At 71.4% G+C, this 52,420-nt stretch carries 34 protein-coding genes and 1 rRNA gene; 16 read left to right on the forward strand and 19 right to left on the reverse strand.

The window, feature by feature from the left end; all coding sequences use genetic code 11:
• The first annotated feature begins 98 nt into the window (after positions 1 to 98).
• From ACFYQ6_RS05835 to ACFYQ6_RS05850, 4 genes are all read left to right on the forward strand, one after another.
• Positions 99 to 1,466, forward strand: coding sequence for an ABC transporter substrate-binding protein (locus ACFYQ6_RS05835; protein WP_388760834.1), 1,368 nt, complete (start codon positions 99 to 101; stop codon positions 1,464 to 1,466).
• Between the two features lie 4 nt (positions 1,467 to 1,470).
• Positions 1,471 to 2,844 (forward strand): sugar ABC transporter permease, encoded by a 1,374-nt coding sequence (locus ACFYQ6_RS05840; RefSeq protein WP_361572230.1) that lies wholly within the window; start codon positions 1,471 to 1,473, stop codon positions 2,842 to 2,844.
• Complete coding sequence (locus tag ACFYQ6_RS05845; protein ID WP_361572233.1) at positions 2,841 to 3,722, forward strand: carbohydrate ABC transporter permease; 882 nt, start codon at positions 2,841 to 2,843, stop codon at positions 3,720 to 3,722. Before ACFYQ6_RS05840 ends, ACFYQ6_RS05845 begins: the two co-directional genes overlap by 4 nt.
• 169 nt (positions 3,723 to 3,891) lie before the next feature.
• Entirely contained in the window at positions 3,892 to 6,126 is a 2,235-nt protein-coding gene (locus tag ACFYQ6_RS05850) for a CDP-glycerol glycerophosphotransferase family protein (protein ID WP_388760837.1), read from the forward strand.
• A 72-nt stretch (positions 6,127 to 6,198) separates the two neighbouring features.
• Here the strand turns inward: ACFYQ6_RS05850 and ACFYQ6_RS05855 are convergent, their stop codons facing one another.
• From ACFYQ6_RS05855 to ACFYQ6_RS05880, 6 genes are all read right to left on the reverse strand, one after another.
• Positions 6,199 to 7,347, reverse strand: a complete 1,149-nt coding sequence (locus ACFYQ6_RS05855; protein WP_388760840.1) for a glycosyltransferase — start codon at positions 7,345 to 7,347, stop codon at positions 6,199 to 6,201.
• Positions 7,344 to 10,190, reverse strand: a complete 2,847-nt coding sequence (locus ACFYQ6_RS05860; RefSeq protein ID WP_388760843.1) for a CDP-glycerol glycerophosphotransferase family protein — start codon at positions 10,188 to 10,190, stop codon at positions 7,344 to 7,346. The genes ACFYQ6_RS05855 and ACFYQ6_RS05860 overlap by 4 nt, the downstream gene beginning before the upstream one ends.
• The gene (locus ACFYQ6_RS05865; protein WP_388760846.1) at positions 10,187 to 13,639 is read right to left on the reverse strand and encodes a CDP-glycerol glycerophosphotransferase family protein; all 3,453 of its coding nucleotides are present in this window, start codon (positions 13,637 to 13,639) and stop codon (positions 10,187 to 10,189) included. Before ACFYQ6_RS05865 ends, ACFYQ6_RS05860 begins: the two co-directional genes overlap by 4 nt.
• A gap of 100 nt (positions 13,640 to 13,739) precedes the next feature.
• On the reverse strand, positions 13,740 to 14,603 hold the full coding sequence (locus ACFYQ6_RS05870) for a TylF/MycF/NovP-related O-methyltransferase (RefSeq protein WP_361572247.1): 864 nt from the start codon (positions 14,601 to 14,603) through the stop codon (positions 13,740 to 13,742).
• An 11-nt stretch (positions 14,604 to 14,614) separates the two neighbouring features.
• Complete coding sequence (locus tag ACFYQ6_RS05875; protein WP_361572249.1) at positions 14,615 to 15,325, reverse strand: methyltransferase domain-containing protein; 711 nt, start codon at positions 15,323 to 15,325, stop codon at positions 14,615 to 14,617.
• 92 nt (positions 15,326 to 15,417) lie between these two features.
• Complete coding sequence (locus ACFYQ6_RS05880; protein WP_388760850.1) at positions 15,418 to 17,451, reverse strand: CDP-glycerol glycerophosphotransferase family protein; 2,034 nt, start codon at positions 17,449 to 17,451, stop codon at positions 15,418 to 15,420.
• A gap of 100 nt (positions 17,452 to 17,551) precedes the next feature.
• Here ACFYQ6_RS05880 and ACFYQ6_RS05885 point away from each other — a divergent pair, with 100 nt between their 5' ends.
• Together ACFYQ6_RS05885 and ACFYQ6_RS05890 are read left to right on the forward strand one after the other, a co-directional pair.
• The gene (locus ACFYQ6_RS05885; protein WP_388760853.1) at positions 17,552 to 21,199 is read left to right on the forward strand and encodes a CDP-glycerol glycerophosphotransferase family protein; all 3,648 of its coding nucleotides are present in this window, start codon (positions 17,552 to 17,554) and stop codon (positions 21,197 to 21,199) included.
• Positions 21,200 to 21,339: 140 nt separating this feature from the next.
• Positions 21,340 to 21,726: a VOC family protein gene (locus tag ACFYQ6_RS05890; protein WP_361572258.1), complete on the forward strand. Its 387-nt coding sequence runs from the start codon at positions 21,340 to 21,342 to the stop codon at positions 21,724 to 21,726.
• Positions 21,727 to 21,815: 89 nt separating this feature from the next.
• Here the strand turns inward: ACFYQ6_RS05890 and ACFYQ6_RS05895 are convergent, their stop codons facing one another.
• Positions 21,816 to 22,421 carry a TetR/AcrR family transcriptional regulator gene (locus ACFYQ6_RS05895; protein ID WP_361572261.1) on the reverse strand — a complete coding sequence of 202 codons (606 nt, stop codon included), beginning with the start codon at positions 22,419 to 22,421 and terminating at the stop codon, positions 21,816 to 21,818.
• A gap of 141 nt (positions 22,422 to 22,562) precedes the next feature.
• Between ACFYQ6_RS05895 and ACFYQ6_RS05900 the strand changes: the two genes are divergently transcribed.
• On the forward strand, positions 22,563 to 23,504 hold the full coding sequence (locus tag ACFYQ6_RS05900; RefSeq protein WP_388760857.1) for an ABC transporter permease: 942 nt from the start codon (positions 22,563 to 22,565) through the stop codon (positions 23,502 to 23,504).
• Complete coding sequence (locus ACFYQ6_RS05905) at positions 23,497 to 24,297, forward strand: ABC transporter ATP-binding protein (protein ID WP_361572266.1); 801 nt, start codon at positions 23,497 to 23,499, stop codon at positions 24,295 to 24,297. Before ACFYQ6_RS05900 ends, ACFYQ6_RS05905 begins: the two co-directional genes overlap by 8 nt.
• Positions 24,298 to 24,407: 110 nt before the next feature.
• Here ACFYQ6_RS05905 and ACFYQ6_RS05910 read toward each other — a convergent pair whose 3' ends face one another.
• From ACFYQ6_RS05910 to ACFYQ6_RS05920, 3 genes are all read right to left on the reverse strand, one after another.
• Entirely contained in the window at positions 24,408 to 29,459 is a 5,052-nt protein-coding gene (locus ACFYQ6_RS05910; RefSeq protein ID WP_388760859.1) for an NAD-glutamate dehydrogenase, read from the reverse strand.
• A 523-nt stretch (positions 29,460 to 29,982) separates the two neighbouring features.
• A complete protein-coding gene (locus ACFYQ6_RS05915; protein ID WP_361572272.1) occupies positions 29,983 to 30,654 on the reverse strand; it encodes an HAD family hydrolase in 672 nt (223 codons plus the stop codon).
• Between the two features lie 73 nt (positions 30,655 to 30,727).
• Positions 30,728 to 31,234 carry a DUF6912 family protein gene (locus ACFYQ6_RS05920; protein WP_361572275.1) on the reverse strand — a complete coding sequence of 169 codons (507 nt, stop codon included), beginning with the start codon at positions 31,232 to 31,234 and terminating at the stop codon, positions 30,728 to 30,730.
• A gap of 278 nt (positions 31,235 to 31,512) precedes the next feature.
• On the opposite strand from ACFYQ6_RS05920, the gene ACFYQ6_RS05925 reads away from it, so the two are divergent.
• The gene (locus ACFYQ6_RS05925) at positions 31,513 to 31,929 is read left to right on the forward strand and encodes an Rv3235 family protein (protein WP_361572277.1); all 417 of its coding nucleotides are present in this window, start codon (positions 31,513 to 31,515) and stop codon (positions 31,927 to 31,929) included.
• An 842-nt stretch (positions 31,930 to 32,771) separates the two neighbouring features.
• Here ACFYQ6_RS05925 and secA read toward each other — a convergent pair.
• Positions 32,772 to 35,591 (reverse strand): preprotein translocase subunit SecA, encoded by a 2,820-nt coding sequence (secA, locus tag ACFYQ6_RS05930; protein WP_361572280.1) that lies wholly within the window; start codon positions 35,589 to 35,591, stop codon positions 32,772 to 32,774.
• A gap of 240 nt (positions 35,592 to 35,831) precedes the next feature.
• Here secA and ACFYQ6_RS05935 point away from each other — a divergent pair, with 240 nt between their 5' ends.
• Together ACFYQ6_RS05935 and ACFYQ6_RS05940 are read left to right on the forward strand one after the other, a co-directional pair.
• On the forward strand, positions 35,832 to 36,422 hold the full coding sequence (locus ACFYQ6_RS05935) for a GNAT family N-acetyltransferase (protein WP_388760862.1): 591 nt from the start codon (positions 35,832 to 35,834) through the stop codon (positions 36,420 to 36,422).
• Between the two features lie 10 nt (positions 36,423 to 36,432).
• The gene (locus tag ACFYQ6_RS05940) at positions 36,433 to 37,608 is read left to right on the forward strand and encodes a DNA glycosylase AlkZ-like family protein (RefSeq protein WP_361572286.1); all 1,176 of its coding nucleotides are present in this window, start codon (positions 36,433 to 36,435) and stop codon (positions 37,606 to 37,608) included.
• Positions 37,609 to 37,706: 98 nt separating this feature from the next.
• Here the strand turns inward: ACFYQ6_RS05940 and ACFYQ6_RS05945 are convergent, their stop codons facing one another.
• The 7 genes from ACFYQ6_RS05945 to mtnA form a co-directional block, all read right to left on the reverse strand.
• On the reverse strand, positions 37,707 to 38,459 hold the full coding sequence (locus ACFYQ6_RS05945) for a response regulator transcription factor (protein ID WP_356734445.1): 753 nt from the start codon (positions 38,457 to 38,459) through the stop codon (positions 37,707 to 37,709).
• Positions 38,460 to 38,652: 193 nt separating this feature from the next.
• Entirely contained in the window at positions 38,653 to 39,342 is a 690-nt protein-coding gene (gene hpf / locus ACFYQ6_RS05950; protein ID WP_361572290.1) for a ribosome hibernation-promoting factor, HPF/YfiA family, read from the reverse strand.
• Positions 39,343 to 39,670: 328 nt separating this feature from the next.
• The gene (locus ACFYQ6_RS05955; RefSeq protein WP_361572293.1) at positions 39,671 to 40,411 is read right to left on the reverse strand and encodes a ComF family protein; all 741 of its coding nucleotides are present in this window, start codon (positions 40,409 to 40,411) and stop codon (positions 39,671 to 39,673) included.
• 189 nt (positions 40,412 to 40,600) lie between these two features.
• Positions 40,601 to 42,466, reverse strand: coding sequence for an LpqB family beta-propeller domain-containing protein (locus tag ACFYQ6_RS05960; RefSeq protein WP_388760866.1), 1,866 nt, complete (start codon positions 42,464 to 42,466; stop codon positions 40,601 to 40,603).
• The gene (gene mtrB / locus ACFYQ6_RS05965) at positions 42,456 to 44,468 is read right to left on the reverse strand and encodes an MtrAB system histidine kinase MtrB (RefSeq protein WP_388760869.1); all 2,013 of its coding nucleotides are present in this window, start codon (positions 44,466 to 44,468) and stop codon (positions 42,456 to 42,458) included. The genes ACFYQ6_RS05960 and mtrB overlap by 11 nt, the downstream gene beginning before the upstream one ends.
• Position 44,469: 1 nt before the next feature.
• On the reverse strand, positions 44,470 to 45,159 hold the full coding sequence (gene mtrA / locus ACFYQ6_RS05970; RefSeq protein ID WP_187281934.1) for a two-component system response regulator MtrA: 690 nt from the start codon (positions 45,157 to 45,159) through the stop codon (positions 44,470 to 44,472).
• A 4-nt stretch (positions 45,160 to 45,163) separates the two neighbouring features.
• A complete protein-coding gene (gene mtnA, locus ACFYQ6_RS05975) occupies positions 45,164 to 46,309 on the reverse strand; it encodes an S-methyl-5-thioribose-1-phosphate isomerase (RefSeq protein ID WP_388760872.1) in 1,146 nt (381 codons plus the stop codon).
• Positions 46,310 to 46,449: 140 nt separating this feature from the next.
• On the opposite strand from mtnA, the gene ACFYQ6_RS05980 reads away from it, so the two are divergent.
• The 5 genes from ACFYQ6_RS05980 to ACFYQ6_RS06000 are packed head-to-tail and all read left to right on the forward strand — an operon-like array spanning position 46,450 to position 51,933.
• Positions 46,450 to 47,667, forward strand: coding sequence for a glycerophosphoryl diester phosphodiesterase membrane domain-containing protein (locus ACFYQ6_RS05980; protein WP_361572306.1), 1,218 nt, complete (start codon positions 46,450 to 46,452; stop codon positions 47,665 to 47,667).
• Between the two features lie 4 nt (positions 47,668 to 47,671).
• Entirely contained in the window at positions 47,672 to 48,364 is a 693-nt protein-coding gene (locus ACFYQ6_RS05985) for a DUF4129 domain-containing protein (protein WP_361572309.1), read from the forward strand.
• Positions 48,361 to 49,593, forward strand: a complete 1,233-nt coding sequence (locus tag ACFYQ6_RS05990) for a DUF4350 domain-containing protein (RefSeq protein ID WP_361572312.1) — start codon at positions 48,361 to 48,363, stop codon at positions 49,591 to 49,593. The genes ACFYQ6_RS05985 and ACFYQ6_RS05990 overlap by 4 nt, the downstream gene beginning before the upstream one ends.
• Entirely contained in the window at positions 49,590 to 50,609 is a 1,020-nt protein-coding gene (locus tag ACFYQ6_RS05995; RefSeq protein WP_388760877.1) for an AAA family ATPase, read from the forward strand. Before ACFYQ6_RS05990 ends, ACFYQ6_RS05995 begins: the two co-directional genes overlap by 4 nt.
• A gap of 10 nt (positions 50,610 to 50,619) precedes the next feature.
• On the forward strand, positions 50,620 to 51,933 hold the full coding sequence (locus ACFYQ6_RS06000) for a DUF58 domain-containing protein (RefSeq protein WP_361572318.1): 1,314 nt from the start codon (positions 50,620 to 50,622) through the stop codon (positions 51,931 to 51,933).
• Between the two features lie 219 nt (positions 51,934 to 52,152).
• On the opposite strand, the gene rrf is transcribed toward ACFYQ6_RS06000, so the two are convergent.
• A 5S ribosomal RNA gene (rrf, locus tag ACFYQ6_RS06005) occupies positions 52,153 to 52,269 on the reverse strand.
• Between the last annotated feature and the right edge of the window lie 151 nt (positions 52,270 to 52,420).

The raw sequence follows: 52,420 nt of genomic DNA on the forward strand, positions 1-52,420 counted from the left end.
AAGTTGAACCGCACGATGTGAGACGTGAGCGGCGCCGGACGGCCCTGCCGTCGGTACCGGTACGCACACATGGGCGCACAGGAGAGACGGGGCAAGGGATGCGCAGAACCCTTCGGATGCGTAGAGCCGCAGTGGTGTTCACGGCGATCGGGGCGTTGGCCCTCACCGGTTGCGGCGGTGACGGGGACGGCAAGGACAAGGCGGGCAAGGGGTCCGGAGGCAAGAGCCCGGACAGCGCCTCGACGGTGAACCTGCCGAAGCTGGACGGCCAGAAGCTGTCGGTGGCGGCGGTCTGGACCGGCCCCGAACAGGCCAACTTCACCAAGGTGCTCGACGAGTTCGAGAAGCGCACGGGGGCAGCCGTCACCTTCGTCCCGGCGCAGGACCCGATCGTCAACTTCCTCGGTACGAAGATAGCGGGCGGCCAGCCGCCGGACGTCGCGATGATCCCCCAGGTGGGAGCGATCCAGCAGGCCGTGGCCAAGAAGTGGGCCAAGCCCGTCGGCGACGAGGCACGGGCGCAGCTGGGCCAGAACTACGCGAAGGTCTGGCAGGACCTCGGCGCGGTCGACGGCACCCAGTACGGCGTCTACTTCAAGGCCGCCAACAAGTCGCTGATCTGGTACAACGCCAAGGCGTTCGAGAACGCGGGCGCGAGCGAGCCGAAGACCTGGAAGGACTTCCTCGCCACCGCGGAGACCGTGTCCGCCTCCGGTGTCACCCCGGTCTCGGTCGGCGGCGCGGACGGCTGGACGCTCACCGACTGGTTCGAGAACATCTACCTCTCCCAGGCAGGGCCGGAGAAGTACGACCAGCTGGCCAAGCACGAGATCAAGTGGACGGACCCGTCCGTCAAGGACGCGCTGACCACCCTGGCCGAGCTCTTCGGCAAGCCGAGCCTGATCTCCGGCGGGGCCGACGGCGCGCTGCAGACCGAGTTCCCCGCGTCCGTCACCCAGACGTTCACCGGCGGTGACCAGCCCAAGGGCGCGATGGTGTTCGAGGGTGACTTCGTCGCCATCAACATCGCCCAGACCAAGGCCAAGATCGGCACGGACGCCAAGGTCTTCCCGTTCCCGGCGGTGGGTGCGGAGTCCCCCGTGGTGACCGGCGGCGACGCGGCCGTGGCGCTCAAGGACGGCGAGGGCGCCCAGGCGCTGCTGACCTGGCTCGCCTCGACCGACGCGGCGAAGATCTGGGCCGAGGCGGGCGGCTTCATCTCGCCCAACAAGTCGCTGGACGCGGCTTCGTACCCCAACGACGTGCAGCGCAAGATCGCCGAGGCACTGATCGCGGCCGGTGACGACGTCCGCTTCGACATGTCCGACCAGGCCCCGCAGTCCTTCGGCGGGACGCCCGGCAAGGGTGAGTGGAAGACGCTCCAGGACTTCCTGAAGAACCCGAAGGACATCGCGGGGACCCAGGCGAAGCTGGAGTCCGACGCGGCCAAGGCGTACACGAGCTGACGGGATGACGACAGTGAGAACGGGGGGCGCGGAGGCCGCGCCCCCCGCCGACAAGCGTCCTGATCCGAGCACGGCGACGCGCACCCTCAAGAGCGTGACCGGCACCCGCAGGGTCGTGGCAGCGGTCTTCCTGCTGCCCGCCCTGGTGCTGCTGGGTGCCCTCGTCGTCTATCCGATCGTCTACTCCGTCTACCGCTCGTTCCTCGACCAGCCGGGCACCGGCTTCGTGGGCCTGGACAACTACAAGGAGCTGTTCACCGACGACACCATCCGGACCGCGGTCAAGAACAACGCGATCTGGGTCGTGTTCGCGCCGACGGTCTCCACCGCGCTGGGCCTGATCTTCGCGGTGCTGACCGAGCGCATCCGCTGGGGTACGGCGTTCAAGCTGATCGTCTTCATGCCGATGGCGATCTCGATGCTGGCCGCGGGCATCATCTTCCGGCTGGTGTACGAGCAGGCGCCGGAACGCGGCGTCGCCAACGCCGTGGCGGTGGGCGTGCACGACACGTTCGCCCAGTCCTCGGGCTTCCCCAAGGCGCATCCGCTGCCCGTCCACCCGCTGAAGGCGGGCGGCGGGGGCTCCTTCGTCACGAAGGAGACCGTGCGGGCCGGTGAGCCGGCCGGCCTCCCGCTGGTCGGTGTGGTCCCGGCGAAGATGCCGGGCGACGCGGAGCCGGCGAAGGTGCCCGCCGCGTCCGGTGAGGGGATCACGGGAACAGCCTGGCTCGACTTCACCAAGGGCGGCGGAGGCAAGCCGAACGTCGTCGACCCGAAGGAGCTCGGGCTCAAGGGCATCACCGTCGAAGCGGTCAAGGACGGCAAGGTCGTCGCCTCGGCCACGGCGGGAGCGGACGGGGTGTTCACCCTGCCCGCCTCGGCGGACGGGGCCCAGCTGCGGCTGCCGGCGGACAACTTCCGTGAGCCGTACAACGGGGTCGACTGGCTCGGCCCCTCCCTCGTGACGCCCGGGATCATCGGCAGCTACGTCTGGATGTGGGCCGGCTTCGCGATGGTGCTGATCGCGGCCGGCCTGGCGGGCCTGCCGCGCGAACTGCTGGAAGCGGCCCGGGTGGACGGCGCGAACGAGTGGCAGGTGTTCCGCCGGATCACGGTGCCGATGCTGGCGCCCGTGCTCGCGGTGGTGCTGGTCACGCTGATGATCAACGTCCTGAAGATCTTCGACCTGGTCTTCATCATCGCTCCCGGCTCCTCCCAGGACGACGCGAACGTCCTGGCCCTCCAGCTCTACCGCTCCTCGTTCGGCACGGACGCGGATCTCGGGGTCGGCAGCGCCATCGCCGTACTCCTGCTGCTGCTGGTGATCCCGGTGATGCTGTTCAACATCCGCCGCATTCGGAAGGAGGGACGCCGATGACGACGCCGGCAAAGACCGCCGGGGCCTACCAGTCCCTCGCCTCGCGGATCGCCGCACGGGCCGGTGGCGGTGCCATGCGGGTCTTCCTCGTCCTGGTGGGCCTGTTCTGGCTGATGCCGACCATCGGCCTGCTGCTGTCCTCCCTCCGAGGGGCCGAGGACATCGCGGCGACCGGCTGGTGGAAGATCTTCACCGCCCCGTCGGAGCTCACCTTCGACAACTACCAGCGGCTGCTGGAGAACTCGGTCATCACCGATTCCCTCTTCAGCACGGTGATGATCACCGTCCCGACCACCGTCCTGGTGGTCGTGATCGGCTCGCTCGCCGGGTACGCCTTCGCGTGGATGGAGTTCCCCGGCCGCGACTGGTGGTTCCTGCTGGTGGTGGGGTTGCTGGTGGTCCCCGTACAGGTCGCGCTGATCCCGGTCTCCGAGCTCTTCGGCACCATCGGGATCTTCGAGACCACGTTCGGCGTGATCATGTTCCACACGGCGTTCGGACTGCCGTTCGCCATCTTCCTGCTGCGGAACTTCTTCGCGGAGATTCCCCGTGAGCTGCTGGAGGCCGCACGGCTGGACGGTGCGGGCGAGATCCGGCTGTTCACCCGGGTGGTGATGCCGCTCGGCGGTCCCGCGATCGCCTCGCTCGGGATCTTCCAGTTCCTCTGGGTGTGGAACGACATGCTCGTCGCCCTGATCTTCGCGGATTCGGACTCCCCGCCGATCACCGTGGCGCTGCAGCAGCAGGTCCGTCAGTTCGGCAACAACATCGACGTGCTGGCGCCCGGCGCGTTCCTGTCGATGGTGATCCCGCTGGCGGTGTTCTTCGCCTTCCAGAGGCAGTTCGTCTCCGGGGTGATGGCGGGCGCCGTCAAGTAGGGCGGACCGGCACAGCACATACGTTCGTCAACACAGGGCGGCCCTTTCACTCTCGATCGGGCCGCCCTACCTCGTGTTTCCCCCGAATGCCACGTCCGGCGTAACCAAGTCACTCCATCGGCCGTTTGCGGGCCACCTGCCCGCCCGCGAGCGAACCCCTGGATGTGTTGTGCCCCGGTTCAGTGTCATCGTGCCCGCGTACCGGGTCCAGGCGTATCTGCACGCGTGTCTCGACTCCGTGCTGAACCAGTCGTTCAAGGACTACGAGATCATCGTGGTGGACGACTGCTCACCGGACGCCTGCGGCCCGATCGCCGATGAGTACGCCGTCCGCGACCCCCGGGTCAGCGTCGTCCACCTGCCCGCCAACTCCGGCCTCGGCCCCGCCCGGAACGCCGGTATGGCCAGGGCGACCGGAGACTACCTGCTGTTCCTCGACGGCGACGACACCCTCACGCCGGAGGCCCTCCAGGCCGTCGCCGACCGCCTGGACGCCACCGGCGGCCCGGACGTCCTGGTCTACGACTACGCCCGTACGTACTGGTCGGGCGAGAGCGTGCGCAACGTCTTCGCCCACCACCTCGCCGAGACCGGCCCGCCCTCCTTCCGGCTCGCGGACCGCCCCGAGCTGCTCAAGGTCCTGATGGTCGTCTGGAACAAGGCCTACCGCCGCGAGTTCGTCGAGGCCGAGGGCTTCAGCTTCGCCCCGGGCTACTACGAGGACACGCCCTGGACCTACCCGGTGCTGATGGCCGCGGGGTCGATCGCCGTCCTGGACAAGGTCTGCGTCGGCTACCGCCAGCGGCGCCGGGGCAACATCCTCTCCACCACCACCCAGCGGCACTTCGACGTCTTCGACCAGTACGACCGCGTCTTCGCCTTCATCGACGCGCGTCCCGAACTCGCCTCCTGGCGACCGGTGATGTTCCGGCGCATGCTGGACCACTTCTCGACCCTCTACACCTCCCGGGGCCGACTGCCGCGCGGCACCCGGGCCCGGTTCTTCCGCCTCGCCCGCGCCCACTGCCGCCGCTACCGCACCCCCGGCGCCCCCGTGCCCCGCCGCACCCGGCTGCGGCACGCCCTCTTCCGGCTCGGGGCCCACCGCACCTACCGCGCCCTGTGGGCCGCACAGCGGCTGCGCGGCCGGCTGGGGCGCGCGGCGGCCACCGTGCACCGGGCCGCACGCGGTGCGGCGCTCCAGCTGCACTACCGCGTCCAGCTCCGGCTGCCGCTGCGCCCGGGCGACGCGGTGTTCGCGGCCTACTGGCACCGCGGCTACACCTGCAGCCCCGCCGCGCTGGAGGCCACGGCCAGGGCCCTGGTGCCGGGGCTCCGCACGTACTGGATCTGCCGCCCCGAGGACGCCGGCACGGTGCCGGAGGCGACCCGTGTGCTGCATCCGGGGACGGCCGCCTACTGGACGGCGCTGGCCCGCTCCAAGTTCCTCGTGAACAACGTCAACTTCGACCGCAGACTCGTCAAGAGACGGGGGCAGATCCTGCTCCAGACCCATCACGGGACGCCGCTGAAGACGATGGGCACCGACCTCGTGCACCGTCCCGCGGCGGCCGGCTCCATGGACTTCGAGCAGTTGCTGCGCAACGTCGACAAGTGGGACTTCTCGCTCTCCGCCAATCAGCACTCGACCCTGGTCTGGGAGCGCACCTACCCCTCCGGCTACACCACCCTGGAGTACGGCAGCCCGCGCAACGACGTCTTCCACCGCACCGGCCCCGAGGAGACCGCCGGACTGCGCGAGCTCCTGGGCGTGCCGGCCGGCAGCACCGCCCTCCTGTACGCCCCGACGCACCGCGACTACCGGCGCACCCAGCGGCACTCCCTGGACCTGGAGCAGCTCGTCCGCGTCCTGGGCCCGCACTTCGTGGTCCTGACCCGCTCCCACTACCTGGACGCCACGTCACGGGCCGCAGCCGGGCACACCGCGCATCCGCGGATCATCGACGTCAGCGCCCACCCGTCCGTCGAGGAGCTCTGCCTCGCCTCGGACGGCCTGATCACGGACTACTCCTCGCTGATGTTCGACTACGTCAACCTCGACCGCCCGGTCGTCCTGTACCTGGAGGACGCGCAGGCGTACGAGGCCGCGCGCGGGACGTACTTCGATCCGGCGGCCTTCCCGCCCGGAGCGGTGGCCCGCGACCAGGAGGAGCTGCACGAGATCTTCGCCACGGACCACTGGCGCGGGCCGCGCTCCGCGCAGCGCAGGGCGGCCTTCCGGGCGCGCTTCTGTCCGTACGACGACGGGCACGCGGCGGAGCGGGTGGTGCGCCGGGTCTTCCTGGACGACGCCTCGGGGCTGCCGGCGCCCGCCCCGCTGACCGGCCGGGGACCGACGGGGGTGCCCCGGCAGGTGCCGGTACGGGAGTACACCACCGGCTGAGGCGCGGGCCCGGGGCCGCCGGGGTGCGGGCGGAGGTCCGCACGCCACCCCGGCGGCCCCGGGCCGGGGCCGTCAGCGCTCCAGGAACGCGAAGAGCTCTTCCCAGCGGTGCATGATCTCCGCCTCGGAGAACCGCTGGACGTTGGTCCGCGCACGGTCCCCCATGGCATCCCGCATCCAGGGGTTGCCGGTGAGCCTCAGCAGCCGGTCGGCGAGCGCGCCGATGTCACCGGCGGGCGCGAGGAGACCGTCCTCGCCGTCGCGCACGATCTCCCGTACGCCCGGAGCGCAGTCGAACGCCGCGCAGGGCAGCCCGCTCGCCATCGCCTCCATCAGCGCCAACGGGAAGCCTTCCCCACGTGAGGACTGGACGAAGACGGAGGAGGCGGCCAGCGCCCCCGGCACGTCGTCGGTACGCCCCCGCCAGCCGACCGAGGCGTCCAGCCCCAGGGCGGTGCACTGCGCCCTGAGCTCCGCCTCGTCCTCACCCGTGCCGTGGATGTCCAGCCGCCAGTCGGGCCGTCGCGGAGCCACCAGAGCCCAGGTGTCCAGGAGCATGTCGATGCCCTTCTGGTCGGTGAGCCTGCCGACGCTCGCGACCGACTTCTCGCGGCGCGGGGAGGGCAGTTCCGGCAGGGCGGCCAGGGCGTTGGGCATGAAGCCCACGTTGTTCATCCCGTCGCCCGCCCAGATGTCCGCGTCCTCCTCCGTCAGGACGAGCCAGCGGTCGAGCCGCGCGTAGTGGTTCCTGATCCAGCGGTAGCGATGGCTCGCCCGCGAGTAGTCGTAGGACTCGTGGCTCATCCCGATGACCCGCAGCCCACGGGTGTCCGCCTCCCCGACCCACTCCATCGCCCAGACCTGGCTGACGATCACCACCGCTCCGGGCCGTGCGGCACGGAAGATCTCGGAGAGCCGCTCGACGGCACGCCGTTTCCCGGCGGCACGGGCCGCCTCCTTCCTCCGCTCGGCGATCCGGAAGCGGTCCCGCAGCCCCTTCGGTGCCCACGGGGTCGGCGGGTGCGCCGGGTAGAGGGCGGTGACGGGGTAGCCGGGCGGGTCGGGCAGCGCCATCTTCCGCTCGGCGGCGTGGATGCCGACGGTGTGCACACGGTGCCCGGCCTCCTGGAACAGCTGGGCGGTCCGGTGCATCCAGCCCGTCACACCACCGAGCTCGTCGGTGCTGTTGGAGACGATGAACACGTCACGGCTGCGGCTCATCGGCGGGCCTCCCCGGTGCGGGCGGTACGGGACGGGACGAGATGGCGGGCGAAGACGGTGTCGACGACCGCGCGTGCCGCGTCCCCCCGGTCGTAGGCGCCGAACTCCGCGGCGAAGGCCGCGCGCGCCTCCTGGTGCCCGACGTCCGCGGTCTTCAGCCGGGTCAGCACGCCGAACAGCTCCTCCTCGGTCGTGGTCACCGGGCCCGGCGCCTTCTCCCGCAGGTCGAAGTAGCTGCCGCGCTCGGCGGCGTACTCGTCGAGGTCGGGGGCGAACAGCACGATCGGGCGGTCCAGGAGGGCGTAGTCGAACATGATCGACGAGTAGTCGGTGACCAGTACGTCGGCGAGGGCCAGCAGTTCGCTGACGTCGTGGTGGCGCGAGACGTCCACCACCGTCCCCGGCGGGCAGGCGGGAAGGCTCGCCGCCTCCAGGTAGTGCGCCCGCACCAGCAGCGTGCAGGTGTCGCCGAAGCGCTCCGCGAAGCGTGCCGCGTCCAGCAGGAGCCGCCGCCGCTTGCGCTTGCCCGGCCCGCCCCGGAAGGTCGGCGCGTAGAGCACCACCGTGCGGTGGTCGGGCAGCCCCAGCTCGGCCGCGAGCGGCGGACGCGGCAGCCGGCCCTCGGTCTCGTCCCTCACACGCGCCGCGACCAGCGCGTCGTTGCGCGGGTAGCCGGTGCGCAGCAGGGTCTCGTCGGGCAGCCGGTAGGCGCGGGCCAGGGTCGCCACGTCGTGCTCCGAGCGGACGAGGAAGTGGTCGAAGCGGTGCACGGCCCGCTGGAGCCGCTCGCGCTGCGGGGCGTTCTGAAGACGCACCCGGGTCTCGTCGAAGCCCATGCGTTTGTACGCCGAGCCGTGCCAGGTCTGCAGATAGGTGGTACCGGACGGCTTGTCCAGGTTCTGCGGGAACCCCTGGTTGTCTACCCAGTACTCCGCCCGGGCCAGGGCCCACAGATACCGCCACGACCAGCGGCGCACGAGCCGGGCGTCCTCCGGGAAGCCGTCCGGGGAATCGGCGTACGACCACACGCAGCGCAGCGGGAGCCCCCGGGCCCTCACCTCCTCGTGGACGGCCCGGGGGCTGTCGCCGTAGCAGGTGCCCATGTGGCTCTCGAAGACCACGGAGCCCTTGCGCACGGGAAGCCGCAGCAGCCAGTTGTTGTACGCGGAGGCCTTGAAGCCACGGGCCCGCAGCCGGTCCCGGCGCCTGCCCAGGGCCTTCACCAGGAGCCTGGCCCGGCGCGCGGGGCGGAAGTGGGTGGCGTAGTGGACCAGGCGCCGGGCCGTGCGGGCGGGACGCCGACGCGCTTCGAGCCGCAGGGCCAGATGGTCCCGCAGGGTGATGTAGGGCTGCCAGGTGTCCCCGGTCAGCCTCCCCAGCCGGGGCCTGGCCGGGGAGCCGTGCTCCGGGCCGACCATGTCGTGGGCGGCGAAGAGGTCGCTGACCGAGCGGGTCCGGCCGTCCTCCACCACCATCCGGACGTCCCACACCGTGTCGCGGGGGCCGAACGCGCGCAGCAGGCGGGTGAGTTCGGCGCGGGTGGACCAGCCGATTCCTGTGGCGTCGGCCCACAAAACGTCCACGGGTGCGCGGAAGGCGCGGGAGCCGTCGCGTACGCGGAACTCCAGATGGGCCGTGAGGGGGCCGTCCGGGTCGGGCCCGGTGTGCGAGGGCAGGACGAGCCGTCCCGCGAGCAGGACCCACCGGCCCTCGGCCTCGTAGCGGGTGAGCCTGTTCATGAGCTTCAGTTCGCCGAACGGGCGGTACTGATGGCCGAGTTCCGTGACGTCCAGGACGGGGTCGGGGCCACCGGGCCAGTACACCCGCCCGTCGTCGCGGACAGAGAGCGGCGCGGTCACCGTGCCCCGCCTGCGCAGCGCGTAGGCCGCGGCGAGCACCCCCTCCGCGTCGCCCCGCTCCAGCAGCCGCACGGCGACCCGTTCGACGGGCGGAAGGGTGACCAGGGCCCGCTCCGCCACGCACTCGGGCAGGACCCGGGCGGCCGTCGTGGCGATCCGGCCGCGTTCGGCGGCGGGCAGGCGCGGCCAGTCGCGCACCAGGGGCACGAGGTGGTCGAGGAGTAAGGCGCGGTCCCGCTCCTCGCGCAGCTCGGACAGCCCTTGCGCCACCAGCACGTGGCACACCCGCCGGTGCGCCTCCACGAGTCCGGCCAGGTCCCGGCCGGCGTCCGGCACGGCGCGGCCGTTGACGATCCGGCGGCGTACGAGCGCGATCCGGCCGACGACGGCCGCCGCCAGCGGCCCGAAGAGGATCTCGCTGTGCGTGAGGTCCTCGTCGTAGCGCAGCCGGTGCCGCTCCAGCGCCTGGCGCCGCAGGCAGAATCCGGTGACCAGGGAGTCGTGCACCGCGAGTTCCGGGGCGTCCGTGAAGCGTGCGACGGTCCGGGAGCGGAGGAACAGCGGTCGCTGCCAGGAGGGTTCGCGTTCCTTCGCGTCCTCCCCGGTCAGCCGGCTCCAGCGCCCGGCGACCAGGTCGGCACCGGTGCGGGCGCCGGCCTCCCAGAGATTGCGGCAGGCATGCGGATGGAGGCGTTCGCCCTCGCCGAGCACCAGGACGTAGATGCCGCGCGCCGCGTCCAGACCGGCGTTGCGCAGGGCCGCGGCCGACCCCGCGCCCCCGGCGATGACACGGACCCGGTCCGGGTCGCGCCCCGCGAGCGCCTGTGCCCGCGCCAGCAGCCCTTCCGGTGCGTCGGCGGGCAGCGTGACCAGGGCTTCCACCGAGCGCAGGCTCTGCTCCAGCACGGATTCCACGGACGCCCGCAGGGCGTCGGGGCCGCCCGGCGGCGCGATGACCACACAGCTGAAGTCGGGGCCGCTCATGCCTGAGCCCCCTTCAGCATCCGGTCCACGACCTGTGCCGCGGCCGTCCCGTCGTCCAGGTCGCAGAAGGTCTGCCGGAAGCGGGTGTAGGCCTCGCGGTGGCCGGCGGTCGCGGCGTCCGGGTCGCGCAGTGCCTCGACGACTCCGGACGATCCGGTGATCAGCGGGCCGGGCGCCTGGTTCTCGAAGTCGAAGCAGAAACCGCGCAGGGTGTCGCGGTAGTGCTCCAGGTCGTACGTGTGGAAGAGCATCGGCCGGCCCGTCTGCGCGAAGTCGAACATCAGGGACGAGTAGTCCGTGACGAGCACGTCGCTGATCAGCATCAGCTCGGCGACGTCGGGGTGGCGCGAGACGTCGTGGACGAAGTCGCTCTCGGGGATGCTCCCGCCGACCAGGTAGTGACGGCGCACCAGCAGGACGTGGTCCTCACCGAGCGCCTCCCGGGCGTGTTCCAGGTCCAGTTGGAGATCGAGGCCGTACCGTCCGCTCTGCTTGGGCCGGTCCTCGCGCCACGTGGGGGCGTACAGGACGACCCGTTTGCCGTCGGGCACGGCGAGCGACTGCCGGACGGCGGCGGCGATCTTCGACCGGTCGGGGGCGTACAGCACGTCGTTGCGCGGGTAGCCGCACTCCAGTACCTCGCCGGTGTGCCCGAAGGCGCGGCGCAGCACAGGCGTGGAGAAGCTGTTCGGCGAGACGAGGACGCTCCACTGGGCCGCCCGCCGGGGCATGGAGGCCATGTACGCGGCGTCCGCGAAGGCGGTGCCCTCCAGGTCGCGGCCGATGCGCTTGAGCGGGGTGCCGTGCCAGGTCTGGACGACGAACTGGCCCTCGGAGCGCTCGAACCAGGACGGCAGCTGCGTGTTGGTGACGATCCACCGGCTGCGGGCGAGGGCCTCGTGCCACTCGGCGCTGTGCAGGGCCACCGCGCGGACCCCGGCGGGCACGGCGGCCTGCTGGTCCCGCACGACCCAGAGGTGCTCGACGCCGGTGTCACGGCGGGCCAGTTCCTCGTGGACGGCCCGGGGCGAGTCCGAGTACTGCCGTCCGTCGAAGCTGGAGTAGAGCACCGCGTCCCGAAGCTCCCCAGCGCGCGCGGCGGCGTACGCCGCGCGCAGCCTGCGCTGCCCGTACGGCCCGCGGTCGGCCGGTGGCAGGGCGCTGCCCGACTCCAGGCACAGCCGGTCGTGGAAGCGCCGCTCCAGGGTGAAGCGGCGCCCGCCCGCGTCACGGTGCAGCGGCAGTCCGGCGTGCAGCTGGGGCGCCAGCCGCAGCGGCAGGTAGCGCTCGGGGTCGGTCTCGCCCGGTTCGCGGAGGAAGGGGTACCACCGGCCCTCGGCGAGCGGGAGGGTGGCGCCCGCGCCGGGTACCGCCCCGGGGGCGAGCTCCGCGCGGAACTCCTCCCCCACGCGCTCCACGGCGAAGGCGGTCTCCTCCTGGTGGCCGCTGTGCCGCAGGACCAGCTCGTCCGCACGGTCGCGCCCGGCGGGGAAGGTCCATTCCAGGAGCAGGCGGGTCTCGTCCGTCCAGACGGCGCGCGCGACGACGGGCCGCACGGCCCGGTCGGTGAGCACCAGGTCGCCCGAGGGGTTGGGGGCGGTGTACACCTCACGGCCGCCGGCCAGCGGATAGCGCCCCGCGTCGGTCTCCGGGCGGGCCGCGACCGTCAGCCTGCGCGCGCCGCCGACCAGCTGGACGCCCCAGTCGCCGTCGGCGCCCGCGAACGCCGACAGCGGCACGTCGGCCAGCAGGGTGCGCCCGTCCATGCTCGCGTCCGCGGTCAGGGGGAACTCGCGGGCCGTCCTCGTACGCCACTCCTGGATCCGCAGCGCCGTCGGAGTCTCACCGCACAGCAGCCGCACCACGATCCGGATGGCGTCCCCGGTCTCCGTGGGGGCGTGCCCGGCCAGCACCGCGTCGATCCGCTCGGCGCGCAGCTCCAGCTTGTTGCCGGAGAGGAGCGGGACCACCCGCGTGCGCTCGTCGACGTACCGCACGGCGGGGGCGGCCGGATTGCCGAGCAGCCGCATCGGGCCCCGCCGGGGGCGGCCCGCTCCGACGACGACGGATTCCAGCTTCCAGAGGGTCCGGGCCCCGGGGGGCGCGTTGCGGGCGACGAGCCGGCGCGGGTCCACGACGGTCTCGAAACCCGACCGCTCGTAGCGGTGCAGCGAACGGCCCGACCTGGCCGCCGCCTCGTCCGTCACCGTCCGCCGCAGCCGGAGCGGCAGCACGCGGCGGCCGGCCCTCAGCCAGCCGGCCCCGGCCGACCGGCCCGGGGCGTTGCGGACGTACGCGTACCCCTTGAGGTGCAGGAGGCCGTCGCGCCACACGGCCTCGGTGAGGTGCGCGTGCACGGGGAGGTCCCCGGCGGACAGGGCGGTGACGCGGCGCGGGAGCGGCGCCTCGATCCCCGGATAGCGGGCCGACGGGCGCAGCCTCCCCCGCACGTGGAAGGTGTCGCGGTCGGTGGACTCGTGGGCCAGGAGGGCGAGGAGCTCCGCCGTCCTGCGCTCCCGGATGAGCTGCCACCTCACGCGCAGGTGCAGGGGCAGCGCGTCGAGGACGGCCGGGTCGACCGTGTCGGCGAAGGCGTTGGCATGGGTGAGAAAGGCCTCGTGGAAGCTCTCGTCGCCGTCCGGCAGTGCCTCGATGAAGAGCCACAGGTCACCGGAGAGCGCGTGCTCGTCGTAGCGCCGCTTCGCCTCCGTCATCCCCCGGTCCGCGAGGAACCGGCTGACGGTGGAGACGGCGGTGACCCGGTCGCGGATGCCACGGGCCACCGCCCGCCTGGTCGTGATCGAGCCGTCGCGGTCCCGCCAGTGATAGACGGGCGCCTCGACGACGTCCACGCCCCGGGCCAGGAAGTGGGCGGGCAGCACCACGGCGATGTCCTCGTACAGGACCCCGGTGGGGAAGGCGAAGGCGTGCTCGTCCCAGAAGGACCTGCGGAACACCTTGTTGCACGCGATGCGGTCCCCGAGCAGGATCCAGTCCCGGGTGACATGGGTGCCCCTGCGGGGATTCTCCATCGGTCTGCGGAACATCGGGGACTGTTCGAGGACGCCGTTGGGCCGCAGCCTGAGCACATTGCCTGTCGCGAAGTCGGAGCCGGAGGCGTCGAGTTCACCGAGCATCCTGGCGAAGGCCGCCTCGGGCACGACGTCGTCGCTGTCGACGAACGCGAGGAACTCGCTGTCCGGATGTGCCTGTCCGGCTCCGGCGTTGCGCGCGGCCCCGAGCCCGGCGTTCCTCTGCCGGATCAGCCGGAAGCGCGGGTCACGCCGGGAGAACTCCAGTGCCACGTCGGCGCTGCCGTCCGTCGAACCGTCGTCGACCATCACGACTTCCAGGTCGGCCATGGTCTGTCCGGCGAGCGAGTCCAGGCACTCTCCTAGGTACTCCTCGACGTTGTAGAGCGGGACGACGACGGTGAGACGGGGTGCCATGGCTCTGCGCACGATCCTTCCGGAGGGCTGACGGTCTTCCTCTGTATGGAACGAGCCCCGTGCCGGGGAGGCACGGGGCTCGTCAACGGGGGCCGTCCGCTCAGGGCTTGACGGCGATACGGCCCTCGTCCATGCGCAGCAGCAGGAGCCGTTCCCCGGTCTCCTCCAGGAACTCGTCGACGGCCTGCCGCGAACCCTGCCAGTAGCCGTAGTCGTCGATCAGCAGGACCCCGCCGCTGACCAGACGGCCGTACAGGTGCTGGAGTTCGTGCTTGGTCGAGGCGTACCAGTCGGTGTCCAGCCGGAGGATGGAGATCTGCTCCGGCGCCTGCTCCGGGACGGTGTCCTCCACCTTGCCCCGCACGTAGTGCACCCGGTCCTTCGGGTACGGCACCTGCTCGAACCCGGCCTGTACGTCCTCCAGCGAGGCCACGGCCCAGATCGGCCGGTCCTTGCCCTGGGCGTCGAGCAGCTCCCGGGCCGGCCTGCCGTCACGCCGCAGGTCCTCGGCGGTGGGCGGGGTCATGCCCTCGTACGTGTCGAAGAGGTACAGGTCACGGTCGGTCTCGCCGAGCGAGAGCAGCGTCTTCGCGCAGGCCTGCATGGAACCGCCGCGCCACACACCGCACTCCACGATGTCACCGGGGATGCCGTGCTTCACGACGTGCCGGGTCGCGAGCACGAAGGCGTTGAGCCGCTCCGGAGAGGTCATCGTGTACGGCTTGACCGCACGGATGATGTCCTTCGCCTCGTCGTCGTAGTCCACGGGGAGCTGCGGCGGCTTCTTCGCCGCGCCCTTCGGGGCGGGCGGCTTCGGCGCCGCCGCGGGCACGGCGGCGGGGGCGGACCGGGGAGCGGGCAGGGTCGCGCGCCTGAGCTGGTATCCGGTGAGTTGCTGAAGGACGCCGTTGACGGCGTTGCGCCAAGCCATGGGGCGGGACAGTACGCGCGTTATGCGGCTCATGTCATCTTTCGTCAACCTGTCGTTGATGGCGCCGTACGGGTGTCCGGGCGTCCGCACAGCTCCCGGCCGTCCAGCGGGCGCGGAAGGGGCACCCGGTCCACTCCGCCGACCCGGTTGGCCCACCACACCGCCGTCTCCCGCACCGCGAACATGGTCAGCCGCGGATAACGCGCCGGCCTGCGGAAGACGCCGACGGAGTCGCCCCAGTAGGCGGCTTTGGCGTCGATGGACCGGTAGTCGTGCCAGATGCCCTTCGAGGGCGGGAAGTCCGTGTACGCCTCGCGGAGTTCGAGGCCCGAGTGGGCGGCCATCGCCCGGAAGCCGTCGGGGTAGTAGCGCCAGCAGTCCTGCGCGTCGTGGACGTGGCCGCGCGAGGGAGCGGTGATGAAGGCGTGACCCCCGGGCTTGAGCACCCGGGCGATCTCCAGCATCGACACCCAGAAGAAGGGGATGTGCTCGAACGCCTGGCCGGACAGCACCACGTCGGCGCTGCGGGACTTCGCGGGGATCCGGTAGGGCCGGGTCATGACGGCGTCGACGTTGGGGCCGTCGAGGACGTCGACCCCGAAGTAGTCGATGTCGTGGTCCGCGAGCAGGCCCCGGTGGGTGCGGGTCTGCTTCCCGGAGATCCGCGAGCCCAGGTCCACGACACGGTGCCTGCGGGTCTTCGGCAGATACTCCTCGATGCAGAGCTGCATCTGCTCGTAGGCGGACCGGTGCATGAGCTTCTCCCAACGTTGCCGTGTGCGCGCGCTGTTGAGCACAACGACGGCGGGATGCGGAGGGGTCGGCCCCGTACGGGTGACCCCGGAGTTCAGTCCGGCGGCACGCCGAAGACCCGTCGCACCACCCGCTCGGCCGCCCGCCCGTCGTCGTACGGGCAGAAGCGGGCGCGGAACGCGGCGCGCAGCGCCTCGGCCTCCGGCGCCCGCCACGCGCCGCTCCGCAGCACCTCGCGCAGTCCGGCCTCGGTGGTGGCGACCGCCCCCGGGGTCTCGCCGGGGCGCCCTGAGAGCAGGTCGAAATAGGTTCCCCGGGACGCGCGGTAGGCCTCCCAGTCGGGCGCGTAGGTGATGACGGGGCGGTCCAGGCAGACGTAGTCGAACATCAGGGAGGAGTAGTCGGTGATCAACGCGTCGGAGGCCAGGCAGAGTTCCTCGACGCTTCGGTGCCCGGTGACGTCGATGACCCGGTCCCCGGCCGCCGTGCCCGTGGAACGCCCGTAGAAGTAGTGGGCCCGCACCAGCAGCACCCAGTCCGGGCCGAGTCCGGCGGCGAGACCCTCCAGGTCGAGCCGGGGAAGGAAGCCCCTGCGGTAGTCACGGTGGGTCGGCGCGTACAGCAGCACGGTCGCCCCGGGCGCGATGCCGAGCTCCGCCCTGATCTTCCCGGACCGCTCCCGGGACGCGGCGCACAGGAGGTCGTTGCGTGGGTAGCCGTAGGGCAGGTGCTCGTACGACGAGGGGTAGACCCGGTCCCAGACCTCGGTGCTGTGCGGATTGGCGGAGAGGCTGAAGTCCCACTGGTCGGCGTGGGCGACGATCCGTTCGAAGCTGACGCCGCCCGTGAGGGCGGGGTAGGGGCGCTGGTCCAGGCCCATGGTCTTCAGCGGCGTCCCGTGGTGGGTCTGGAGGTAGACCTGGCCGGGACGTTTGGTGAAGCCGCCCGGGAAGCTGGAGTTGTTGACGAGGTATGTCGCTGTGGCCATGGTCCGCCAGTAGGCCCGGGAGCCCTCGATGACGTACGGGACGTCCGGGGGCATCCGGTCGAGGTGGCGGGAGGAGACGACCCACACACCGCGGATGTGCGGGACCAGCTCGCGGGCCTTGGCGTAGACGGCGGCGGGGTTGCAGGCGACACCACGGTTCCAGTAGGCCCCGTAGACGGCGAGGCAGGGGTCCAGCGGGCGGTGCAGGTCGGCGCGGTAGGCGGCCCGCATGACCCGGGCGCGCAGCGACTTGCGGCCGGCGCGCGCGGCGCTCCGCGCGCGGGTGCGCCCGGCGCGGGCGGCTTCGCGCGCGCGGTGCGCGGTGTACCGGCCGGGCAGCCCGGCGGCGCGGAAGAAGGCGGCGCGGTCCCCGGGGGCGATCCGGCCGGGGTCGGAGAGCACGGCGGTCAGGTGTGCGGTGCGCGCGGCGGCGACGCGCGGGTCGCCGCCGGTCTCGGCGGTCAGCCGCTCGTACGCCCCGATGACGGCGAAGTGCGCGCGGTCCGGGGCCGTGACGGACGCACCGGTGCGGCGCAGCCGGTGCCGCACGCAGATCCGGTCGAGGGTGCCGAGCGTGCCCGCGTCCGCCGCGAGGAACAGCGCACGGTGCACGGGCACGACGTCGTCGTAGGGGCCCTCGGTGAAGCGGAGGGCGTGGGTCTCCCAGAACGCGCGGCGGAAGATGTGGTTCCGGGCGTACGCGAGGGCGTCGCCCGGCTGGGTCCCGCCCCACGGGTCGAGCTGGTCGTGCCCCAGGCGCAGCACGTCGGGCGGACGGTGGGTGGGGCCCGGACCGCGTGGACCGGGCGGACCCGGGGCCAGGTGCGCGGCGATCTCCGCCGCCACGCCCGGCAGGAGCAGGTCGTCCCCGTCGAGGAAGAGCAGGTACGTCCCCCGCGCCGCCGCCGCACCCGCGTTGCGTGCGGCTCCCCTGTCCCAGGGGCGGTCCGTCGGCAGCACCCGCACCCGGGGATCGCGCTCCGCGAACTCCCGCGCGATGCCGAGGTCCAGGCCCCCCTCCGGGGCGGCGACGGCGATCAGCTCGCAGTCCCCCGCGTCCGCCTGCCCTGTCACCGACTCCAGGGCCTCTCTGAGATACCCCTGAACACGGTGGGCGGTGACGACGACACTGAGGAGCATGGCAGCCGAGCGTAGTGCGGACCGGGCGGGCCGCCCTACGCGTCTTCACCCGTTCGGGTCAACGGCGTGACCCACGGCGCTTCCCCGGGTTGAGCCGTACATGAAGCCACTCCTCAGCGTCGTCGTCCCCGTGCACAACGTCGAGGACTACCTGGAGGAGTGCCTCCTGTCGTTGGCCGGCCAGTCCCTCGCCGACATCGAGGTGGTGCTCGTCGACGACGGCTCCACGGACGGGAGCAGCCGGATCGCGCGGGACTTCGCGGCGCGGGACGACCGCTTCCGCTGTGTCCGCCAGTCCAACGCGGGGCTCAGCGCCGCCCGGAACACGGGGATCGCCCACACGACCCCGGGCGTGCCGTACCTGGCGTTCGCCGACAGCGACGACGTCGTCGTCCCCGACGCGTACGAACGGATGCTGGCATCCCTGGAGTCGACCGGCTCCGACCTGGTGACGGGCAACGTGTGGCGCCTGAACGACCAGGGCAGGCAGCAGGCCTGGCAGTACCGCTGGCTGACCGGCGACCGCCCACGCACCCACATCACCCGCGACGCCCGGCTGCTGGCCGACCGCGTGGCCTGGAACAAGGTGTTCCGCCGCTCCTTCTGGGACCGGCACTCCTTCACGTTCCCGGTGGGCAAGCTGTACGAGGACACCCCCGTCATGATCCCTGCGCACTATCTCGCCGGGTCGGTGGACGTGCTGCACCGGCACGTCTACCACTGGCGGGTGCGGGAGGGGTCGATCACCCGGCGGCGTACGGACGTCCGTGGCGTACGCGACCGTATCGCGGCGTGCGAGCAGGTCAGCGCGTTCCTGGCGGGCCGCGATCCCGCGCAGCGGCTGCGCTACGACACCTCGTGCCTCCGGGACGACTTCGTGTACTTCCTGGAGGGACTGCCGATGGGCGGCCCCGCCTACCGCTCGGCGTTCATGGGTGACGCGGGCGCCTTCCTCGACCGTGCGGGCGAAGCGGCACTGACCGGTCTGCCGGCCGAGGCGCGCATCCGCTGGCGGCTGGTGCGGGAGCGCAGGCTCGACGAGCTGCTGGCCGTCCTGGAATTCGAACGGGCCAACGGTACGGGCACGTTCACCGTGGAGGGGCTGCCGGGACGGCGGCGCGCCACGCACCCCGGGATCACGGCAGGCCGAGGCGCGTCGGCGCGCCTGGGGCGCGGGGATCTCCCCGCCGTGGCACGGCTGGTGGAGTCGTCCTGGGGCGAGGACGGCAAGCTGCGGCTGCGAGGGTACGCCTACATCCGCAACCTTCCGGCGTCCTCGGCCCGGCAGTCACTGAAGGCGGGCCTCCTGCGGGAGGCAGGAGGCCGGCGGCTGCGGACGGCGCCTCTCCGCACGGTGCGGACGGACCGGTCCACCGCGGACTCCGGCCAGGAGAGCCACTGTTACGACCACGCGGGTTTCGAGATGGTCCTGGACCCCGGGCGGCTGGGGCAGGGCCGCTGGCTGGTGGGCGTGGTGGTGGCCGGGCACGGCGTCGTACGGCGAGCGGCCCTGCGCGCCGTGGAGGCGGGCGCGGCGCAACCGCTCGTCCACGACCTGGGCGGAGGACGGCGCGCGGTGCTCGGCTACCGGGACGGGCGGCTCGAACTGACCGTGACGCAGCTGCCCGCCCTGGCGGTGGCCCACGACGGCGGTACCTCCGGCACCCTGGAGCTCACCGGGCGGCTGTACGGCGGGACCAGGCCCACGGCCCTCGTGCTGACCCGGGACGGGGCCGCGGAGCGGCTCTGCCCGGTGAACTCCACAGGCTTCGACGCTCCCACCGCCTTCGGCGCCCGGATCCCGCTGTCGGCACTCGCCGCAGAGTCCGCCGGGGCCGCCGGGGCCGCCGGGACCGCTGGGACCGCTGGGGCCGCCAGGGCCGCCGGGACCCCTGGGGCCGCTGGGGCCGCCAGGACCGCTGGGACCGCTGGGGCCGCCAGGACCGCCGGGACCGCCGAGACCGCCGAGACCGCCGAGACCGCCGGGACCGCCGAGACCGCCGGGACCGCCGGGACCGCCGCCACGGTCGCGTCCACGAGATCCGGCGGACCCGTGGAGCCCGGCGGGCCCGTGCAGCCCGGCGGACCCGTGGAACCCGGCGGGCCGGCCGGGCGTGCGGGTGAGCGCTGGCTGGTGACGCTCCAGGCAGCCGACGGCACCCGCGTACCGCTCGCCGCCGCCCCGGACCTGCCGCCGCCGGCCTTCGCGGACCCGGCGGGCCGTCTGGTGGTGGAGGTGACCGGCGAACCGTTCGTGGAGGACGCCGGGCCCGCTCCGGACGGCGGGCTGCGCGTCGACGTCCGCCGGGCCGGAGCGGGGACCCTGGTCCTGCGCCACGGCGCGCTCGGCGAGACGGTATCCGTCCCCGTCGAAGAGAGGGAGGGCGGTTTCGCCGCCGTCCTCGCTCAGCCACCGCGCGAGGGTGAGTGGGAGGTGCTGCTCGACGGCCGGCCCGTACGCGTGGGAGCGGCGTTCGCCGCACGCCTGCCCATGGCCGCCGCCGGGGCGCGGTTCCGGCTCGACCGCCGTCACGGCGACCGGCTGACCCTGCACTGCGCGCCCGCGCTCGGGGATGCCGAGCGGAGCGCGTACCGCCAGGCCCGTCTGCGGACGGCGCACTACCCGGCGCAGCGGAAGCTGCCTCTGCGGGACGCCGTGCTCTGCACGGGAGAAGGCTCCCCGCGCGCCGTGCACGCCGAGCTCGTGCGCCGGAGCACCGGTGCGGAGCAGCTCTGGGTCACCGACGGGTCGGCGGGAGGCGCGGGCCGTGTCCCGTCCACGGCCGTGCCGGTCGTGGCGCACGGCACCGCCTGGTACGAGGCACTGGCGCGGGCCCGTCACATCGTCGCGGCCGGACCGCTGCCCGCCTGGTTCGAACGCAGGCCGGACCAGACGGTGCTCCAGACCTGGCACGACACCCCGCTCGGACGGTTCGGGCTGGACCTCGAAGGCTCCCTGTACGCGGACCACCAGTACCTCGCCACGCTGGCGCACCGCTCCGCCCAGTGGTCGGTGCTGCTCTCCCCCGGCGCGTTCGCCACTCCGCACCTGCGCCGCGCCCTCGCGTACGACGGCGAGGTGCTGGAGGCGGGCTCCCCGGCCACCGACCTGCTGTACGCACCGGACCGGGACAGGACGGCCGAGCGGGTACGCCGGCGGCTGGCCGTCCCTGACGGCCACCGCGTCGTGCTGTACGCGCCGACGTACCGGGACCATCTCGCGCACCCGCCGGGCAGCGTTCCCGCCGGCTCGGCACCGCTGTACCGCTGGGATCCCGCGCTCGACCTGCCGGCGCTGGCCCGCTCGCTCGACGCGCGTACCACCGTGCTGGTCCGCAGGCACCCCCGGGTGACCGGCAGTGTGCCGGCGCACGCCTCCCTGCGCGACGTGTCCGGACACCCGGACACCGCGGAACTGCTGCTGATCGCGGACGTGCTGGTCACCGACTACTCGGGGCTGGCCTTCGACTTCGCGCACACCGGCCGTCCGATGCTGTTCCACACCTACGACCTGGAGCACTACAGGGACACCGTGCGCGGCTTCTGCCTGGACTTCGAGGCCCGCGCCCCGGGCCCTCTGCTCGCCACCACCGAGGAGGTGGCCCAGGCCCTGCGTGACCTGCCCGGGGCCACGGCGCCGCACGCGGAGGCGTACGCGGCCTTCCGCCGGGACCACTGCGGCCCGGCGGACGGCGGGGCCGCCCGCCGGGTCGTGGACCGGCTGCTCGGCCGGGGCGGTGACGACTAGGAGCGTTTCGCCCGAACGGGAGCCCCAGGGACACGGTCCGGGCGATGGCACAATCGCGCCCCGGCAGGCAGCCTGGACACCGAACCGCTCCGGAGCACCACGGCGCGGTGGACCCGACCTCACAACCGGAGAGCACCCCCATGAGGATTCACCTGTCCAGCGTGTTCGTCGACGACCAGGACAAGGCCCTTCGCTTCTACACCGACGTGCTGGGCTTCGTGAAGAAGAACGAGGTCCCGCTCGGCGCGGCCCGGTGGCTGACGGTCGTCTCGCCGGAAGACCCCGACGGGACGGAACTGCTGCTGGAACCCGACGGCCACCCCGCGGTGAAGCCGTACAAGACGGCGCTGGTCAGGGACGGCATCCCGGCCGCTTCCTTCGCCGTCGACGACGTGACGGCGGAGTTCGAGCGGCTGCGCGCGCTCGGGGTGCGCTTCACCCAGGACCCCGTGGAGATGGGTCCCGTCACCACCGCCGTCCTGGACGACACCTGCGGCAACCTGATCCAGATCGTGCACGGCGGGTAGTCACGCACGGCACGCACGGCACGCATGTCAGGGCGGGACACTGCCGCACGGACCGGCTCCTGGTGCGTGTTCCCGAGGCCGGGCCCCTGTCAGGCCTTGAGCGCCCGGACGGCCGAGGCCGCGAGGTCGTCCAGGTACCCCTTCGGCAGATCGCCCCGGACCACGACCAGGCGCCAGTAGAGCGGACCGACGATCAGGTCGAGCGCCCGGTCCGGATCACTGCCCTGCGGCAGCTCCCCCCGTTCCACCGCCGCCCGCACGACCACGGCGGCCACACCCTGCTGCTGGTCGAGCAGCGCCGCCTTGATCGCACCGGAGATCTCCGGGTTACGGGCCGCCTCGACCAGCAGATCAGGGATCACCTGCGAGGCCACGGGATGCCTCAGGGCGTACGCGGCCAGTTCGAGCACCGCGCGCACATCGCCGTACAGCGAACCGGTCGCGGGCGCCGGCATGCCCTGGGCGGCCACGGCGGCGACCAGGTCCAGGACCAGATGGAGCTTGGACTTCCAGCGGCGGTACACGGCGGTCTTGCCCACGCCTGCCCGCCTGGCGATGCCCTCGATCGACATCCGCGCGAAGCCCACGGCGGCCAGCTCCTCGAAGACGGCGCCGCGGATCGCGTCGGTCACGTCCTCGCGCAGCACCGCGGCACCTGCCGGGGTGCGGCGCCCGGTTCGCCGTTCGGTGGTCATGGCCCGAATGATAGACCGTAACGACGAAACGGTTGCGTTGCGACGCACAAACGTCCTAGTCTCAGCGTTGCGACGATACGGTGCCGTCCCATCGCGACTCACCCGTTCGCCCTGTTCCTCCCGCCCCCGTCGAAAGCGATCGTGGTGAGCCAGACAGCAGCCCCGCCGGCCCCGGTGGACACCGCATCTCCCGCCCTCCTCCCCGTGTACGAACCAGGCGAGCTGGCCGCTCTCGCCGCGCGCCACGGACTGACCGTCAGCGGGGCCCGCCCGTCGCTCGGTGCGTACGTCAAGCAGCTCTGGGGGCGCAGGCACTTCATCACGGCGTTCGCCACGGCCAAGCTGACCGCGCAGTACAGCCAGGCGAGGCTGGGCCAGATCTGGCAGATCATGACCCCGTTGCTCAACGCGACGGTCTACTACTTCATCTTCGGTGTCCTGATGAACACCAAGCACGGAGTCCCCGACTACGTGCCCTTCCTCGTCACCGGCGTCTTCATCTGGACCTTCACCTCGAGCTCGATCACCGCCGGCACCCGGGCGATCAGCGGCAACACCGGACTCGTCAGGGCTCTGCACTTCCCTCGCGCGTCCCTCCCCATCGCGCTGGCCCTCCAGCAGCTCCAGCAGCTGATGTTCTCCCTCGGCGCGCTCTTCATGATCCTGCTGGTGTTCGGCCAGTACCCGCGGCCGTCCTGGCTGCTGGCGATCCCGGCGCTCGCCCTGCAGGCCCTGTTCAACACCGGCGTCTCCATGGTCATGGCCCGGCTGGCGGCCAAGACCCCCGACATCGCCCAGCTGACGCCCTTCGTCCTGCGGACCTGGATGTACGCCTCCGGCGTCATGTGGAGCCTCGACACCCTGCTCACCGCCGACCGGGTGCCGCCTCTCGTCCTGCTGGCCCTCGAATGCAATCCCGCCGCCGTCTACATCGACCTGATGCGCTACGCCCTGATCGACAGCTTCACCGGCGCGCAGCTGCCCCCGCACGTGTGGGCCGTCGCGACGGGCTGGGCGCTCCTCTGCGGCATCGGCGGATTCGTCTACTTCTGGAAGGCCGAGGAGAGGTACGGACGTGGCTGACACCCTCGATTCACGTGTGCCCACCGTCGTCGTCGACGACGTCCACATCACCTACACGGTCAACGGCGCCCGCACCGGGCGCGGGAGTGCCACCTCCGCCCTGAACCGGATCGTCTCGCGCCGCCAGCCGCGGGGCGCACGCCAGGTGCACGCCGTGAAGGGCGTCAGCTTCGCCGCGTACAAGGGCGAGGCCATCGGCCTGATCGGCTCCAACGGATCCGGGAAGTCCACGCTCCTCAAGGCGATCGCGGGCCTGCTGCCCCCGTCGAAGGGCCGGGTCCACACCCAGGGCCAGCCCTCACTCCTCGGCGTCAACGCGGCCCTGATGAGCGACCTGACCGGGGAGCGCAACGTCGTGCTCGGAGGCCTGGCCATGGGCATGACCCGCGAGCAGATCCGCGAGCGCTACCAGGACATCGTCGACTTCTCCGGCATCAACGAGAAGGGCGACTTCATCACCCTGCCGATGCGCACCTACTCCTCCGGCATGGGGGCCAGGCTGCGTTTCTCCATCGCTGCCGCGAAGAGCCACGACGTCCTGCTCATCGACGAGGCGCTCTCCACGGGGGACGCGAAGTTCCAGCGGCGCAGCAAGGACCGGATCATGGAGCTCCGCGAGGAGGCCGGGACGGTCTTCCTCGTCAGCCACAGCAACAGGTCCATCACCGAGACCTGCGACCGGGCGATCTGGCTCGAGGCGGGGACGCTGCGGATGGACGGGCCCGCCAAGGAGGTCGTGGCCGCGTACGAGGAGTTCACCGGGCCCGTGAAGCCCAGGAAGACCAAGAAGTGAACCCGTGAACCGGCACCTGCCGTAGGAGCCGGGACAGCCGTCCGCCGGACGGGCCGGGTCAGGCCCGTCCGGCGGACGGCTGTGTGTCGCGGCCCTCAGGCCGCTCCGGGTCAGGCGTGCGTACGCAGCAGCGTCCGCATGGTGCGCATGGCCACCGACAGGTTCGCCAGGTCGAAGGCCTCCGAGCTGCGGATCTCCTCCAGGGTGGAGCGCGAGCGCGACAGGATCGCCGCGTTCTTCTCCTCCCACGCCGTGAACCGCTGCTCCGGCGACGACGCCCCGTCGCCCACGGACAGCACGTCCGAGGTGAGCGCGGCGTGCGCGGCGTACAGGTCCTCGCGGATGGAGGCGCGCGCCATGGACTGCCAGCGGTCGGCCCGCGGCAGCTCGATGATCCGGTCCATCAGCTGGGTGATCCCCAGCCGGTCGGCGAGGTCGTAGTACACCTCGGCTACCGCCAGCGGGTCCTTGTCCGTACGGTCGGCGATCGCCACGATGTCGAGCGCCGGGAAGGCCGAGGAGAATCCGGCCACCCGGATCGCCAGGTCCTCGGGGACACCCACCGAGGTGAGCTCGTCGAGGATCGACCTGTACCACTCGGCGTCGGCGCCCTTGAGCAGCTTGGGCAGGTCGTTCCAGACCCGCTCGACGCCGTCGCGGAAGAACGCGATGGTCTCCGCGATCCCGACCGGCTGCGGGCGGTTGCCGAGCAGCCAGCGCGAGCCGCGCTCGACGAGCCGGCGCGAGTGCAGCCGGATCCGGGTCAGCACATCGGCGGCGACCGTGTTGTCGAGCGCCTCCACGGCGTCCCACACCCCGGACAGGCCGAAGATCTCACGCGCGGCGAACTGCGCCCGCACGATCTCCTCCAGCGACGCCCCGGTCTCCTCGCGCAGCCGGTGCAGGAACGTCGAACCGCCGGTGTTGACCGTGTCGTTGACCAGCACCGTCGTGATGATCTCGCGGCGCAGCGCGTGCCCGTCGACCGCCTCGGGGAACCGCGTGCTCAGCTGCTCGGGGAAGTAGGCGTGCACCAGCTTCTGCAGGTGCGCGTCGTCCGGCAGGCTGGTGGCGATCAGCTCCTCCGCCGCCGTGATCTTGGTGTAGGCGAGCAGCACGGCCAGTTCGGGCTGGCTGAGGCCCTTGCCGTGGTTCAGCAGCTCGCGGATCTGGCGGTCGTTCGGCAGGAACTCCAGGGCACGGTCCAGGTGCCCCTCGCGGCCGAGCCTGCGCATGAAGCGCTGGTGGGCGTGGAGGAGCGAAGGCGCCTGGGCGCAGGCGTTGGCGAGCGCGACGTTCTGCGCGTAGTTGTTGCGCAGCACGAGCCGGCCGACCTCGTCGGTCATCTCCGCGAGCACCTTGTTGCGCTGCTTCACCGTCAGGTCGCCGTCCCTGACGAGACCGTTGAGCAGGATCTTGATGTTCACCTCGTGGTCCGAGGTGTCCACACCGGCGCTGTTGTCGATGGCGTCGGTGTTGATCCGGCCGCCCTCCCGGGCGAACTCGATGCGGCCGAGCTGCGTCGCGCCGAGGTTGCCGCCCTCACCGACGACACGGGCCCGCAGGTCCGCGCCGTTCACCCGGATCGCGTCGTTCGCCTTGTCACCGACGTCGGCGTTCGACTCGGCCGAGGACTTGATGTAGGTGCCGATGCCGCCGTTCCACACGAGGTCGACCGACGCCTTGAGGATGCTCTGCATCAGCTCGGCGGGCGTCATCTTGGTGACCTTGGCCTCGATACCGAGCGCCGCGCGGATGTGCGAGTTGATCGGGATCGACTTGGCGGAACGCGGGTGGATGCCGCCACCGGCGGACAGCAGGTCCTTGTTGTAGTCCGCCCAGGAACTGCGCGGCAGCTCGAACAGCCGGCGCCGCTCGGCGTACGAGGTTGCGGCGTCCGGCTCCGGGTCGATGAAGATGTGCCGGTGGTCGAAGGCCGCGACCAGCCTGATGTGCTCGGAGAGCAGCATCCCGTTGCCGAACACGTCACCGGACATGTCGCCGACGCCGACGACGGTGAAGTCCTCCGTCTGGGTGTCGTGGCCCAGTTCGCGGAAGTGCCGCTTCACGGACTCCCAGGCACCGCGGGCGGTGATGCCCATGCCCTTGTGGTCGTATCCCGCCGAGCCGCCGGACGCGAAGGCGTCGCCCAGCCAGAAGCCGTACGCGACGGCGACGTCGTTGGCGATGTCGGAGAAGCTCGCGGTCCCCTTGTCGGCGGCGACCACGAGGTAGGTGTCGTCCTCGTCGTGGCGGACGACTTCGGCGGGGTGGACGACCTCGCCCGTCACCATGTTGTCGGTGATGTCGAGCAGCGCCGAGATGAAGATCCTGTAGCAGGCGATGCCCTCGGCGAGCCAGGCGTCACGGTCCACGGCCGGGTCGGGCAGCTGCTTGGCGACGAAGCCGCCCTTGGCCCCCACCGGCACGATCACCGTGTTCTTGACCATCTGCGCCTTGACCAGGCCGAGGATCTCCGTACGGAAGTCCTCGCGCCGGTCCGACCAGCGCAGCCCGCCACGCGCGACCTTCCCGAAGCGCAGGTGGACACCCTCGACGCGCGGCGAGTAGACCCAGATCTCGAACGCCGGGCGCGGCGCCGGGAGATCGGGGATGGCCTGCGGGTCGAACTTCATCGAGACGTAGCTGTGCGGCTCGTGGTCGTCGGCCAGCTGGAAGTAATTCGTCCGCAGCGTGGCCTTGATGACGGTGAGGAAGGACCGCAGGATCCGGTCCTCGTCCAGCGACGCGACCTGGTCGAGGGCCCCGTCCAGCTCCTCCAGCAGCCCGTCGGTCAGTTCCGTACCGGCCTTCTGCCGGGCCGGGGACATCCGGGCCTCGAAGAGGGAGACCAGCAGCCGTGTGGTGTGGACGTTGTTGCGGAGGGTGTCCTCCATGTAGTCCTGGCTGAAGGTCGAACCCGCCTGGCGCAGGTACTTCGCGTAGGCGCGCAGCACCATGGCCTGACGCCAGTCGAGGCCGGCGCCCAGGACGAGGGAGTTGAAGCCGTCGTTCTCGGCCTCGCCGGTCCAGATGGCCGCGAAGGCCTCCTGGAAGCGGTCCCGGGCGTCGTCGGCGAGGTAGTCGCCGTTGCCCGTGGCCTTCTTGGGCAGCCGCAGCCCGAAGTCGTAGATCCAGGCGTGCGTGCGGTCGGCGCAGCGCAGCTCGTACGGCCGCTCGTCGACGACCTCGACGCCGAGCCGCTGGAGCGCGGGGAGCACGGCGGAGAGCGAGACCTGCTCACCGGTCCGGTAGATCTTGAACCGGCGCTCGGCGGGACCCGCGCCGACCGGCTCGTACAGGCTCAGCGCGAAGTCCTTGTGCTCGCTCTTGAGCGCTTCGAGGTGCACCAGGTCCGCCACGGCGGCACGCGGTGAGTGGTCGGCCTTGTAGCCCTCGGGGAAGGACTGCCCGTAACGGCGCATCAGTTCGGCGGCGCGCTCCTCGCCGCACTCCGCGTTGAGTGCCTCCTGGAAGCCGTCGGCCCAGGAGCGGGCGGCCTCGACGAGGCGCCCCTCGATGCGGTCCGCGTCTGCGTCGGTGAGGTGCGGGAGCTCGGTGCCCGGCGGGACCCGGACGACGAAGTGCAGCCGGGAGAGGATCGACTCCGTGTTCCAGGCCGTGAAGTCGACGCTGGTTCCGCCCAGTTCCTCCTTGAGGATGTCGATCAGGCGGAGCCTCACACCGGTGGTGTAGCGGTCGCGCGGGAGGTAGACGAGCGCCGAGTAGTAGCGCCCGTACTCGTCCTGGCGCAGGTAGAGCCGCAGCCGGCGGCGCTCCTGGAGGTAGAGCACGGAGGTGACGATGGAACGCAGCTGGTCGACGGGGGTCTGGAACAGCTCGTCACGCGGGTAGGTCTCCAGGATCTGGAGGAGGTCACGGCCGTCGTGGCTGTTGGGCGTGAAGCCCGCTCCCTCCAGCACCTCGGCGACCTTGCGCCGCACCACGGGAACCCGGCGCACCGACTCGGTGTACGCGGCGGACGAGAAGAGACCGAGGAAGCGCCGCTCACCGATGACGTTGCCGTCGGCGTCGAACTTCTTCACGCCGACGTAGTCGAGGTAGCTGGGGCGGTGCACGGTCGCCCTGCTGTTGGCCTTCGTCAGGATGAGGAGCTTGTGCTCACGGGCCTTGGCCCGGGCGTCGGCGGGCAGCCGGTCGAAGGACGGGCTCACCGGGTGGGCCTCGTCCTCGCTGTGCTTCGGGTCGGAGCGCAGGATGCCGAGGCCGGTTCCGGGGACGGCCGTCAGCGCGTCGGAGTCGCGGAGCTCGTACTCGCGGTAGCCGAGGAACGTGAAGTGGTCGGCGGCGAGCCAGCGCAGCAGCTCACGGGCCTCCTCGACCTCCTCGTCGGCCAGCTCGTCGAGCGGCTCCGAGGGAAGGTCGTCGGCGATCCGCAGCGCGGCGTCGCGCATCTTGTCCCAGTCCTCGACGGTCTCCCGTACGTCGGACAGGACGCGGAGCAGATCGGCGGTGATCTGCTTCAGGTCGGCGCGGTCCGTCTCCCGGTCGATCTCGACGTGAATCCACGACTCGACGAGCGCGTCGTGCGGCAGCTCGGCCCGGGCCTCCTTGCGGCCCTTGGCGCCCGTGGTGCCGTCGGGCCGGACACGGTCCTCGGCGAGCACCTCGATCAGCTTGCCGGTGACATCGCGGCGGACGACGACCTGCGGGTGGATCACGAGGTGGATGCCACGGCCCTGCCGGGACAGCTCGTTGGTGACCGAGTCGACCAGGAACGGCATGTCGTCGGTGACGACCTCGACGACGGAGTGGCTGCTCGTCCAGCCGTTCTCCTCGACGGTCGGGGTGTGCACCCGGACGTTCGCGGTGCCCTGGGGACGGCTCTCGGCGAGCCGGTAGTGCGACGAAGCGGCGCCGAAGACGTCGACCGGGTCGCGGTCGGTGATGTCCTCCGGAGCGGTGTGCAGGTAGTAGCGCTGGAAATAGGCGAGCAGCATCTCCTGGGCCGACGGCTCACCCTGGGCGGCCTCGGTGCCGTCCACCGTTTCGCTGCCGGTCCCGGCTCCGGTCCCTGCTTCGGCAAGGTGAACCCGGAGGCCGCCTCCCGGGCCGCCGACACCACCGCCCGGACTGTTGTCAGCTACCCGGGCCGCCCGTGCGAGCAGCTCGGCCTTGGCTTCGTCCAGCTTGGTCTGCATGTCCTCTGGCTCCTGTCGCGCGCCGTTGCGTGACGTAGGTGTAAACGACGACGTACCGCCACGACGCGGGGTTTCCGGTCTGGATCGACGCTATGCCGCCTGGGGAGATTCCCGGGACCATATCGGCCATTTTCGGCAGACCGCCCGGGACGCGGAGATCGCGGATCGCCCGGGTGCTGTGGCACTCCGGGCGCAGGCCGGGGGCTTCGCTGCCCCCGAGGCGTATCGCGCTGATCACGGCCCCAGGCTATCCCTCTCGCACCCACAACCGTCATGAGCCGCATATGTACAAAAGAACGTCCCGAACTTTGACACTCTGGACATCGCACAGAGCCCCCGCGGCACGTATCGGGTTCTTGCGGCACGTATCGCGCGGAGGCCCGTCCGCACGCACGGAGGCCCGTCGGCCACGCACGGGGCTCGGCCCGCCGCGCTCGGGGCTCAGTCGCCCCCGCGTCAGGCTCAGTCGTCCATGCGGGGAGCTCAGTCGTCCACGCGGGAGCTCAGTCGTCCACGCGGGAGCTCAGTCCGCCATCAGCCCTGCCAGTGCGACCGCCTCGGCCAGCGTGTCGACCACGGGAACTCCGGCCGCCTCCAGGCTGCTCCGGCTGTGCGAGCCGCCGGTGTAGAGCACGGCGCGCGCCCCGACGTGCGCCGCCGCCACGGCGTCGTCCACCGCGTCACCGATGACGACCGCCCGCTCGGGAGGGATGCCGTCCAGCACCTCGAAGTGGCGTGCCATGTGCTGCGCCTTGCTGCCGCCCGAGGGTCCCGTGCGGCCGTCGACCCGTACGAAGTGACGCTCGATGCCGTACGCCCGCACCACGGGGCCCAGGTGCTCATGGCCGTACATGCTCAGCAGCGAGTGGCTCCCGCCCGCCCGCTTCCACCGGTCCAGCGCCTCCTCGGCGCCGGCGGTCAGTCCGCAGCCGGCCCGCCGCTCGGTGTAGTGGCGGTGGAAGAGGCCGTCCATGCGCTCCCACTCGGCGGGAGTGGGCAGCCTGCCCATGAGCCGCTCGTAGAACTTGGGTATCGGCACGCAGTACGTCTCGCGGTACTGCTCCAGCGTGAGCGGAGCGAGGTCGACCTCCGCGAACGCGGCGTTCGTCGCCCCGAGGACTGCCTCGATGTCGTCGAGCAGTGTGCCGTTCCAGTCCCAGACCAGATGGGTGCGGTGCTTCCCCGATGTCGCCATGGAGAAAAAAATACTCGCCCCGTACGACAGGCACCCCTGCGTCCCACGTCCGGCGCTCGCGTGCCCGGCGTGCTCAGGCGATGAGGCCGGGGATCTCCTGGATCCCGAACCACAGCAGTTCGTGGTCCTCCGCGCCGTCCACGGTGAACCGGGCGTCGTCGTCGCCGAGGTCCGCCGCACCGAGGGCCGCGGCAGCCGCGGCGACGTCCTTCTCGGCGTCGTCCGAGTCGACGTGCACCGCGGCGGCCTTCGACAGTGCCACCGCGTCCGCGATCCGCACCTCGCCGAGGGACGAGGCGTCCAGGACGTGGTCCGGATCGGCGACCGCCGCGCCGTCGGGCACGTCGAGGGCCACGACGACACGGCGCCGGGGCTCGTCCGGCTTGCCGGCGATCAGCCGCAGGGAGGCGGCGGCCGCCCGGTTGAGCGCCGCGTACTCGAGCTCCTCGATGTCGTCGGAGACGTACCACTCGCGCAGCCCCGGCGTCACGGCGAAGGCGGTCAGCGGCCCCGGTCCGATCTCGCCCGCCCCGTGCACCGCGGCAAGACCGGAGAGTGTCAGGGGGACGTACACACGCATGGCTGACCGCTTTCGTAGTCGATGACGCCATCAGGATACGTGCGGCGTCCCCCTTCGGGGTTGCCGCTCCACCCCCTGTCGTCCACCGCGCGACGGCCGTCACCCCCGCCGTTCCCTTGCGGCGCGGGGGCCGTCACCTGGATAGGTGATCCCGCCGGGGGGCCTGGGGCGCCCGTGCCGCGCTTGCGAGGCCGCCGACCGGACCCGTAGAAGGTCCCCAGCAGAAGTTACCGCCCGGTACCGCCGGGCGTCGGACAGCAGCCACGGGGGCTACGAGCATGAGCACCGACAGGACGAGGCCGGCCGGACGGCACGACCGCAGCAGGCCGGGCAACGTACCGGCACAACGGGCCCGCAGGCCCCTGCGACCGCACCAGTGGTTCGCGGAACGCCTGCTCGCCGTCCTGAGCGGCCAGCGCCCGGTGCACTGGATGCTGGGCCACACCATCGGCGAGGCCTACGACCAGCTCGCCGAGCTCGCCCCGGACGCACCGCTCGGCGCGGGGCGCAGGCGGCCGGTCGTACGCACCTGCCACGGCACGCAGCCTGCCGACGGCGTGGTCGAGGCGTTCGCCAGCATCGCCACGGGGGAACAGGTCCGCGCCATGGCCTTCCGCCTGGAACAGGGCCCGGACCTCCGCTGGCGCTGCGCGGCCATCGATCTGGGAGGGGAACGCCTCTCCGCGGCCAGATGACCCTTCCCGCGAGCGCGGGGCGCGCCAGGGGCGTGCCCGGGACCGCACGGGGCCGCACGGGGCGTGCCCAGGGCCGCACGGGACGAGCCAAAGGCCGGAGCGCGAGCCCGGGGGCCGCACGGGACGAGCCCGGGGCGTCCCCGGGGCCGCAGGTCCGGGCCGCACGGGACGAGCCCGGGGCGTCCCCGGGGCCGCAGGTCCGGGCCGCACGGGACGAGCCCGGGGCCGGACGCGGGACGAGCCCAAGGCCGGGCGAGCCTGGGGCGTGCCCAGGGCCGCACGGGGCAGGCCCAGGACCGCACGGGACGAGCCAAAGGCCGGGCGAGGCCGGGGCGTGCCCGGGACCACACGGGGCCGCACGAGGCGTGCCAGGGGCGTGCCCAGGGCCGCACGGGGCGTGCCGGGGCCGCACGGGGCGTGCCCGGGGCCGCACGGGGCGTGCCCGGGGCCGCACGGGGCCGCCTGCCGGGGCGGAGGGGTCGCAGCGGACCGGCCGTGCGGGCGCCTGCGGGCCTCTGGGGCCCTCAGGTGACCCGCTCTGGGCCCCGGCGGCACCGGAGAGCCGGAGACCCCGGACAAACGGCCTGGGCCGGACACCGTGCGGTGTCCGGCCCAGGCCGTTCGCGAGACACGCTCTCGCGAGTCGCGTATCGCGGTGCGTCTCCCGGGAGTCTCGCAGGCACGCGCCCGTGCGCTCCCTCAGCGGGTTTCGCAGCACGCGACGCGCCCCGTGCGCTCTCACGGGGGTTTGCAGTACGCGGCGCCTCGCGTGCGCTCCCCGGGGCGGGGCTACGCGCCCCCGGGTGGCGCGGGATACGCGCCCCCGGGTGCGCCTCTCGCTACTACTTCTTGCGACGCCGGCCGCCGGCGCTCTTCTGCGCCTTCCGGCGCTCCGCACGCGTCAGCCCGTCGCCCTCGGAGCGCGCGGCGTCACCGTTGGAGAAGTCACCCTCGACGACACCGCCCTCCCCGTCCACCGTGGGAGCGGAGAAGTGCAGCCGGTCCGGACGCTGCGGCGCGTCCAGGCCCTTGGCCCGGATCTCCGGACGCCCGGCCGCGGCCGCCACCGGCGCACCCTTGTCCAGCGAGGTCCGCTCGCCCGCGTCCTGCACCGGGACCTCCTCGACCTGCTGCTCGACCTGGACCTCCAGGTTGAACAGGTAGCCGACGGACTCCTCCTTGATGCCCTCCATCATGGCGTTGAACATGTCGAAGCCCTCGCGCTGGTACTCGACCAGCGGGTCCTTCTGTGCCATGGCCCGCAGGCCGATGCCCTCCTGGAGGTAGTCCATCTCGTAGAGGTGCTCACGCCACTTGCGGTCCAGGACGGAGAGCACCACGCGACGTTCCAGCTCGCGCATGATGTCCGAGCCGAGCGTCTTCTCCCGCTCCTCGTACTGCTCGTGGATGTCGTCCTTCACCGACTCGGCGATGAAGTCGGCCGTGACCCCGGCGAGGTCACCCGCCGCGTCCTCCAGCTCGGCGACCGTCACCTTCACCGGGTAGAGCTGCTTGAAGGCGCCCCACAGCCGGTCCAGGTCCCACTCCTCGGCGAAGCCCTCCGCCGTCTCCTGGCGGATGTAGTCGTCGATCGTGTCGTCCATGAAGTGACGGATCTGGTCCTGGAGGTCCTCGCCCTCCAGGACGCGCCGGCGCTCGCCGTAGATGACCTCGCGCTGCCGGTTGAGCACCTCGTCGTACTTCAGGACGTTCTTACGCGTCTCGAAGTTCTGCTGCTCCACCTGCGACTGCGCGGAGGCGATCGCCCGGGTGACCATCTTGTTCTCGATCGGCACGTCGTCGGGAACGTTGGCCATCGACATGACGCGCTCGACCATCTGCGCCTTGAAGAGCCGCATCAGGTCGTCGCCCAGCGACAGGTAGAACCGGGACTCGCCCGGGTCGCCCTGACGGCCGGAACGACCGCGCAGCTGGTTGTCGATACGCCGCGACTCGTGGCGCTCCGTGCCCAGCACGTACAGCCCGCCGAGCTCCTTGACCTCTTCGAACTCCGCCTTCACGGCCTGTTCGGCCTTCTCCAGCGCGGCGGGCAGGGCGGCAGCCCATTCCTCGACGTGGTCCACCGGGTCGAGACCACGCTGGCGCAGCTCCGCCTCGGCGAGGTCGTCCGGGTTTCCGCCGAGCTTGATGTCGGTGCCTCGGCCGGCCATGTTCGTGGCGACCGTGACCGCGCCCTTGCGGCCGGCCTGGGCGACGATGGTCGCCTCACGGTCGTGCTGCTTGGCGTTGAGGACCTCGTGCTGGACACCGCGCTTGGAGAGCTGCTGCGAGAGGTACTCCGACTTCTCGACCGAGGTCGTGCCGACCAGGATCGGCTGCCCCTTCTCGTGCTTCTCGGCGATGTCGTCGACGACCGCGGCGAACTTCGCGACCTCGGTGCGGTAGATCAGGTCCGACTGGTCGGCACGGACCATCGGCCGGTTCGTCGGGATCGGCACGACGCCCAGCTTGTAGATCTGGTGGAACTCGGCGGCCTCGGTCATCGCCGTACCGGTCATGCCCGAGAGCTTGTCGTACAGGCGGAAGAAGTTCTGCAGGGTGATCGTGGCGAGGGTCTGGTTCTCGTCCTTGATGTCCACCCCTTCCTTCGCCTCGATGGCCTGGTGCATGCCCTCGTTGTAACGGCGGCCCGCGAGGATACGGCCGGTGTGCTCGTCGACGATCATGACTTCGCCGTCGATGACGACGTAGTCCTTGTCCTTCTTGAAGAGTTCCTTGGCCTTGATCGCGTTGTTGAGGTAACCGACGAGCGGGGTGTTCACCGACTCGTAGAGGTTGTCGATCCCGAGCCAGTCCTCGACCTTGGAGACTCCGGGCTCGTGGATGGCCACGGTCCGCTTCTTCTCGTCGACCTCGTAGTCGCCGGTCTCCTCGATGCCCTTCAGCGGGTTGCCCGCCTCACCCCTGGTGAGACGCGTGACCAGCTTGGCGAAGTCGCCGTACCACTTGGTGGCCTGGTCGGCGGGGCCGGAGATGATCAGCGGCGTACGGGCCTCGTCGACGAGGATCGAGTCGACCTCGTCGACGATGGCGAAGTTGTGGCCACGCTGGACGAGCTCGTCCTTGGACCACGCCATGTTGTCGCGGAGGTAGTCGAACCCGAACTCGTTGTTGGTGCCGTACGTGATGTCACAGGCGTACTGCTCACGGCGCTGCGCCGGGGTCATGTTGGCGATGATGCAGCCGACCTCGAGGCCGAGGAACTTGTGCACCCGGCCCATCAGCTCGGAGTCACGCTCGGCCAGGTAGTCGTTGACCGTGATCAGGTGCACGCCCTTGCCGGAGAGCGCGTTGAGATACGCGGGCAGGGTGCCGACGAGGGTCTTGCCCTCACCGGTCTTCATCTCGGCCACGTAGCCGAGGTGCAGGGCGGCGCCGCCCATCATCTGTACGTCGTAGTGGCGCTGTCCGAGAACGCGCTTCGCGGCCTCACGGACGGTCGCGAATGCTTCGGGAAGCAGGTCGTCCAGGCTCTCGCCGTCCGCGTACCGTTCCTTGTACTCGTCGGTGAGCGCCCGCAGCTCGGCGTCGGAGAGGTTGACGAAGTCCTCTTCGATGGAGCTGACCTGGTCCGCGATGCGGTGCAGTTTGCGCAGGATCTTGCCTTCGCCTGCACGCATGAGCTTGTTGAAGACGGACACTGAGGCTGGTCTCCTTGCCGGTCGGGCCTGGCACTGGGTCGTGTGATGGACTCTGGCGCGGGCACGGCAGGTGGGCCCCACCGCAACGGCCATCGTAAGCGAGGACCCCACCACGCCGGGAGGGCTGCTGCCGCGTTGTCCCCGCCGCACCCTTCCAGGACAACGGACAGAGGGGACGGAAGGTGCCGGGCAGCCCGAAAAGTGTTCGCATCCCGCGCCCTCACTCACCAGAATTCCCGCATGGAACCCACCACCGTCACCACCGAACGCCTGCTCCTGCGGCCTTTCGGGCCCGAGGACGCGGAGGCGACCTACGCGGCCTGCCAGGATCCGGCGATCCAGCGCTGGACAGTGGTGCCCTCCCCGTACACCCGTGCGGACGCGGAACTCTTCACGCGGAAGCTCTCGCCCGCGGGCTGGCAGGACGACTCGATGTACAACTTCGCGGTACTGCTGCGGGACGGCGGACCTCTCGTCGGCGCGCTCGGCCTCAACCGCCGCGAGTCCCCGGGAACGTACGAGGTCGGCTACTGGACGGCCCGGGAACACCGCGGCGCCGGCCTCATGACGGAAGCGGTGCTCGGGGCCGCCCGCTGGGCCTTCACCGCCCTCGGCACGGACCGTCTGGAGTGGCGGGCCGAGATCGGCAACGCCCCGTCACGGTCGGTCGCCCTGCGTGCGGGCTTCCGCATGGAGGGTGAGCAGCGGGCCGCGCTGCTCAACAAGGGAATTCGGCGCGACACCTGGTCCGGCTCCCTGCTCCCGGCCGATCTGGGACTGCCCGGGACCCAGCCGTATCAGCCGGCCCCCGATGTCAGTGGCGCCCCCTAGGGTTCGGCACATGACGTCTGTGCCGCAGCCCGTTCTGGAACTCTCCGCCGACCAGGCACGCCGCATCGCCCTGCGCGCACAGGGCCTCCTGGGCGCCCCCGACCGCCGGGGCGGGGTGCCGGGCGTGCTGCGCCATCTCGGAGCGGTTCAGCTCGACACGATCTCGGTCCTCGCCAGGTCGCACGAGCTCGTTCCGTACGCCCGCCTCGGGGCCCTCGGCCGTCGCGCGGTCGAGGAGGCGTACTGGTCGGGGGGCCGCTCGTTCGAGTACTGGTCGCACGCCGCGTGCATCCTGCCCGTCGAGGAGTGGCCGCACTTCGCGTTCCGCCGCCGCGCCTACCGCTCCCGGCCGCACTGGGGCCACGACCTGCCCGACGGGGCCTACGAGACGGTGATCGAGCAGCTGCGCAGCGAGGGCCCGCTGACGGCCACCGAGCTCGGCGGCGCGAAGAACGGCGGCGAGTGGTGGGACTGGTCCGCGTCCAAGGTCGCCGTCGAACGCGCCCTGATGTACGGCGAGGTGGTGTGCACGGAGCGGCGCGGGTGGAAGCGGCTCTACGACCTTGCCGAGCGCGCGATTCCCGACGCCCTGCTCCATGACGACCTGGACGACGCCGAGTGCGCGCGACGGCTGGTGGCCCTGGCCGGACGTTCGCTGGGCGTCGGCACCCGGGCGGACATCGCCGACTACCACCGGCTCAAGGGCGAGCAGTTCGACGCCGTCGTGGCGGACTCCGGGCTGGTACCGGTGTCGGTGCGGGGCTGGGCGAAGCCCGCCTGGGCTCACCCCGAGGCACTGGCCTCGGAGCCGCGCGGCCGGCACCGCACGACGCTGCTGTCGCCCTTCGACTCCCTGATCTGGGAACGGGCGCGCACGGAGCGGATCTTCGGCTTCACCCACCGCCTGGAGGCGTACGTCCCCCGGCCCAAGCGGGTCCACGGCTACTTCGCCATGCCGCTGCTGGCGGGCGGGCAGTTGCGCGGCCGGGTCGACCCGGCGAGGGAGGGGGCCACGCTGGTCGCCCGCCAGGTGTCCCTGGACGGCGGGAAGTCCGTGGCGCCGATGGCCGAGGCGCTCGTCGAGGCCGCGTCCTGGGTCGGCTGCACGGACGTGCGGCTGGAGCGGGTCGACGCCCCGGAGCTGCGCGAGCCGCTCGCCGCGGAGATCGCCCGCATCCTGACGTAGGCCCTGCCGTCCGGGTCGTGCAGTCCGGACAGTGCCGTCCCGGGCCGGAGGACGGAGCGCGCCGGACCGATCACCCTCGCCACCCGGTGCCGAGGGCACTACCTGATCTCGAGGATCTTCTCCCGCATGGCATAGACCACCGCTTCCATGCGGGAGTGCAACTGGAGCTTCTCCAGGATATTGCGGACGTGGTTCTTCACCGTGTTCTCGGAAATGAACAGCTCTTTGGCGATATCCCGGTTGTTCATGCCCGTGGCGACGAGTTTGAGCACTTCCAGCTCCCGGTCGGTGAGACGCGGTGCGGGCACGAGCCGGCGTTCGTCGGTGCGCTGAATCATCGACTTGAACTCGGTGAGGAGTTTGGAAGCCATCGACGGACTGATCTGGGACTGGCCGTCCGCCACCGCGCGAATGGCCGTGGCCACCTCGTCGGTGGAGATCTCCTTGAGGAGGTAACCGGTCGCACCGGCCTTGATCGCCTCGTAGAGGTCGGCCTCCTCGTCGCTGATCGTCAACATGATGATCTTCGCACTGGGGGCGACCTCCTTGATGGACGTGCACGCCTCGATCCCACCGCGCTTGGGCATGCGTACGTCCATCAGCACGATGTCGGGCAGCAGGTCCGCCGCCTTGTCGACCGCCTCGGCCCCGTCCCCCGCCTCCCCGACGACCTGGATGTCCTCCTCCTGGGCAAGGACGATCTCCAAGCCCCTGCGGAAGAGCGCGTGGTCGTCCACCACCAGCACCCTGATGGGTTCCTTGCGGGAGCTTCCGTCGTCCGCCACGGAATCCGCACCGGCAGCGCTGTCGGCATCGTTCGTCCCGCGCACGGGCCCGAAGGTGTCCGCCATCGTTCCTCCCCCTGAAGGCCACTGCCCGAGGTCACAAGCTGTCCGCCAACGGCAGTGCGCAGAGCACCGATTGGCCTGGGACGCCATGCTTTCATGCCCGGCCCCCGAAGCGGTGCCCCGCGGTCGCACGCGGTGCCCCTGGTGGCGCGAAGACGCTTCCAGGGGCACCGCGTGTCGACTGTGAATCGTGGCGTCAGCCGCCGAGCGCACCGCCCGCGCCGCCCGCCCCGTCCGAGGCGAGCGGGTCGGTCCTCAGGTGGATGACACCGTAGTCGTAGGCATGCCGCCGGTAGACGACACTGGGCTCCTTGGTCTCGGAGTCGACGAACAGATAGAAGTCGTGACCGACCAGCTCCATCTCGTAGAGCGCCTGGTCGAGCGTCATCGGTGCTGCGACGTGCGTCTTCTCGCGCACCACGAGCGGGCCTTCACCCTGCACCTCGAGCGAACCCATCCTGGTGGTGGGCACGGACGACGGTGTCTCCTCGGGGATCAGCTCGCCGTCCCCGTTGAACGAGGCGGCGCCGGGCACGACCTCCGCCACTTCCGCCGCCGACAGCCGGCCGTTGCCGCGCCTGCTGTAACGCTTGTCGTGCTCCTTGCGCAGCCGTGCGTCCAGCTTGTCGGTGGCCAGGTCCAGCGCTGCGTACGGGTCGCCTGCCGCCGCTTCCGCCCGGATGACCGGCCCACGCGAGCGGAGCGTGATCTCCACCCTTGCAGCACGGTCGGCCTGACGGGGATTCGGCTCCTTGGACACCTCGACGTCAAGGCTGATCACCTTGCCGTCGAACTTCTGGATCTTGTCCAGCTTCAGCTTCTCGGCCACGTGCTTGCGGAACCGCTCGGGCACCTCGGTCTTGCGGCCCTTGACGACGATGTCCACGCAGAACTCCGTTCCCGGATCGCTCCGCTTCGGCGGCGGAGCATCTCCCTTTTGCACCAGACTCCGGTGTCGCCGGAGTCTCGGACTCGGTGACGTTCACCTCCTCCTCCCCCGTCGGCAGGGTCTCCACCCCACCGAATTCCAAGCTTCTGGCGTACCGGTGAGTCACCTGCCCGAAACCTGGTGGTGCATTCGTCGAGGTGCGGTATTCACCGTGCCTCACAACCGAACATAGCCTGCCCACCACCGTGTCGGCACCCGCTACTCGCGCGTACCTCCGATCAGGGCCCTTTACCCACTCATCACCTGCAACGATGCAAGTTATCTGTCAGTTCCGGTTTAATTCGAAAGCAGACGGAGATGCTGCGACGACAGCGGCTCCGAACCCCGCGGTCCCGCCGCTTCCGGCAGGCCCCGCACCGCCCCAGGAGTACCCGGCGGCGCGGACGGCACGTGCCGCTTCCGCGAGTGAGGATCCGGTCGTCAGCAGGTCGTCCACCAGCACCACCCGGCCGCCGTCGAGCAGACGCCGGCCGCCTTTCACCACGATGAGCGCACCCGCCAGATTCTCCTGGCGCTCCCGCGCCCCCAACCCCGCCTGGTCGGCCACCGCCCGCCGCTGCCGCAGCACCGTCAGCACCCGGGCCTCCGCCCCGCCCCGCCGCAGCTCGGCCGAGGCCGCGACCGCGATCCTGCGCGCGGGATCATGCCCACGCGCGGCCGTGGCCCGTCGCGCCGAGGGAACGGGAACCAGCAGCAGGGGGCCCGCGCGGTCCGGCTGCCCCGTCCCGGCCCGCACAGCGGCCGCCAGCGCCCCGCCGAGTGCCCCGGCGAGGCCGAGTGCGCCCCGCTCCTTGTGGGCCAGCAGCATCGCGCGTACCGCGTTCTCGTACGGAGCCGTCGCGTGCACCACCGGGAGACCTGCTGGTTCGGGCGCGGGTCTCACCCGGCGCGGCGCCGTGGCCAGCACCGCGGCGCACTCCTCGCACAGCTCCGTACGTGGCCTGCCGCAGCCACCGCAGGCCACGGGCAGGACCAGACCGGCAATCTCCCGCCGCCATCCGCGCACGGTCCCACTGTGCCCGGACCGCGAACACCCGGCCACCCCCTGTGGAAAACGCCTGTGGAAAACCCGGGCCCGTGCCGCCTAGGCCCGGCCCGCAGCGGCCGGCAATACGGTCGGGGCCGGTCAGCGGGGAAGGCGGCCCGAGCCGGGGGCCGCCCCCGCTCGGGCGGAGGTGGAACGGCGGCTTCCCGGTCAGCCCGGGTAGACCAGCGAGTCGCCTTCCTTGAGGACGGTCTGCCAGTTGTCACCCGGCGACAGCTTCACTATGCCGTCGCTCTCCGTGTCGGCCATCAGCGGCAACTGCTCGTCGTCCGACGCGGCGACCGCCGTCACCTGGTTCACGCCCGGCAGGACGGCGGAGGACGACGTGGAGCCGTCGGCCTGCACGTAACGCACCTGCTGGACTCCGCCCTCCTCCTTGCCGACGACCACCAGGCGGCTGCGACCGGACCAGGAGATGGCCGTCACGTCCGCGAGTTGCGGTGCCGCGCGGCGCAGATCCTCCACGGAGACCTGTTCGTCCTCCCCCGACCCGTGACGCTCGACCCGCCCGAAGTGGAGCGTCGTGTGCCCGTCCTTCGACACACGCAGGGCGATCCGCACTCCGTCCGCCGACATCCGCAACGCCTCGATCCGCCCTCCGTCGAGACCGGGGACCGCGACCTCCTGCGGCTTTCCGGCACCGTCGGCCAGGCGCAGCAGCCTGGGCCCCGCCGGATCACGGTCGGCGACCCACAGGTCACCGTTCCCGTCCCAGCTCGGTGCCGACAGCCGGTCCGCGGGCTTCGGCGCGTTGCTGGTCACCACGGGGGCGGCCGGCTCGCTCTCCTCGACGAGGGAGGACACGTAGAGCTGCTGCTGGTTCTCCGAGACCGCGGCGGCCAGCTGTTCGTCCCGGGACACGCCGACGGCACTCATGGCCACCGTGCCGTCACCGAACGGGCCGATCACCGGCTCCGGGTCACCGCTGCCCTTGCTACTTCCCGGAATGCGCTGCACATGCCCCTTGTCGTCGACGAAGTACTGGCTGTCCGGCGCACCGGAGACCTTGTCCGAGACGTACTCCTGGGCCTCGTCCGCCCCGAGTGAGCACAGCGGACCGTGCGTACCCTGCAACTCGACCTGTCCGACCCGCGCGGACGTCAGGTCCCGCAGGGTGAAGAGCACCTGGGCGGCCATCATCCGGCAGGCTCCCGGCCCGGCCATGTCCGCCTTCTTGTTGAGCGGAACCTTCAGGACGTTCTGGTCGTCCGGCGCCAGCGAGGTGACCCCCCTCTTCAGGGCCGTGCCGGCCGGGAAGCGGGAATCGACCACCGGGCGCAGCCAGTTCGACGGCCCCGCCAGCAGCGTACGGACCGTCTGGGTGGCCGTGTCCATGCGTGTGACGGGGTCGGTGCGGTTACGCACGTACACGGGGTCGGCCACCAGCGCGGGCTCCGTGTCCGTGCGCCCGGCCGCGAAGTAGTACTTGTTCACGGACCTGTAGAGCCGTTTGAAGTCGGACTGCCCGAGCACGAGACCGTCCGGCACGAGGTCGATGCGCCACTCCTGCTTGCCGTCCGCCCCCTTCTCCCGGACCAGATGAAGCGTCTGTGAGTACTCCGACGGCACCAGCGGCCGGTAGGAACTCTGCTCGTCGACCGACGCCACCTGCTCGCCGTTCAGCACGTAGGTGGTCTCGGTCGACCTGCGAACCTTGTCGTGGATGGTCGGCCCGGTGCGGTTGGGCGCCTTGGAGAGGACCGTGGTGCCCTCGCTCGGCTGCCAGGTACGGGAGGCTTCCACGGTGAGGTACTTGCGGGTCGTACGGAAATCCGGGTCGTCACTGGTCATCGACTCCAGGAATCCGTCGACGACCTCGCTGGGTGTGGCGCCCTCCCTGGGCGGCACTGCGTACACCTGCACCTGGGAGTCCCCGGGCTGTGAGGCGTCGACCGCCTTCACGTCGCCGGTGACCGGCATGGCTCCGCACCCGGCGAGCACCACGACCCCGCAGCCCAGCAGCGCGGAGAGCCGCACCGCCCGGCCGTGGCCGCCCCGATGACGGTCAGTGTCCACGTGCCGTGTCCTCCTGCTCCGGGTCCTTCGTCTCCGTGCCGGTACTCCCGGCCGGGCGGGACACCACGCGTGCCCCGTTGCCCGGCAGGGCGGCCGGGTCGACCGATGCCGGCCTGCGCGGTGCCGCCGTCCCGTGTGCGGGCAGCTGCGACCGTGCGGTGGAACCGGTCTGGTTCGGTACGGTCATCAGCCGGTGATCGGCCACCGCCGGCACCGCCTCCGCACGCTCCCGGTCCTCCCGGTTACGCCGGGAGTCCTCGGGCTCCAGCGGTATCGGCGACCCACGCAGCGGCTCGTCGGCCGTGCGCGGCAGAGTCAGCCGGAACTGCGAACCGCCACCGGGCTCGCCCCAGGCCTGCAGCCAGCCGCCATGCAGCCGGGCGTCCTCGACGGCGATCGACAGACCGAGGCCGGTCCCGCCGGTCGTGCGGGCACGTGCCGGGTCCGCACGCCAGAAGCGGTTGAAGACGCGGGTCGCCTCGCCGGGCTTGAGCCCCACCCCGTAGTCCCTGACGGCCACGGCCACGGCGCCCTGGGCGACGCCCATCCGCACGACGACGTCCCGGCCCTCCCCGTGCTCGACGGCGTTGACGACCAGGTTGCGCAGGACCCGCTCGACGCGGCGAGCATCGGCCTCCGCGACCACGGGCTGTTCGTCACCGACCACCAGGATCCGGGTGCCCTTGCGCTCCGCCAGCGGCTCGGCACCGCCGATCACACGACGGACGACCGTGCGGAGGTCTATCGGCTCGGCCTCCAGCGCCGCAGCTCCCGCGTCGAACCTGCTGATCTCCAGAAGGTCGGACAGGAGGGACTCGAACCGGTCGAGCTGATCGCCCAGAAGTTCCGCGGACCGGGCGGTCACGGGGTCGAAGTCGACGCGAGCCTCGTGGATGACGTCGGCGGCCATCCGCACCGTCGTCAGCGGGGTCCGCAGCTCATGGCTGACGTCGGAGACGAAACGCCGCTGCATGCGGGAGAGCTCCTCCAGCTGCTGGATCTTCAGCTGCAGGTTCTGCGCCATCTTGTTGAAGGCCTCACCGAGGCGGGCGATGTCGTCCTCGCCGGTGACCTTCATCCGCTCCTGGAGACGGCCGGCGGAGAGCCGCTCGGCGATCCCCGCCGCCATCCGCACGGGTGTGACGACCTGCCGCACCACGAACCAGGCAATCGCTCCGAGGAGCACGACCACGAACAGGCCGGCCGTGGCCAGCGTCGTCGTGACCAGCGTGAGGGACTTCTCCTCCTGCGTGAGCGGGAAGAGGTAGTACAGCTCGTACGGATTGTGGTCGACGTCGTAGAGCCGCTTGCCCACGACGAGGCCGGGCTCCGGATCCTTCCCGTACGAATACCGGATCAGCGAGTACGTCTGGTACGCCCCCTGCCCCTTGCCGACGTCGTCGCGCAGCCTCTGCGGGACGCTGGACGCCTCGACGCTGCCGGAACCGCGAGGAGCGCGGCTGGTGACACCCTGGTCGACGGAGTCGGCGCTGAGGGCCACCACGTTGAAGGCGTTCGTACCGCCGCTGGCGAGCTGGTCGACCAGCTCGGTACGCCAGGAGGTGTTGGCCGTCATGCCGTCGGCGCCCTCCTCGCTCTGGTCCCCGGGGACCAGAGGCGCGTTGGCGTTCGCCTGGGCGGCGGCGAAACCACCAGCGGCCTGCGTCTGGGCAGCCTTGCCCTTCGCTTCGAGCAGGCCGTTACGGACCTGCCCGATCACGACGAAGCCCAGCAGCAGCACCACGCCGATCGACATCAGCAGCGTGCCCGCGACGACGCGGAGCTGCAGATTGCGCCGCCACAGCCGGACCGCGGGCAGGAGAGGCCCGCGGATCCAGCGCATCAGCAGACGGGGCACCGGACCGCCGGGCGTCCGGTCGCGAAGCAACCGGACGCCCGGCAGGATCCTGCCGAATCGAGGAGAGCTCCGTACCGGACCGGCAGCCCGCTCCGTACGGGCCCCGGAACCCCCGGGTGGCGGAGCAGCGCTGCCCAGGGTCATGTCAGCTCGGTCCGGCCTTGTAACCGACGCCACGCACGGTGACGACGATCTCCGGCCGCTCGGGGTCCTTCTCGACCTTCGAGCGGAGCCGCTGGACGTGCACGTTCACCAGACGGGTGTCGGCGGCGTGACGGTAACCCCACACCTGCTCCAGCAGCACCTCACGGGTGAAGACCTGCCACGGCTTGCGGGCGAGCGCGACCAGCAGGTCGAACTCCAGCGGGGTGAGGGCGATGGACTGGCCCTCCCGCTTCACCGAGTGGCCGGCCACGTCGATGACCAGGTCCCCGATCGCCAGCTGTTCGGGCGCGGGCTCCTCGGACCTCCGCAGACGTGCCCTGATCCGGGCGACCAACTCCTTCGGTTTGAACGGCTTGACGATGTAGTCGTCGGCCCCTGATTCCAGGCCCACCACCACATCCACCGTGTCGCTCTTGGCAGTGAGCATGACGATCGGCACACCGGACTCGGCCCTGATCAGCCTGCAGACCTCGATGCCGTCCCGTCCGGGCAGCATGAGGTCCAGCAGCACCAGGTCCGGCTTGGCCTCACGAAATGCAGCCAGTGCCTTGTCGCCGTCCGCTACGAACGACGGCTCGAAACCTTCTCCACGCAGCACAATCCCGAGCATCTCGGCCAGTGCGGTGTCGTCGTCGACGACAAGGACGCGTCCCTTCATAAACGACATCATCCCATTAGCTAATCGTTACCTGCGATGACCTGGCACACAGCTCTGCCAGTCCGACCCCCGTGACCGGGGAAATGACGCCCTCCTCCGTGACGATCGCCGTGACCAGTTCGGGCGGCGTGATGTCGAATGCGGGGTTGTACGCCTGGGCTCCCGGGGGCGCGACGGCCGTCGTGCCCCCCTCGCCACCGGACGTCACACCTGGCCTGAATGTGACCTCTGTCACCTCGGACGCGGAGCGCTGCTCGATGACGATCGATGTACCATCCACGGTTTTTGCATCGACCGTGGTCGTCGGAGCGACGACGATGAACGGCACATGGTGATACCGCGCGAGCACCGCCAGCGGATAGCTCCCCACCTTGTTGGCCACCGAGCCGTCCGCAGCGATGCGGTCCGCCCCGATGAGTACGGCATCCACCTCCCCCGCCGCGAACAGCGAACCCGCCGCACTGTCCGTGAGCAAGCTGTACGGCATGCCGTTCCGCGCGGCCTCGTACGCCGTCAGCCGTGCGCCCTGGAGCAGCGGGCGCGTCTCGTCCACCCACAGATGGTGCAGCTTGCCCGCCCGATGCGTCTCCAGAGCCACGGCGAAGGCCGTCCCCGCACCGCCGGACACGAGCGCGCCGGTGTTGCAGTGGGTCAGCAGGCGGTGCCCGCCACCCGGGAGAAGCTCCGCCAGCAGATTCAGGCCGTACCGCGCCATCCGCCCGCTGGCCGCAGCGTCCTGCTGGTGCAGCGCCCGTGCCTCGGCCAGCGCCGCCGCGGCCGCCGCCTCGGGAGCGGCCCCGCCCTCGACGGCCGCCCGGTGCGCGCGCTCCACCCGCCGGGCCCCGTACCCGAGGTTCACCGCGGTGGGCCGCGCCTGCTCAAGAAGCTCCGCCGCGCCTGCCGCGTCCTCGCCCCGGGCAGCCGCCAGTGCCACTCCGTAGCCCCCGGCGATGCCCAGCAGAGGCGCTCCGCGCACGGCCAGCGTCCGGATGGCTCGTACCAGCGCGGGCACGTCGGCGCATATGACCTCGACCTCGGCCGAGGGCAGTCGCGTCTGGTCGAGGAGCACCACCGCGGGGCCTTCCGGAGGCTCGACCCAGCGGAGTACGGAGAGGGCCGGGGGCTCGATGCCCACGGGTGTTCGTGTGTCCTGATCAGCCATCTGCCCAGTCTGCCCGCTGAACCGCCCGCACACGACGGCAAGAAGGAGATACAGGGCCCCACCCGCACCGGACCGGCGCGTGGCACGATGGCAGCCAACCTGCCGCCCCGATGAGCGGACAGGATCGTGAAGGAGCGACGATGAACGACTCTCCGGGCTGGGCTTCGCCCGGATCCGCCCCCTCCGACGGCCAGGAGACGGGCATCCCTCGCCCCTCCTCGCCCGTAGACGGAACGGACCCCTCCGGGCAGTGGTCTCCCGCACAGCCCCCTCCGGGGCAGTGGTCGCCACCCAGCGCCCCCGGTCAGGGCCCTGGCGCACCCCCGCCCGCCCCGGGCTGGGGCGGAATGCCGCAGCAGGGGGGTCCCGGGTGGGGCGGCCCGCCCCCGGCCGCGAAGCCGGGCGTGATCCCGCTCCGCCCGCTGGGGGTCGGCGAGATCCTCGACGGCGCGGTGTCCACGATGCGCACCCACTGGCGCGCGGTGCTCGGCGTCAGCCTCACGGTTTCCGTGATCGCCGAGATCGTGGTCATTCTCGTGCAGCGCTACCTCCTGCCCGCGCCGAAGTCGGTCGACCCGAACGCCGTCGGTGCCGAGGCCCTGCGTCAGGCCACCGACTCCGCGGAGTCGCAGCTGATCACCAGCGCCCCGGGCACCCTCGTCGCGATGGTGGCCACGCTCATCACCACCTCGGTCCTCACCGTGGTGATCAGCCGCTCCGTGATCGGCCGGGGTGTCACCCTCCGCGAAGCCTGGGCCGAAGCCCGGCCCCGGCTCCTCCCGCTGCTCGGACTGACCCTCCTGCTGAGCCTCATGAGCGCCGGAATCATGGCGGCGGGCCTCGTTCCGGGCCTGCTCCTGGGCAGCGGCGCCGGCGGGCTCGCGCTGACCTTCCTCGGCTTCGTCGCCGCCTGCGCCGTCGTCCTCTGGCTCATGGTCCGGTTCACCCTCGCGGCGCCCGCGCTGATGCTGGAACGGCAGCCCGTACTCACCGCACTGCGCCGGTCCGCGAAGCTGGTCAAGGGCAGCTGGTGGCGGACCTTCGGCATCCTCGCGCTCACCTATGTGCTGGTCATCATCGTCACCTTGATCATCACCATTCCCTTCGGCATCATCGCTGTCACCGTCGACAGCGAAGGCCTCAGCGAATTCCTCAACAGCAGCGCGACCGACTTCGGCTGGCCCTTCCTCATCGTCACGGGCATCGGCGAGGTGATCATCTCGACGCTTGCCTACCCCTTCACCGCGGGAGTGATGGCCCTGCTCTACGTCGACCAGCGCATCCGCCGCGAGGCGCTCGACCTCGACCTCGCCCGTGCCGCCGGAGTGCCCGGCTACGACGACACCCCCAGGAGCTGATGCGGTGAAGGGGGCGGGGGGCAGCATCTTGGCGACACGGCTCGACGGGGCGAGCGGGGACATACCCGTGGACATCCCGCGCGTACCCGCGCGTGAAGCGGCTGAGGACGAACTGTCCGACCCGATGTACCACGAGCACGATCCGAACCTTCTCGAACGCGCCCTCGACCGCTTCTGGGACTGGGTCGGCGCACTCCTGGACGGCGCCGCAGGAGCCGCCCCCGGCGGCCCGCTCGGTCTTGTCGTCATCGCCCTGGTCGTCGTAGGCCTGGGCGCCGCCCTGTGGTGGCGGCTCGGTACACCGCAGCGCGCCGTCCGTACGCAGGAAGCCCTCTTCGGCGGCACCGCCCGCAGCGCCGCTGCGCACCGCACGGCGGCCGCCGCACACGCCGAGGCCCACCGCTGGAACGAAGCCGTCCAGGAGCGGATGCGGGCCCTCGTGCGTTCGCTGGAGGACAGGGCCGTACTCGACCCACGCCCGGGCCGGACCGCGGACGAGGCGGCCGCCGACGCGGGCAGGGTGCTGCCCGCACACGCCGAACGGCTCATCACGGCGGCCCGGGTCTTCGACGACGTCACGTACGGCGGCCGAACCGCCGACGAGAGCGCGTACCTGACCCTGTGCCAACTCGACCTGGACCTCGAGGCCGCCAAGCCACTGACGGCCGCGGGTACGCCGCGGGAGGCCGCCGGATGACCGCCACCACGGCCGCCCCCGCCACCTCGGCGTCGCGCACGCCGCATCAGATCTGGCAACGCACACGGGGACTGCTGCTCGCCGTGCTCATCCTCGTCGTCGCGGGCCTGACAGTCGCCGCACTTCGATCCGGCGAGCAGCACGGCCGGCTCGATCCTCGCTCCCCGGACCCCTACGGCAGCCGGGCCGTCGCCGAACTCCTCGACGACCAGGGCATATCCGTCGACGTGGCCACCACGCTCGACGAGGCTGCCCGCGCGGCCGGCCCCGACACCACCCTGCTCGTGACCGGGCCCAACGTGCTCACCCCGTACCAGCAGCATCGCCTCCACGCGGCGACCGCGGGCACAACGGGCCGTACCGTCCTCGTCGCCCCGGGCGGGGCCGCCGTCCCTCGGCTCGCCCCCGGCGCACACGCGGAATCGTCCGGCCCGGTGACCGCACGCCTCCCGCGCTGCGACCTCCCCGCCGCCCGCGCTGCGGGAAGCACGGACATGGGCGGCATCCGCTACACGACGGACGCCCCGGACGCCGTCGCCTGCTACCCGGACGACGGACTCGCCACCCTCCTTGTCATGCAAGGGCAGGAGAAAACCGGCGACACCGTGCTGCTCGGGTCCCCCGACATCCTCTACAACAACCGCCTCGATCAGCAGGGCAACGCGTCCCTGGCACTGCAACTCCTCGGGTCCCGCCCTCATCTCGTCTGGTACCTCCCTTCGCTCGATGATCCTTCCGCCGCCGAAGGCGGCACCGGCAGGGACGGCGAGAACGACGACAGCGAAGTCTCAGGAGAAGGCGACTTCCTCGGCCTGATCCCCTCGGGCTGGCTCTGGGGCACCCTCCAACTCGGGGTCGCAGCCCTCCTGGCCGCCGTCTGGCGCGCACGGCGCCTCGGCCCTCTTGTCACCGAGCGGCTACCGGTGGCCGTCCGGGCATCCGAGTCCACCGAGGGGCGCGCCCGCCTCTACCGCAAGGCCGGCGCCCGCGACCGCGCCGCGGCGGTCCTGCGCTCTGCCGCACGCGCCCGCATCTCCCCCCTCGTCGGGGTCTCCCCCCGCGACGCCGATTCCCCCGAGGCCCTCGTGCCTGCCGTCGCAGCACGCCTGCGAGCACCGGACGTCGGTCTCCGCTCCCTCCTCTTCGGCCCGGCTCCTGCCGACGACGCCGCCTTGCTCCTCTTGACCGACCAACTCGACGCCCTCGAAAGAGAGGTACGCACTTCATGAGCGCCCCGACCCCGGAGACCGCCGCGCCCGCGGCGACCACAGGGACCTTCGCAGCACCTGTGGAATCCGACAGTGCCCGCGCATCCCTGGAAGCTCTGCGTTCCGAGATCGCGAAGGCCGTGGTCGGCCAGGACTCCGCCGTCACAGGAATGGTCGTCGCACTCCTGTGCCGGGGACATGTCCTCCTCGAAGGCGTACCCGGAGTCGCAAAGACCCTTCTGGTCCGTGCTCTGGCCGCCTCCCTCGAACTGGACACCAAGCGCGTCCAGTTCACCCCCGATCTGATGCCCAGCGACGTCACCGGCTCCCTCGTCTATGACGCCCGAACCGCCGAGTTCTCCTTCCAGCCCGGCCCGGTCTTCACCAATCTCCTGCTCGCGGACGAGATCAACCGCACCCCGCCGAAGACACAGTCCTCCCTCTTGGAGGCCATGGAGGAACGGCAGGTCACCATCGACGGGACCCCTCGTCCGCTGCCCGACCCCTTCCTGGTCGCCGCCACCCAGAACCCGGTCGAGTACGAGGGCACATACCCTCTGCCCGAAGCGCAACTGGACCGGTTTCTGCTCAAGCTGACCGTGCCTCTCCCTTCACGCGAGGACGAGATCAACGTGCTCACCCGCCACGCGGACCGGTTCAACCCGCGCGATCTCAAGGCAGCCGGCATACGGGCCGTCGCCGGCCCCGCCGACCTCGAGGCAGCACGCGCCGCCGTCGCCAGGACCTCGGTCTCCCCGGAGATCGCCGCCTATGTGGTGGATATCTGCCGTGCCACGCGTGAATCCCCCTCACTCACCCTCGGCGCCTCCCCCCGAGGAGCCACCGCTCTTCTCTCCACCGCTCGTGCATGGGCCTGGCTCACCGGCCGGGACTACGTCATCCCGGACGACGTGAAAGCGCTCGCCCTGCCCACACTTCGCCACCGCATCCAGCTGAGGCCGGAAGCCGAGATGGAGGGCGTCACCGCCGACTCCGTCATCACCGCAGTCCTCGCCCACGTCGCCGTCCCCCGGTGAGGCGGTGACCATGGCCCTCACCGGAAGAGCGGCACTGCTGGCGGCCTTGGGGTCACTCCCCGTAGGCATCGTGGCCCCGAGCTGGACGGGCCTGCTCGCGGTCAACGCCCCGCTGTCACTGGCAATTCTGTGCGACTACGCCCTGGCCGCGCCAGTGCGAACGCTGCAGTTCACCCGAACCGGTGACACATCCGTTCGACTCGGTGAAAGCGCAACCGTGCAACTCACCGTGACCAACCCATCCCGCCGAAAGCTCCGCGCCCACCTCCGGGACGCCTGGCCGCCGAGCAGCTGGGCCTCGGAAGCCGAGCAGGCGTCATCGCGGTACCGATTCACTGTTCCCGCCGGCGAGCGGCGGCGTCTCACCACGTTGCTGCGCCCCTCGCGGCGTGGAGACCGCCAGGCCGACCGCGTCACCGTCCGGTCGTTCGGACCCCTGGGCCTCGCTGCCCGTCAGGGTTACCACCGGGTGCCATGGACGGTCCGGGTACTCCCTCCGTTCACGAGTCGCAAGCACCTGCCCTCGCGGCTCGCCCGCCTCCGCGAACTGGACGGCCGGACCAGCGTGCTCACCCGCGGCGAGGGCACCGAGTTCGACAGTCTGCGGGCCTATGTGCCGGGAGACGACACCCGTTCCATCGACTGGCGCGCGACCGCCCGGCACTCGGCGGTCGCCGTCCGCACCTGGCGCCCCGAGCGGGACCGGCACATCCTGATCGTTCTCGACACCGGCCGCACCTCGGCGGGCCGGGTGGGCGACGTGCCTCGGCTCGACGCCGCCATGGACGCGACACTGCTCCTGACGGCGCTCGCCGCGCGTGCCGGCGACCGTGTGAACCTGCTCGCCTACGACCGGCGTGTCCGAGCTCGGGTCCAGGGCAAAGCGGCGGGCGGGGACGTCCTGTCCGGTGTCGTCGGCGCCCTGGCCACACTCGAACCGGAACTCGTCGAGACCGACGCCCGTGGCCTCAGTACGGCCGCCCTGGCAAGCGCCCCCCGGCGGTCTCTCATCGTCCTGCTCACGAGTCTGGACGCCGCACCCATCGAGGAGGGTCTCCTCCCGGTGCTCCCTCAGCTGACCCAGCGCCACACGGTCCTGGTGGCCGCAGTCGCCGACCCTCAGGTAGAGGCGATGACAGGAGGACGGGGGACGGTGGAGGCCGCCTACGAGGCCGCGGCGGGAGAACAGACACAGGCTCAGCGGCGCCGGACGGCTGACCAGCTCCGGCGGCACGGAGTCACGGTCGTCGATGCCGGCCCGGACGCCCTCGCACCCGCGTTGGCTGACGCGTATCTCGCGCTGAAAGCCGCCGGCCGACTGTAGAAGTCTCGGCGCCGAACAGAAGCTGTTCCCTCTGCCACGCTCGGCGCGTCGAATCCGTACAAGCCGCGCTCCGCCTGGGTGCAGCAGGCCTGCTGCACCCACAGCGCCTGCTGACGGGAGACCCTGCCTGGCCCAGGAGGTCGTGGCTCTGCCTGCGATTGTCCCTGGAACGCAGAAAAGCCCCGTGCCACAAGGGCACGGGGCTTTCCCGGAATAATTGTTCGGCGGCGTCCTACTCTCCCACAGGGTCCCCCCTGCAGTACCATCGGCGCTGAAAGGCTTAGCTTCCGGGTTCGGAATGTAACCGGGCGTTTCCCTAACGCAATGACCACCGAAACACTATGAAATTAACCAACACCGGAGAAAACACGGCCGTTCGTTATTTCAGAACTAACACAGTGGACGCGAGCAACTGAGGACAAGCCCTCGGCCTATTAGTACCAGTCAGCTCCACCCGTTACCGGGCTTCCACATCTGGCCTATCAAC

Source organism: Streptomyces sp. NPDC005494 (assembly GCF_042872025.1).
Taxonomy (GTDB): domain Bacteria; phylum Actinomycetota; class Actinomycetes; order Streptomycetales; family Streptomycetaceae; genus Streptomyces.

What these genes read in the sequence shown, in the direction of transcription:
- ACFYQ6_RS05835 (WP_388760834.1), top strand. Translation starts at nt 99, where the DNA reads ATGCGCAGAACCCTTCGGATGCGTAGAGCCGCAGTGGTGTTCACGGCG.
- ACFYQ6_RS05840 (WP_361572230.1), top strand. Translation starts at nt 1,471, where the DNA reads ATGACGACAGTGAGAACGGGGGGCGCGGAGGCCGCGCCCCCCGCCGAC.
- ACFYQ6_RS05845 (WP_361572233.1), top strand. Translation starts at nt 2,841, where the DNA reads ATGACGACGCCGGCAAAGACCGCCGGGGCCTACCAGTCCCTCGCCTCG.
- ACFYQ6_RS05855 (WP_388760840.1), bottom strand. Translation starts at nt 7,347, where the DNA reads ATGAGCCGCAGCCGTGACGTGTTCATCGTCTCCAACAGCACCGACGAG.
- ACFYQ6_RS05860 (WP_388760843.1), bottom strand. Translation starts at nt 10,190, where the DNA reads ATGAGCGGCCCCGACTTCAGCTGTGTGGTCATCGCGCCGCCGGGCGGC.
- ACFYQ6_RS05865 (WP_388760846.1), bottom strand. Translation starts at nt 13,639, where the DNA reads ATGGCACCCCGTCTCACCGTCGTCGTCCCGCTCTACAACGTCGAGGAG.
- ACFYQ6_RS05870 (WP_361572247.1), bottom strand. Translation starts at nt 14,603, where the DNA reads ATGAGCCGCATAACGCGCGTACTGTCCCGCCCCATGGCTTGGCGCAAC.
- ACFYQ6_RS05875 (WP_361572249.1), bottom strand. Translation starts at nt 15,325, where the DNA reads ATGCACCGGTCCGCCTACGAGCAGATGCAGCTCTGCATCGAGGAGTAT.
- ACFYQ6_RS05880 (WP_388760850.1), bottom strand. Translation starts at nt 17,451, where the DNA reads ATGCTCCTCAGTGTCGTCGTCACCGCCCACCGTGTTCAGGGGTATCTC.
- ACFYQ6_RS05885 (WP_388760853.1), top strand. Translation starts at nt 17,552, where the DNA reads ATGAAGCCACTCCTCAGCGTCGTCGTCCCCGTGCACAACGTCGAGGAC.
- ACFYQ6_RS05890 (WP_361572258.1), top strand. Translation starts at nt 21,340, where the DNA reads ATGAGGATTCACCTGTCCAGCGTGTTCGTCGACGACCAGGACAAGGCC.
- ACFYQ6_RS05895 (WP_361572261.1), bottom strand. Translation starts at nt 22,421, where the DNA reads ATGACCACCGAACGGCGAACCGGGCGCCGCACCCCGGCAGGTGCCGCG.
- ACFYQ6_RS05910 (WP_388760859.1), bottom strand. Translation starts at nt 29,459, where the DNA reads ATGCAGACCAAGCTGGACGAAGCCAAGGCCGAGCTGCTCGCACGGGCG.
- ACFYQ6_RS05915 (WP_361572272.1), bottom strand. Translation starts at nt 30,654, where the DNA reads ATGGCGACATCGGGGAAGCACCGCACCCATCTGGTCTGGGACTGGAAC.
- ACFYQ6_RS05920 (WP_361572275.1), bottom strand. Translation starts at nt 31,234, where the DNA reads ATGCGTGTGTACGTCCCCCTGACACTCTCCGGTCTTGCCGCGGTGCAC.
- ACFYQ6_RS05925 (WP_361572277.1), top strand. Translation starts at nt 31,513, where the DNA reads ATGAGCACCGACAGGACGAGGCCGGCCGGACGGCACGACCGCAGCAGG.
- ACFYQ6_RS05935 (WP_388760862.1), top strand. Translation starts at nt 35,832, where the DNA reads ATGGAACCCACCACCGTCACCACCGAACGCCTGCTCCTGCGGCCTTTC.
- ACFYQ6_RS05940 (WP_361572286.1), top strand. Translation starts at nt 36,433, where the DNA reads ATGACGTCTGTGCCGCAGCCCGTTCTGGAACTCTCCGCCGACCAGGCA.
- ACFYQ6_RS05945 (WP_356734445.1), bottom strand. Translation starts at nt 38,459, where the DNA reads ATGGCGGACACCTTCGGGCCCGTGCGCGGGACGAACGATGCCGACAGC.
- mtrB (WP_388760869.1), bottom strand. Translation starts at nt 44,468, where the DNA reads ATGACCCTGGGCAGCGCTGCTCCGCCACCCGGGGGTTCCGGGGCCCGT.
- mtrA (WP_187281934.1), bottom strand. Translation starts at nt 45,159, where the DNA reads ATGATGTCGTTTATGAAGGGACGCGTCCTTGTCGTCGACGACGACACC.
- mtnA (WP_388760872.1), bottom strand. Translation starts at nt 46,309, where the DNA reads ATGGCTGATCAGGACACACGAACACCCGTGGGCATCGAGCCCCCGGCC.
- ACFYQ6_RS05980 (WP_361572306.1), top strand. Translation starts at nt 46,450, where the DNA reads ATGAACGACTCTCCGGGCTGGGCTTCGCCCGGATCCGCCCCCTCCGAC.
- ACFYQ6_RS05990 (WP_361572312.1), top strand. Translation starts at nt 48,361, where the DNA reads ATGACCGCCACCACGGCCGCCCCCGCCACCTCGGCGTCGCGCACGCCG.
- ACFYQ6_RS05995 (WP_388760877.1), top strand. Translation starts at nt 49,590, where the DNA reads ATGAGCGCCCCGACCCCGGAGACCGCCGCGCCCGCGGCGACCACAGGG.
- ACFYQ6_RS06000 (WP_361572318.1), top strand. Translation starts at nt 50,620, where the DNA reads ATGGCCCTCACCGGAAGAGCGGCACTGCTGGCGGCCTTGGGGTCACTC.